Annotated in this window: 47 protein-coding genes; 30 read left to right on the top strand and 17 right to left on the bottom strand. The window is 60.5% G+C overall.

Translation table 11 applies throughout. The features are described 5' to 3' along the window. Positions 1 to 429 precede the first annotated feature (429 nt). Positions 430 to 1,122: a DUF2971 domain-containing protein gene (locus tag AC1DPR_RS25605; protein ID WP_477817417.1), complete on the top strand. Its 693-nt coding sequence runs from the start codon at positions 430 to 432 to the stop codon at positions 1,120 to 1,122. On the opposite strand, the gene AC1DPR_RS25600 is transcribed toward AC1DPR_RS25605, so the two are convergent. Together AC1DPR_RS25600 and AC1DPR_RS25595 are read right to left on the bottom strand one after the other, a co-directional pair. Then, positions 1,076 to 3,025 carry an adenylate/guanylate cyclase domain-containing protein gene (locus AC1DPR_RS25600; RefSeq protein ID WP_477817416.1) on the bottom strand — a complete coding sequence of 650 codons (1,950 nt, stop codon included), beginning with the start codon at positions 3,023 to 3,025 and terminating at the stop codon, positions 1,076 to 1,078. The genes AC1DPR_RS25605 and AC1DPR_RS25600 overlap by 47 nt on opposite strands. Positions 3,026 to 3,027: 2 nt before the next feature. Then, complete coding sequence (locus AC1DPR_RS25595; RefSeq protein ID WP_113472053.1) at positions 3,028 to 3,699, bottom strand: VIT1/CCC1 transporter family protein; 672 nt, start codon at positions 3,697 to 3,699, stop codon at positions 3,028 to 3,030. An 83-nt stretch (positions 3,700 to 3,782) separates the two neighbouring features. Between AC1DPR_RS25595 and AC1DPR_RS25590 the strand changes: the two genes are divergently transcribed. Next, positions 3,783 to 3,911: a hypothetical protein gene (locus tag AC1DPR_RS25590; RefSeq protein WP_018856456.1), complete on the top strand. Its 129-nt coding sequence runs from the start codon at positions 3,783 to 3,785 to the stop codon at positions 3,909 to 3,911. A gap of 302 nt (positions 3,912 to 4,213) precedes the next feature. On the opposite strand, the gene AC1DPR_RS25585 is transcribed toward AC1DPR_RS25590, so the two are convergent. Next, on the bottom strand, positions 4,214 to 4,678 hold the full coding sequence (locus AC1DPR_RS25585; protein WP_026371699.1) for a hypothetical protein: 465 nt from the start codon (positions 4,676 to 4,678) through the stop codon (positions 4,214 to 4,216). A gap of 333 nt (positions 4,679 to 5,011) precedes the next feature. Between AC1DPR_RS25585 and AC1DPR_RS25580 the strand changes: the two genes are divergently transcribed. From AC1DPR_RS25580 to AC1DPR_RS25560, 5 genes are all read left to right on the top strand, one after another. Next, on the top strand, positions 5,012 to 5,209 hold the full coding sequence (locus tag AC1DPR_RS25580; protein ID WP_018856458.1) for a hypothetical protein: 198 nt from the start codon (positions 5,012 to 5,014) through the stop codon (positions 5,207 to 5,209). 61 nt (positions 5,210 to 5,270) lie between these two features. Further along, positions 5,271 to 5,915: an alpha/beta hydrolase family protein gene (locus AC1DPR_RS25575; protein ID WP_025658831.1), complete on the top strand. Its 645-nt coding sequence runs from the start codon at positions 5,271 to 5,273 to the stop codon at positions 5,913 to 5,915. Between the two features lie 111 nt (positions 5,916 to 6,026). Further along, positions 6,027 to 6,989 (top strand): ABC transporter substrate-binding protein, encoded by a 963-nt coding sequence (locus AC1DPR_RS25570; RefSeq protein WP_051085585.1) that lies wholly within the window; start codon positions 6,027 to 6,029, stop codon positions 6,987 to 6,989. Continuing rightward, positions 6,986 to 7,684 (top strand): L,D-transpeptidase, encoded by a 699-nt coding sequence (locus AC1DPR_RS25565; RefSeq protein WP_477817415.1) that lies wholly within the window; start codon positions 6,986 to 6,988, stop codon positions 7,682 to 7,684. The genes AC1DPR_RS25570 and AC1DPR_RS25565 overlap by 4 nt, the downstream gene beginning before the upstream one ends. A gap of 111 nt (positions 7,685 to 7,795) precedes the next feature. Then, positions 7,796 to 8,080, top strand: coding sequence for a hypothetical protein (locus tag AC1DPR_RS25560; RefSeq protein WP_082728634.1), 285 nt, complete (start codon positions 7,796 to 7,798; stop codon positions 8,078 to 8,080). Between the two features lie 38 nt (positions 8,081 to 8,118). Here the strand turns inward: AC1DPR_RS25560 and AC1DPR_RS25555 are convergent, their stop codons facing one another. The 4 genes from AC1DPR_RS25555 to AC1DPR_RS25540 all read right to left on the bottom strand — a co-directional run bounded on the left by AC1DPR_RS25555 (position 8,119) and on the right by AC1DPR_RS25540 (position 13,604). Further along, on the bottom strand, positions 8,119 to 10,362 hold the full coding sequence (locus tag AC1DPR_RS25555) for a glycoside hydrolase family 2 protein (protein ID WP_477817414.1): 2,244 nt from the start codon (positions 10,360 to 10,362) through the stop codon (positions 8,119 to 8,121). Between the two features lie 143 nt (positions 10,363 to 10,505). Then, the gene (locus tag AC1DPR_RS25550; RefSeq protein WP_477817413.1) at positions 10,506 to 11,417 is read right to left on the bottom strand and encodes an SMP-30/gluconolactonase/LRE family protein; all 912 of its coding nucleotides are present in this window, start codon (positions 11,415 to 11,417) and stop codon (positions 10,506 to 10,508) included. A gap of 99 nt (positions 11,418 to 11,516) precedes the next feature. Further along, the gene (locus AC1DPR_RS25545; protein ID WP_169682939.1) at positions 11,517 to 12,338 is read right to left on the bottom strand and encodes an SDR family oxidoreductase; all 822 of its coding nucleotides are present in this window, start codon (positions 12,336 to 12,338) and stop codon (positions 11,517 to 11,519) included. Positions 12,339 to 12,422: 84 nt separating this feature from the next. Then, positions 12,423 to 13,604 (bottom strand): phytanoyl-CoA dioxygenase family protein, encoded by a 1,182-nt coding sequence (locus AC1DPR_RS25540; protein ID WP_018856467.1) that lies wholly within the window; start codon positions 13,602 to 13,604, stop codon positions 12,423 to 12,425. A gap of 94 nt (positions 13,605 to 13,698) precedes the next feature. On the opposite strand from AC1DPR_RS25540, the gene AC1DPR_RS25535 reads away from it, so the two are divergent. The 6 genes from AC1DPR_RS25535 to AC1DPR_RS25510 all read left to right on the top strand — a co-directional run bounded on the left by AC1DPR_RS25535 (position 13,699) and on the right by AC1DPR_RS25510 (position 21,851). Continuing rightward, positions 13,699 to 14,721: a substrate-binding domain-containing protein gene (locus AC1DPR_RS25535; RefSeq protein ID WP_169682941.1), complete on the top strand. Its 1,023-nt coding sequence runs from the start codon at positions 13,699 to 13,701 to the stop codon at positions 14,719 to 14,721. A gap of 62 nt (positions 14,722 to 14,783) precedes the next feature. Then, entirely contained in the window at positions 14,784 to 16,001 is a 1,218-nt protein-coding gene (locus tag AC1DPR_RS25530; RefSeq protein WP_018856469.1) for an adenylate/guanylate cyclase domain-containing protein, read from the top strand. A gap of 149 nt (positions 16,002 to 16,150) precedes the next feature. Beyond that, positions 16,151 to 16,582: an OsmC family protein gene (locus AC1DPR_RS25525; protein WP_018856470.1), complete on the top strand. Its 432-nt coding sequence runs from the start codon at positions 16,151 to 16,153 to the stop codon at positions 16,580 to 16,582. A 295-nt stretch (positions 16,583 to 16,877) separates the two neighbouring features. Then, the gene (locus AC1DPR_RS25520) at positions 16,878 to 17,486 is read left to right on the top strand and encodes a TetR/AcrR family transcriptional regulator (RefSeq protein ID WP_025658840.1); all 609 of its coding nucleotides are present in this window, start codon (positions 16,878 to 16,880) and stop codon (positions 17,484 to 17,486) included. Positions 17,487 to 17,538: 52 nt separating this feature from the next. Then, positions 17,539 to 18,675, top strand: coding sequence for an efflux RND transporter periplasmic adaptor subunit (locus AC1DPR_RS25515; protein ID WP_477817412.1), 1,137 nt, complete (start codon positions 17,539 to 17,541; stop codon positions 18,673 to 18,675). Between the two features lie 26 nt (positions 18,676 to 18,701). Further along, positions 18,702 to 21,851, top strand: coding sequence for an efflux RND transporter permease subunit (locus tag AC1DPR_RS25510; RefSeq protein ID WP_169682966.1), 3,150 nt, complete (start codon positions 18,702 to 18,704; stop codon positions 21,849 to 21,851). A 44-nt stretch (positions 21,852 to 21,895) separates the two neighbouring features. Here AC1DPR_RS25510 and AC1DPR_RS25505 read toward each other — a convergent pair whose 3' ends face one another. The 3 genes from AC1DPR_RS25505 to AC1DPR_RS25495 form a co-directional block, all read right to left on the bottom strand. Beyond that, positions 21,896 to 22,819 carry an ROK family protein gene (locus AC1DPR_RS25505; RefSeq protein ID WP_477817411.1) on the bottom strand — a complete coding sequence of 308 codons (924 nt, stop codon included), beginning with the start codon at positions 22,817 to 22,819 and terminating at the stop codon, positions 21,896 to 21,898. Positions 22,820 to 22,891: 72 nt separating this feature from the next. After that, on the bottom strand, positions 22,892 to 24,226 hold the full coding sequence (locus AC1DPR_RS25500; RefSeq protein WP_025658843.1) for a sensor histidine kinase: 1,335 nt from the start codon (positions 24,224 to 24,226) through the stop codon (positions 22,892 to 22,894). A 2-nt stretch (positions 24,227 to 24,228) separates the two neighbouring features. Further along, positions 24,229 to 24,882: a response regulator gene (locus AC1DPR_RS25495; protein WP_025658844.1), complete on the bottom strand. Its 654-nt coding sequence runs from the start codon at positions 24,880 to 24,882 to the stop codon at positions 24,229 to 24,231. 222 nt (positions 24,883 to 25,104) lie between these two features. On the opposite strand from AC1DPR_RS25495, the gene AC1DPR_RS25490 reads away from it, so the two are divergent. The 8 genes from AC1DPR_RS25490 to AC1DPR_RS25455 all read left to right on the top strand — a co-directional run bounded on the left by AC1DPR_RS25490 (position 25,105) and on the right by AC1DPR_RS25455 (position 34,315). Then, positions 25,105 to 26,058 carry a sugar-binding transcriptional regulator gene (locus tag AC1DPR_RS25490; RefSeq protein WP_025658845.1) on the top strand — a complete coding sequence of 318 codons (954 nt, stop codon included), beginning with the start codon at positions 25,105 to 25,107 and terminating at the stop codon, positions 26,056 to 26,058. A gap of 145 nt (positions 26,059 to 26,203) precedes the next feature. After that, positions 26,204 to 27,514: an ABC transporter substrate-binding protein gene (locus AC1DPR_RS25485; RefSeq protein ID WP_026371702.1), complete on the top strand. Its 1,311-nt coding sequence runs from the start codon at positions 26,204 to 26,206 to the stop codon at positions 27,512 to 27,514. A gap of 135 nt (positions 27,515 to 27,649) precedes the next feature. Continuing rightward, entirely contained in the window at positions 27,650 to 28,522 is an 873-nt protein-coding gene (locus AC1DPR_RS25480; protein WP_025658847.1) for a carbohydrate ABC transporter permease, read from the top strand. 1 nt (position 28,523) lies between these two features. After that, positions 28,524 to 29,354 (top strand): carbohydrate ABC transporter permease, encoded by an 831-nt coding sequence (locus AC1DPR_RS25475; protein WP_026371704.1) that lies wholly within the window; start codon positions 28,524 to 28,526, stop codon positions 29,352 to 29,354. An 18-nt stretch (positions 29,355 to 29,372) separates the two neighbouring features. Further along, positions 29,373 to 30,371, top strand: a complete 999-nt coding sequence (locus tag AC1DPR_RS25470; RefSeq protein ID WP_018856481.1) for an ABC transporter ATP-binding protein — start codon at positions 29,373 to 29,375, stop codon at positions 30,369 to 30,371. Positions 30,372 to 30,477: 106 nt separating this feature from the next. Further along, positions 30,478 to 31,959 carry a mannitol dehydrogenase family protein gene (locus AC1DPR_RS25465; protein WP_018856482.1) on the top strand — a complete coding sequence of 494 codons (1,482 nt, stop codon included), beginning with the start codon at positions 30,478 to 30,480 and terminating at the stop codon, positions 31,957 to 31,959. A gap of 83 nt (positions 31,960 to 32,042) precedes the next feature. Further along, entirely contained in the window at positions 32,043 to 32,732 is a 690-nt protein-coding gene (locus AC1DPR_RS25460; RefSeq protein ID WP_018856483.1) for an HAD family hydrolase, read from the top strand. After that, the gene (locus AC1DPR_RS25455; protein ID WP_113471968.1) at positions 32,732 to 34,315 is read left to right on the top strand and encodes an FGGY-family carbohydrate kinase; all 1,584 of its coding nucleotides are present in this window, start codon (positions 32,732 to 32,734) and stop codon (positions 34,313 to 34,315) included. The genes AC1DPR_RS25460 and AC1DPR_RS25455 overlap by 1 nt, the downstream gene beginning before the upstream one ends. A gap of 20 nt (positions 34,316 to 34,335) precedes the next feature. Here AC1DPR_RS25455 and AC1DPR_RS25450 read toward each other — a convergent pair whose 3' ends face one another. Further along, positions 34,336 to 35,190 (bottom strand): MurR/RpiR family transcriptional regulator, encoded by an 855-nt coding sequence (locus AC1DPR_RS25450; protein WP_025658852.1) that lies wholly within the window; start codon positions 35,188 to 35,190, stop codon positions 34,336 to 34,338. Between the two features lie 231 nt (positions 35,191 to 35,421). Here AC1DPR_RS25450 and AC1DPR_RS25445 point away from each other — a divergent pair, with 231 nt between their 5' ends. After that, positions 35,422 to 36,135, top strand: coding sequence for a sulfate transporter family protein (locus AC1DPR_RS25445; RefSeq protein ID WP_018856486.1), 714 nt, complete (start codon positions 35,422 to 35,424; stop codon positions 36,133 to 36,135). A 34-nt stretch (positions 36,136 to 36,169) separates the two neighbouring features. Here the strand turns inward: AC1DPR_RS25445 and nth are convergent, their stop codons facing one another. Next, the gene (gene nth / locus AC1DPR_RS25440) at positions 36,170 to 36,952 is read right to left on the bottom strand and encodes an endonuclease III (RefSeq protein ID WP_113471970.1); all 783 of its coding nucleotides are present in this window, start codon (positions 36,950 to 36,952) and stop codon (positions 36,170 to 36,172) included. A 22-nt stretch (positions 36,953 to 36,974) separates the two neighbouring features. Between nth and AC1DPR_RS25435 the strand changes: the two genes are divergently transcribed. The 3 genes from AC1DPR_RS25435 to AC1DPR_RS25425 all read left to right on the top strand — a co-directional run bounded on the left by AC1DPR_RS25435 (position 36,975) and on the right by AC1DPR_RS25425 (position 39,008). Beyond that, entirely contained in the window at positions 36,975 to 37,472 is a 498-nt protein-coding gene (locus AC1DPR_RS25435; RefSeq protein ID WP_026371706.1) for a DUF2244 domain-containing protein, read from the top strand. A gap of 69 nt (positions 37,473 to 37,541) precedes the next feature. After that, the gene (locus tag AC1DPR_RS25430) at positions 37,542 to 38,414 is read left to right on the top strand and encodes a methylated-DNA--[protein]-cysteine S-methyltransferase (protein ID WP_018856489.1); all 873 of its coding nucleotides are present in this window, start codon (positions 37,542 to 37,544) and stop codon (positions 38,412 to 38,414) included. 114 nt (positions 38,415 to 38,528) lie between these two features. Further along, positions 38,529 to 39,008: a hypothetical protein gene (locus AC1DPR_RS25425; RefSeq protein ID WP_018856490.1), complete on the top strand. Its 480-nt coding sequence runs from the start codon at positions 38,529 to 38,531 to the stop codon at positions 39,006 to 39,008. 20 nt (positions 39,009 to 39,028) lie between these two features. Here the strand turns inward: AC1DPR_RS25425 and AC1DPR_RS25420 are convergent, their stop codons facing one another. Beyond that, positions 39,029 to 40,012, bottom strand: a complete 984-nt coding sequence (locus AC1DPR_RS25420; RefSeq protein WP_018856491.1) for a sugar-binding transcriptional regulator — start codon at positions 40,010 to 40,012, stop codon at positions 39,029 to 39,031. Between the two features lie 355 nt (positions 40,013 to 40,367). Between AC1DPR_RS25420 and tal the strand changes: the two genes are divergently transcribed. After that, positions 40,368 to 41,333, top strand: coding sequence for a transaldolase (gene tal, locus AC1DPR_RS25415; protein WP_018856492.1), 966 nt, complete (start codon positions 40,368 to 40,370; stop codon positions 41,331 to 41,333). Between the two features lie 58 nt (positions 41,334 to 41,391). On the opposite strand, the gene AC1DPR_RS25410 is transcribed toward tal, so the two are convergent. After that, a complete protein-coding gene (locus tag AC1DPR_RS25410) occupies positions 41,392 to 42,228 on the bottom strand; it encodes an amidohydrolase family protein (protein ID WP_026371707.1) in 837 nt (278 codons plus the stop codon). Between the two features lie 208 nt (positions 42,229 to 42,436). Between AC1DPR_RS25410 and AC1DPR_RS25405 the strand changes: the two genes are divergently transcribed. The 4 genes from AC1DPR_RS25405 (at position 42,437) to AC1DPR_RS25390 (ending at position 45,192) form a co-directional block, all read left to right on the top strand. Then, entirely contained in the window at positions 42,437 to 43,168 is a 732-nt protein-coding gene (locus AC1DPR_RS25405; protein ID WP_113471966.1) for an SDR family oxidoreductase, read from the top strand. A gap of 100 nt (positions 43,169 to 43,268) precedes the next feature. Beyond that, positions 43,269 to 43,907, top strand: a complete 639-nt coding sequence (locus AC1DPR_RS25400) for a DUF1345 domain-containing protein (protein ID WP_026371708.1) — start codon at positions 43,269 to 43,271, stop codon at positions 43,905 to 43,907. Between the two features lie 38 nt (positions 43,908 to 43,945). Further along, complete coding sequence (locus AC1DPR_RS25395) at positions 43,946 to 44,287, top strand: MerR family transcriptional regulator (RefSeq protein WP_162763489.1); 342 nt, start codon at positions 43,946 to 43,948, stop codon at positions 44,285 to 44,287. Between the two features lie 23 nt (positions 44,288 to 44,310). Next, positions 44,311 to 45,192: an adenylate/guanylate cyclase domain-containing protein gene (locus tag AC1DPR_RS25390; RefSeq protein WP_246733756.1), complete on the top strand. Its 882-nt coding sequence runs from the start codon at positions 44,311 to 44,313 to the stop codon at positions 45,190 to 45,192. Here AC1DPR_RS25390 and AC1DPR_RS25385 read toward each other — a convergent pair. The 3 genes from AC1DPR_RS25385 to AC1DPR_RS25375 all read right to left on the bottom strand — a co-directional run bounded on the left by AC1DPR_RS25385 (position 45,189) and on the right by AC1DPR_RS25375 (position 47,501). Further along, positions 45,189 to 45,362 carry a DUF1328 domain-containing protein gene (locus tag AC1DPR_RS25385; RefSeq protein WP_018856498.1) on the bottom strand — a complete coding sequence of 58 codons (174 nt, stop codon included), beginning with the start codon at positions 45,360 to 45,362 and terminating at the stop codon, positions 45,189 to 45,191. The genes AC1DPR_RS25390 and AC1DPR_RS25385 overlap by 4 nt on opposite strands. A 146-nt stretch (positions 45,363 to 45,508) precedes the next feature. Continuing rightward, complete coding sequence (locus tag AC1DPR_RS25380; protein ID WP_018856499.1) at positions 45,509 to 46,003, bottom strand: ester cyclase; 495 nt, start codon at positions 46,001 to 46,003, stop codon at positions 45,509 to 45,511. 70 nt (positions 46,004 to 46,073) lie between these two features. Then, the gene (locus tag AC1DPR_RS25375; RefSeq protein ID WP_018856500.1) at positions 46,074 to 47,501 is read right to left on the bottom strand and encodes a gamma-aminobutyraldehyde dehydrogenase; all 1,428 of its coding nucleotides are present in this window, start codon (positions 47,499 to 47,501) and stop codon (positions 46,074 to 46,076) included. Positions 47,502 to 47,656 lie beyond the last annotated feature (155 nt).

Genomic DNA, 47,656 nt, shown 5'->3' with positions numbered 1-47,656 from the left:
ACCGGGTACTTTCTTGCGACGCTTGGAGTTCGGCTCGAAGACGCGGCGTCGTGCGGGCGCTGCCGTGAAGAATACTTCCCATAATGCATCCTCTTCCTGACGACTCAGGTTCAATGATGCACCATCACACTCAGGGACTACACACCTAGCGTGGTTTCGCCTCAACGGAGCTCGACTGATGCCAAATATGATTAACGATCACCTTTCGCTTCTGCCGACGTCAGCCGGCAGGGCGAGCGTGACACTGCGGCCGCGCCTTTTCCACTACACGACACTTCAAGGGTTTCTCGGTATTGTCAGTTCGAAAGTGATATGGGCGACAAACATCCACTATCTGAATGATTCAGAGGAAGTTCGTATATGGGCTGGGCTACCTGAAGGCGGAACCAGAAGCGTGCGAAGGCCGCATCGTCAAGACAGCAGGCCATATTGCTTCGGGTAGCCTCTCTCATCGATTTCTTCCAGCAGGGATATGTCTACACGGCGTCCTTTGCGGAGGACGACGATCTCCTGAGCCAATGGAGGGGCTATGGTGCGGGTGGAGGAGTATGCTTGGGATTTGTAGTCAGCGACCTGCAAAGGGTTGCCGAAAGGGCGGGCTTCCGCCTTGTCAAGTGTATCTATGAGCAAAGCCAGAAAACAGCGCTCGCCAAGGAGTTCATCGATCACTCGTTGGCGACGATCGATGCCACCACGCCCTTGGACGATGAACGGGTCGAAGAGTTCGCAAACCAGATTGTCACTCGTTACCAGCAGCTAGCCTGTGCCTTCAAGGATCCGTCCTTTCGTGAGGAGTGCGAATGGCGCATCATTCCGAAGTTCGTACCACGTGACCATCAGTCCGTGAGAGTCCGCGGGACGGCGACGATGCTGGTGCCGTATTTTGAAGTCGACCTTGATCTGGGCAACGATAGTGAGGGCCACACAAACCTCGGGTTTGACACGGTGATCGCGGGACCCAGCCTGCAGAAAGAGCGAATACTCCAGGCAGCTTCGCCCCCTACCGATCACTATAGCAGCGCTCTCTGGCAGGGGCCAAGAGCCTTCCTGCAATGGACGGACTGTTCGAGCGATACTAGCCCCGAAGCTCGTAAAGCTCGGTCTGCCCCGTTCGGCCCCTGACGCTGACAGTGCCGATAGGCAGGAAACTGAAATTCTCCGCAACTGCGTCGCGGACCGCGCTGCTGACGAGGATCGAGGTTCCATAGTCGCGGTTCAGGCCCTCCAGTCGCGAGGCGATGTTTACAGTGTCTCCGATCGCGGTGTATTGCCGGCGGGTTTCGGCGCCGACGCTGCCGACGACGGCCGGTCCGGTGTGCAGGCCGAAGCGGGTGACGAGTTCGGGGCGACCGGCGGCGCGATTGGAAGCATTCATCTCGTCGATCGCCGCTTTCATCGACAAGGCACAACGGCAGGCGTTTTCGATATGCCGCTCGTCATGAACCGGTGCGTTCCACATCGCCAAAACGGAGTCGCCGATATATTGCACTATGGTACCGCCGTGGCGCTCGACAATCATATTGAGGGTTTCGAAATAGGTGGAAAGCAGGGCGACGACCTCTTCGGGCGAGCGCCATTCGGAGATGGCGGTAAACTCTTTGATGTCGGTGAAGAGGACAGTGATCTCCTGCCTGGAGGCGGAGCCGATCGCTGATTGGCCTGTCATGACAATCCTGCGGACCAGTTCACGCGGCACGTAGAGCGAGAACATCCGGATGGTATCACGGGCGGAACCGAGCGCTTTGCCGAGCGCGTTCACCTCGGATATCCAGGAGCGCGAGACGCGGCTCTGTTTGAATTCCAGATTGCCCAGTTGCCTCGCCTCGTCGGCCAACGCATAGAGCGAGCGGCTGATCAACCGGGAGATGATGATCGCGGCGATCGCGCCCGCCGACAGGAAGGCGGCCGCGGCAGCCAGATTGCGCCTCAGGGTCCGCTCGACAGGACCGACCAGGTCGTCAAGCGGTGCTGCGATGACGACCGTGTAGTTTTTCAGCATGCCGGCTATTTCCGCACGAAAGCTTTGGGCCAGATACTCGCGGCCATTCACCAGAAAGCGGACGACATCGCCATCCGGCCGGCTGCGGTCCTGTGCCAGATTCGCGACGGCCGGGATGGCTGGGTCTGTCGCTGCCACGTCTGCAACAGACATCAGCCTCCCGCGACGCATCTGATCGCGCAGTTTCGTCATGATCGCGGGGTCGGAGTGAACGATCAGGCGGCCGGTGCTGTCGAATACGTAGCCATGCGCCTCTTCTGAGATCGTCCCGGTATCGACAACCTCTCCCAAGGTCACAAGCATCACATCGGCGCCGATAACGACCTGGTCCTTCCCGGCTACGGGCGTAGCGAACGTCAGGGTGAGGTAGTTGGTCGCAGCGGAAATATAGGGGCCGACCGATGTCGTCCGGCCCTCTGAGACCGCGGCCTTGTACCAGGGCCGGGACCGCGGGTCGAAGACATCGTCGCCGTCTGCGCGGCGAGCGAGAGGGCGAATGTCCTGGTCGAAGAACGTCCAGGTCGTCACTGGAATACCGATGACCTTCGTGATCGCACGAACGGCGAATGCGGCGTCGGCCGGAGCATTCAAGGCGTCGCGCCACGCCGGATTTGTCGCAAGGTTCGTGGCCTGAATGTACGTCCCGTCAGCAAAGCCGACATAGACCCCGTCTATGTGGAAGGACGACTTCAGTTCTCGCAGCAGCAGGGCCTGCTTCGCCAGCAGATCCTGGGGTGGCGGCGTGAGCATTTGCGGGACGGCGGCGGCCGTCTCGATCGCGGTGTATCCGCCGTTGAACACGTCGCGGTAGTTCTCGATGGTGCGCAAGCCGAGTTGACGCATTTGTGCTTCGCCAGCGGAGAGGGCGGTCACCTTGCCTTGGGTATATGCCATCCACACGAGCGGCAGCGCCGTGCAAGCCAGCAGCCCGACAATGATGACGCTGAGGTGCAATCGCAGGGGAAATGCCCAGTCCGATGCACTCCTGGTCCCTGTCGCGGGCGGTGGCGTAGCGCGGTCCACCATCCCTACCCCCCAAGAGCAATCGCAATGCCGACCAGCGCGAGGCCTAGGCACGTCATCGTTATGCCTGCGTTGAGCGGCTTTGCGTCCGAAAAATGCGCCCAGGCACAGCCTGTCAGGAAGAGCAGGGCAATCAGTAGAAAATTGCTGGTTCTCAGCGCAAGGTCCGCACTGCTGATCATGAAGAAGGGGATAACCGCAGGCAGCGATGTCGCCGATACCAGGAGAAAGACGATGACGGCGGCGAGAAAATCATCTCTCGACAGACGAGTGTTGGCAGGGCTTCCTCGCCGCGCGAGGCCGAGCATGGCTTGGTAGAGTGCCTCTTCATCCGCTGCCGCGGAAACTAGCGGTTCGCCGTCGATCGGAAATTCCTTCCGGAGCGCAGCAATGGCGTCCCGCTCGTTTTGAGCGGCCCTGACCTGCCGAAAGACGTGTCCGCGCCGGCTCTTGTAGAATACCACGCCCAAGACGAACAGCACGGCGTCGATGATGCCCCATGCCACGTTGCAGCCGATGGTCGCGACGATCAGCTCGCGGACGTCAAGGCCCCCTTCGGTGAAGATGACCCGTGAGCCGACGGTAAATGTCAGCGCCATAATCAGTCCGAAGAGGACTTCGCCGAGGGCATCACCCGGGTCGATTACATCGGCGATCTGTGGCCTGCCGGATGCCATGAAATGCCTGCTCCTTCGCGGCTGCTGAATTCCTCATATGGAACGATCCACGACTTCAACGAAGCAGCGCGGACGCAAAACTAATGATGAGGATCCCCGAGATCCGTCGCTGTCTTGTCTCCGTGGCAAGCGAGACATTGAGCGCTCTTTTCGAGTCCTACGACCTGGGGGTCGACGCCTTGGAGCGCTTCCTCGGCCAGCTCGACGGATGAGCGGCGCATCCTTGAATCTGAACGGCTTTGCTCGAACCTCGAGGCGGAGGTGGTGGTGTACTGCAATGAGCGATACGGCCAGGAGATGCGTTCGCAATATGCTTCAATCGCCTTCATCGCCACGGGCTCCGATGCCTTGAGAATACGTCCTGGCGAGTGCTGTGCGCTTCCATGCCGTCTTGGCGCACCGTGGCATCGCGTGCTCCGTTGGCGCGGAGGGCCAAGCGTCTCCCCGCTTACCCCGCAAAGCGCAGGACGTTCGCAAACCCTGTCGGCCGGTATCGCGCGCTTTCCGCTCCGAATTATTCGACGGGCGGCTCCCAGGTCAGGTAGAAGCCGACGTCGCCGGGGATGCCCCCCGGAAAATTGATGATCACCGCCTTCAGCCCATAGCCCTGGGGCTTGGCCGCCGTCTCGAAGAGATCGTAAAGTTCCCTTGCCTTGCCCTGGAGGGTATTCTGCCAGCCGGGCAGGTTGTTGTTGATGTGTCGACCGCCATCCGAGCAGAGGCTCGACGGGAAGCTGTAGACCATCGCTTCGTATTTTCCGTCCGCGGCGGCTTTCATCACCAGCCGTTTGATGACCGCCCGCTCTGTCTCGCCGATATGCTTCTGGAAAAAATCCTCGACGAACTCTGCATGTTTCGTCGCCTCGCGGGCCTTTATCTTGTCGTCGCGTTCCATCTCCGCAAGCTGAAGTTCAAGGGCACGCTTGCGCAGATCTTCGGCACTGGTCATCGACTGAGGGGTCGTCTCGTTTGCAGTCATCGCCATGTCCTCCGAGTTTTCCAAAGGATAAGATGAGTACGGGCGTCAAGGCAGTAAAATACACAGGGGATGAGGTAGTATACGGTATATTACGCCGTGGGCCACTGGCTGATCTTGTTCCCAGTGCATGTGCTCGGCAGACAGAGTTGAAACGGCCCCTGGGGGGAAGCCGCCAAGTGCGGCATGGACATTTGGTGATCGAAGGGGCGTCGACCGCATATTAATTAGTAATCTGTAATAAAATCCCGCAGTCGCCGTTCAGGAAATGTTGCTGGCGGTCCCTGGAACATTTAGCGCAGTCGCAGGTTGCTTCTGGAAATTAGGAGCGAAGCGATGCTAATTCTTGAAGAAGTTCTCCTCGTTTCTGCCGATCGGGTGGCCTGCTGTCGCGGTCAGCTCGAACTGGATCTCGACCAAATGATCCTGCAACTCGAACGGTCGGGCTTCTCCCGCAAGGAGATCCTGGTCGCCATGAGCGAAATGATCAGCGAAGAATTCTCGGCGCTTCCCGACATGCCGAAATTCCATTGACCGGCTATTACCTTGCACGTCCGATATGGTGAGGCTTCGCTCATTGCGCTATGACATCGCGATGAGCGAGACGTTTCTGATCACCGGCCCGGACAATCCCCCAGCCACCATCCTGCTTGCCCACGGTGCCGGCGCACCGATGGACTCGAAGTCCATGACGGCGGCTTCCGAAGCGCTTGTCGGTAAAGGCTTCCGGATCGCGCGCTTCGAGTTCGCCTACATGGCGGCGCGGCGGACGTCGGATGCAAGAAAACCGCCGCCGAAAGCCGAGACCCTCATCCCCGAATACATGGAGGCGGTAAAGGAGGTCGCGAGCAGCGGGCCGCTCATCATCGGCGGCAAATCCATGGGCGGACGAGTGGCCAGCATAATTGCCGACGAGCTATATGACCAAGGCGCGATCTGTGGATTGTTGTGCCTTGGCTATCCTTTTCATCCACCCGGCAAGCCGCAACAACTGCGCACCGCGCATCTGAGAAACCTGCGTTCGCCGACGCTTATCTGCCAGGGGACGCGCGACGAATTCGGTACGCGCGAGGAGGTCGAGACCTATCCGCTTTCCCCCGCAATATCATTGCGTTGGCTCGAGGATGGCGACCACGATCTCGCGCCGCGCAAGAAGATATCCGGCTTCTCCGTCGCCGATCATCTCGCCACGATGGCAGCGAGCGTCAAGGCTTGGGCAGACGAAAACTGCCTTCGCTAGGACCGGGTGCGAACGTCAATTCGACTTGACGCATGTAAATGCTTTATGCATGTTCGCCTGCAAGATGTGACGTGCATTTCTGCGATCCTTTCTCGCATGTTTGGGGGCAGCATGATGAAGTGCGTAGCATGTTCAGGGCTCTTCTCATCCATTCTCGCCGCAGCGCTTGCGATGAGTAGTGCCGCCTTCGCCGCCGATCTCGTGATCGCGATGCCGAACTGGCCTTCCGGGCAGGCGACGGCGAATATTCTCAAGGTCAGCATTGCCAAGGAATTCGGGCTCAATGCCGATGTGCAGGAGCTCGGGACGCTACTTGCGTTCAATGGCATGGAGAAAGGCACGGTGGACATCCAGCCGGAGGTCTGGCAGCCGAACCTCGAAGATGTCATCAAAACCTTTGTCACGGAAAAGGGTGCCGTGGTTCTCGCCAAGCATGGCGTGCCGGCATGGCAGGGCATCTGCGCGACGCCGGCTGCCGCCGAAAAGGGGCTGAAGTCGATCGCGGATCTCAGCGATCCGGAGAAAACAAAGATTCTCGACACTGATGGTGACGGCAAGGGCGAGCTGTGGCTCGGCGCGCCGACCTGGGCTTCGACGGGGATCGAGCGGGTGCGGGCAAACACCTACGGCTACGCCAAGAACCTGACGCTGGTCGAGTCGGAAGAAGAAGTCGCCATGGCGGGGCTGGATATCGCGATCGCAACAAACCAGCCGCTTGTCTTTGCCTGCTACGCGCCGCACTTCATCTTTGACCTGCACAAGATCGTCCGCCTTACCGAGCCGCCGCATGATGCCAGCAAGTGGAAGCTCGTCGGTCCCAGTGATCCGCTCTGGGTCACCAAGTCCTCCGCATCGACGGCCTGGGATACAGCCAACTTCCGCATCGGATACGGCGCCGCTTTCGCCAAGAAACGCCCCGAGATCGCGGCGTTTCTGGAAAAAGTCGATCTGACGCCGGAGGAGGCGACGGCGATGAGCTATGCGCTTGAAGTCGACCGCATACCGCCGCTCGACTACGCGAAAAAATGGGTCGCCGACAACGCAAAGCGCGTGGATGGGTGGGCTAAGCAATGACGGCACGCTGCAAATTTCCGGTGAAGAGGAAAGAGGCCATCCGGCCGCGCAAGCTGACTTTGGGTCTGCTTGCTGCGGCAGCCTGCCTCGGCCCCCTGGCTGCCTGGGCTCAGACACAGATCTATGACTCCAAGACGCACACTTGGGTCGACTACGACAAGAGGAAGGCTCGCCAGTATTACGCGCGCAACAACCAACCGCCTGAAGCATTCCGGATGCAGACCGTGACCTTCAGGACCGCGGAGCCGCCAGGAACGATCATCATCGACGGCAACCAGCATTTCCTCTACCTCACCCAGCCTGGCGGGCAGGCCATCCGCTACGGTATCGGCGTCGGGCGCGAAGGCTTCGGTTGGGCCGGGATCGTGCGTGTGGGCCGGACAGCGGAATGGCCGACCTGGACACCACCGGCCGAAATGGTGGCGCGTGACCCAAACGCGGCCAAGTGGGCAGCCGGGATGCCGGGCGGACCGGAAAATCCATTGGGTGCCCGGGCGCTCTACCTCTACGAAGGCGACCAGGACACCATCTATCGCATCCATGGGACGGCGGAACCTTGGACCATCGGTCTCGACGTTTCCTCCGGCTGCATCCGTATGAACAATAACGACATCGTCGACCTCGCCTCGCGGATCAAGATTGGCGCCAAGGTCATCGTGCTGATGCAGGGGGCGGCGCTCTACAAGGGCGTCTGACAATAGGTCCGGCACAAGCGCCGGAAATGGAGAAAACAACGCTAGTCGGGGGACAGGATCTTGGGGCAGAGAATCGCGAGGGGAATTTCGATCGGCTGGGCGATAACGGCAATGGCGAGCGCGGCGTTGCTTGGCGCCTGCACGCCGCCGACGCCGCCAGCGCCTGACAGCATGGCCCGCACCACGTTGCAGACCGCACCGGCGGATCTCCAGCTACTCTGCGCCAATTCGGCGGCCGGAATTGCCGGCGCGAACGCCAAGGTACTGCCCACGGCCTCCCGTCAACTGCCCGACGGCACCTTCGGCGTCGATCTCGATGCCGGCGGCAAGAAGTTCTCTTGCATCGTCGACAACAACGGCACAGTCCGGTCAGTGCAGCCGGCGCGGTCCGGCTGACGGCACGCCCCGCGAGGTCGGGCGTACCGCCATTATGCTCAAACGGCGGTCAGTTCGATCTTGACGGCAGGGAGCCGGCTGCAGTTCGCCTGTACGCTGATCGCGCCGGTCAGTCCTGTCGCTTCCAACCAGAAGCCGGCCGTGCCGCCCTGTAGCGGAATCGATGCCGGCCCGACAATCTTCGCCGGTCCGTCGACGTGCATGGTGACATTGTCATTCATGAAGGGCAGGCGCTGTCCCTGCTGATCGAGCGCGCGGATGATGACGCGGGTCGTGTCGCGCTCCCGGGCCTTTAAAGTCGGGCTGTCGGCAACGACCTGCAGCGTTGTCGGCAGCGGGTCGGCCGCGAGCGTCAACCTGGCAACCGGCTCGCCCGCAATGTAGCCGGTGAATTCGCCATCGATCCATTCAAGCCCCCACGTGCCAAGCTCGTCCGGCGTGAAATGGCGGTGGTCGAGAACGACAGGCGGATGCGGCAGGTGCGGATAGTTCTCGCGGTCCGGGCCGATCCGCTTCGTCACCGCGCCGTATCGCAATTCGACCTCATCGCAGTTGGTCAGGATGATCAACGGCAAAACGCCGCCGATGTTGCGCTCGCCGCGAGCCCAGAAGGTGACGGGCTTCATGACGACCTCTTCGGAAGGTTCGCATTGGCTCGCGTAGACATAGGCGGCAAACTTCGGCTCGCGGAACATGTCCATGACGCCGTGGTAGCAGATGCGGTCGCCGGAGCCGAAGTCCTTGTGGGTGTTGTAGTCGAACATGCACCAGCCGATCGCACCCGCGATATCAGGATCGCCATAGGCTGCGTTCAGCACCTCGAGATGTCGGCGGACATGCTCGGCTTGGCGAGCCTCCTGGTCGTAGATCTTGGTGGGATACATGTGGCCACCAAACTCGGTGATCATGTAGGGCACCTTGTACGACAGACCGGTGGATTCCTGCTGTGGACGAAGCGCCGTGCGCGGGCGGTTGTTGCCGGGCAGTTCCTCGTTGCCGAGGATGAAGTCGTTCATCGTGTAGACGTCTTCGAGCAGTTCGCTGTCGGTTATGTAGCGGACGCCGCCGGTCTGCCGCGTACGGTCCAGTTCACGGGCAAGTTGGTTGGTCTCGACATAGAAATCGTGGCTGTCCTGTGATTCGTTGATGCGAACGCCCCAGATGATGATCGAGGGATGGTTCCAGTCGCGCTCAATCATGCGCCGCACGTTGCGGATCGATTCCTGCTGCCATTCGACGTCGCCGATATGCTGCCAGCCTGGGATTTCCTCGAAGACCAGAAGACCAATGCGATCGCACCGATCGAGGAACCACTTCGATTGCGGATAGTGCGACGTGCGGACAATATTGCACTTCAGCACGGATTTCATGATATCGGCGTCGCGTTCCTGGGCCGATCTGCCAGCGGCATAGCCGACATAGGGGAAAGCCTGGTGGCGATTGAGACCGCGTAGCTTCAGCGGCCGGCCATTGAGAAGAAAGCCTTGGATCGTGAACTCGGCGGTGCGGAAGCCGAAGTGCGACGAGACGCGGTCGGAACCGTGACTTGTCTTCAGTTCGACGGTGATTTCGTAAAGCGCCGGATTGTCGATATCCCAGAGCGATATACCGGTCAGCTCGTTGAAAGAGAGAGTAACATCTTCACCGGTCGTTTCCGCGGAAGCCGTGGCGAGCACGCGCCCATCCTCATCCTTCAGGGATGCGGATACCGAGCCCAGGAAGGTGAGTTGTTGCAGATTGGCAAGATCGACACGCACGCTTGCCGACTTTTCCTCCGCCAACACATTGTGGGTTTCGATCTTCAGGTTGGCGATGGAAACCGGGTCCGTGACCTTCAGCCAGACGTCACGGTAAATGCCGGCATAGGTCAGGTAGTCGATGCGGCCGCCGAAGGGCGGGATTTCAGGGTTTTCGCTGCCGTCGATTTTCACGGTAATCAGATTGTCGCCGACCACCAGGCTGCCGTTGAGGCGCGCCTCGAACGGTGTGTAGCCATCCTTGTGCGCGATGATCTCTTCACCGTTCAAATAGACGACGGCATCGGCCATGGCGGCGTCGAAGACAAGCGAGACCTCACGGCCCTCGAATTCCGGCATCCAGCGCAGGATCTTTTGGTAGGTGAATGCCCGCTGGTAGCTTGTCTCGTCGAAGTAGTTGAACGGCAGTTCAACGGCCGTGTGTGGCAGGCTGACGGTCGCTGAGCCATCGAAGCTCCCGAGCAGGCGCTGGCCGAAACCCTCGTGGAAACTCCAGCTCTCGTTGAAAGAGACGACGGAACGCATCTCAGGCTCCCATGCAAAAGGCGTTGCGAACAGATTGGCGCTGCTGAAGGGCGCGTGGAAACTCAAGCATCGATGGTTCTTTCTGGATTGGAGATGGCTGACTGGTAGTCAGCGCTGACGTCCTAGTGGCGCGCGATGCTATCCTATGGATATTGGGCGCCGTTGGTCGTGGTGTAAATCGAATAGAGCGATTGGGTGGCGGTGATGAACAGTCGGTTCTTCTTTACGCCGCCGAAGGCGATATTCGAGACCGTCTGCGGCACCTTGATCTTGCCGAGGAGCGTGCCGTCGGGCGCGAAGCAGTGAACGCCATCGGCAGCGCTGGTCCAGAGATTGCTGCTGACATCGAAACGGAACCCATCCGGCACGCCGCTGTCTATCGAGCAGAAATACCGGCTGTTCGCGAGCCTTTTGCCGTCCACGATGTCGAAAACGCGGATGTGGCGGGGGACATCATGGTTTCGGGAGCCGGAATCGGCGATGTAGAGCTGCTTCTCATCCGGCGCGAAGGCTAGGCCGTTGGGCTGAATGAAATCCGTGGCAACAGCTTCGATCTCGCCCGTCGATGCGTCGATGCGGTAGACGTTGCGGGTTTCCTGTTCGGGCTCGGACTTATGGCCCTCGTAGTCGGACATGATGCCGTAGGTCGGGTCGGTGAACCAGATCGAGCCGTCCGATTTCACGACGACGTCGTTCGGAGAGTTCAGGCGTTTGCCTTTGTAACTGTCGGCCAGCACCGTGATGCGGCCGTCGAATTCAGTGCGAGTCACGCGGCGGCCGCCGTGCTCGCAGGAAACCAACCGGCCCTGGCGGTCCCGGGTGTTGCCGTTGACGTAATTCGAGGGAGAGCGGAAAACTGAAACGCTACCGTCGGGCACCCAGCGCATCATCCGCTCATTGGGAATATCACTCCAGATCAGGCAATTGAGGTCCGAGAACCAGACGGGACCCTCTGCCCAACGACAGCCGCTATAAAGTTCTTCCAGCCGGGCGCTGCCGGCGATCAAGCCACGGAAACGGTCGTCACGAATGTCATAGAGCGCATCTTCTGACACGGGTCAGCTCCTCCCAAAGCGATGTGACGATCTTCGTAAACGTAAACGGTCAAGTGTTCCAGAGCCCGGCGCCGGCAAAAGCGCCGGGCTCTGCATTTTTTAGAGGGCTGTGTCCGGATGCGGCGAGCCGTCATAGGCGCCCCAGATCGACTGGTCGAAGCAGATCACGGACCCGGTCATGAGGCCTGATTCCGGCGAGGAAAGATAGGCGCAGGCACGCGCCACTTCCTCGGGATCCACGAGGCGGCCGAACGGCTGGGCCGCGGCCGCCTTTTCCAGCCAATCAGCCGGTGCGTCGTGATATTCCCGCTGAATGCGGTCCTCGCCCTCGGAGGCCATCCAGCCGATATTGAGGCCGTTGACGCGGATGCGGTTGCGTAGAAGCGCGTAGGCGGTGTTCTTTGTCAGGGTTTCCAGTGCACCTTTCGAGGCGCAATAGGCGGCAATGAAGGGCTGCCCTGCCTTGGCCGACATGGAGCCGATATTGACGATGGTGCCCTCGATTTTTTCGCGCCGCATCACTTTTACTGTCTCCTGCATCAGGAAGAACGGGGCACGGACATTGACGGCGAACATGGCGTCGAAGAGCTCCGGACTGGTGTTCAAAATTGTGCCGCGGTCGGTGATGGCGGCCGCATTCACCAGGGCATCCACGCGACCGAATGTCTCGTCGCAGACTTGAACGACGTTTCTGGCATCCTCGACCTGGCCAAGGTCGGCCTTCACATAAACGACCTTGGCCCCGGTGGCGGCAGCGATCTCATGGGCCTTGGCCTTTCCCTTCTGCTCGTTGCGGCCGCAGATGACAAGGCCCTTGGCGCCGCGCTCGGCGAAGAGGCGGGAGATCGTTGCCCCGAGTCCCTGAGTGCCGCCGGTTACGATGGCGATCTTGCCGTCGAGGCGGCTGTGGTTTGTTGTCATGTACTCCTCCTTTGAATGATGGCCTATATGCCGAAAGCTCCCGGCACCAAGGCGCCGGGAGCTGATTTCGTCAATGCGGATGCGTCAGCTTAGTCGCCGCTCGCTCTGTTGCGCCAGTGCCGAGAGGAACCGCGCGTCATCCCAATCCTCCCGCAGCGCCTCGTGCATCAGCTGCGCTTGCGTCTTCGGCGCGAGGCCACCAAGCGGTGGGTCGCGGTCGAGGTTGGTCGGGAACGAGTAGCCCTCGGCGCAGGCGGCAACGGCATAGCCGATCTCGATTTCGGACAGCTTGCCCCTCAGGGCCTTCAAAGCCGGGAACAGCTTGGCGCTCATGCGCTCGCGGTTCACGGTCTCCATTGCCCGCCCGAATGCCGAGGAGACCTGCAACAGATTAGCGACGCGCTTGATGTCGGTCGAGCGGTTCGTACCAGCCGCGTGGAACAGCGCCGGATTGAAGAACACCACGTCGCCCTTTTCGAGCGGCAGCTGGACATGATGCGTCTCGAAATAGTCCTTGAACTCCTGGCGCTTGAGCGCGAGGTAGCCCGGCTCATAGGTCTGGCTGTGCGGCAGGAAGAGGGTTGGACCGCTTTCGAGCGGCATGTCGCAATGAGCGATCGCGCCCTGCAGGGTCAGCACCGGCGAGAGCCGGTGCACATGCGCCGGGAATTGCTCGATCACCTTGGAAGACTGGAAGCCGAGATGGTAGTCGCGGTGCGCGGACTGTGCCGCGCCACCCGGATTGACCCGGTTGACCTGGGCGGTCATTTGATAGCTTGGGCCCAGCCAGGCTTCGCTTGCGATCGCGACGATGGGGTTTGCGTAGTACTCGGCGAAGTTCTCGGGATCGGCGAGGCAGTGCTTTTCCAGCGAGTTCCAGATGCGGTCATTGGCACCCGGCTTAGCAAAGTGATCGCCGCCGCCGCTCGCGGTTCGGTGTTGCTCCTCGATGATCTCGCTGAATATTGCGCTGGCGCGGTCGATGACGCCGGGATCCCTGTAGGCGCGCTTGAAAACGACGACGCCCGGGCCGTCGCCAAAGGCTTCGCAGATCTCGGCGAGAACCGCTCTGCGGCCGCTGGCGATCGCTGCAGCGACCTTGGGGCTATCATAAATCAGAATGTTCTTTTCGACGGCGTCGGCCGTCGGATAGTCGGCGAGAGCCGTTGTCTTTTCGGCAAGCTTGCGGAAGTCGCCGAGATCGCAAGCATCCTCGGTCAGCCAGACGCGATCGGCGCGCAATTTCTGAAGGTTGTCGGTTTTCATCAGGTGCTCCTCCCTTTCCGATGAGGGCACTATACGCCGCCGACTGGTGTGTTATAGATCAGGAATCCATCAAAAAACCATCAAGACGGATTGTGTGGCACACCGGTTTCTCGTCAAGGATATCGCCTTCCAGGCCGGGCTGAGCACAGCGACGGTGGATCGCGTTCTCAATGGCAGGAGTGGTGTCAGGCATCAGACGATGATGCGGGTGCAGGCTGCGATCGCAGAGCTGGAAAAGCAGCAGATCGGCGGCGAGGTGAGCGGGCGGAAGCTCGCCATCGATGTCGTGATGGAAACGCCGGACCGCTTCAGCACCGCCGTTCGCGATGCCTTTGAGGCGGAGGTCGCCACCTTTCTGCCGACGGTGTTCCGGTGCCGCTTCCATTTCGCCGAGGTGATGAAGCAGGCAGAGCTGGTGCAGTTGCTCGACCGGGTCCGGCTGCGCGGCACGAACGGCATCGTCTTGAAAGCACCGGATGTTCCGGAGGTCACTGCTGCGGTTTCCCGCGCAACGGACGCCGGCATTCCGGTAGTCACTTTGGTGACGGACCTGCCGAATTCCTCCCGCAGTGCTTACGCGGGCGCTGATAATCGAGCGGCCGGTGAGACTGCAGCCTATCTTATTGGCGAGCATTTCGGCGACGCGCCCGGGCGGGTTCTCGTCACGCTCTCCAGCGGTCGATTTCGCGGTGAGGAGGAGCGCGAGATGGGCTTTCGCCGCGTGCTGCGCGAACGCTATCCCCAGATTGGGATGATCGAAATCAGCGAAGGCCACGGAACGGATGCAGCGACGGGCACGCTGGCCGCTCGTGCAATCGCGGCGGATCCGGCGATCAACGCGGTGTATTCCATCGGCGGCGGAAACCAGGCAGTGCTGGCCGCCTTCGAGGCGGCGAAGCGGCCGATCCGCGTGTTCGTCGCGCATGATCTCGATGCGGACAATCGCGCGCTGCTTGCCGACCGCAAGATCGGCTTCGTCTTGCACCACGATCTGCGCACGGATGCCCGCTCGGCCTTTCGCGCCGTCATGGGCCGTTCTGTCAGGGGCGGAATTGCGCCTCCGGCATTGTCGTCGCTGGAGATTGTTACACCTTACAACATGCCTGCTACGGATTGAGGTTTGCCTTTCCCTTAGCGGTAAAATCGCGATAGTGCTTTCGCAGGAGCGAGGGAAACGGTATGGAATACAGCGATATAGGGACAGTTGCGGCCTGGCTGACGGAGCAGGGGCTCAAGGGCGCGTCGGAGGCCGAACTGTTGACCGGCTTCTGCGACGCCTGCCGCGAACGTGGCTTGCCGCTCGATCGCGGCATGGCTCTGATGGACACACTGCATCCCGTACACGAAGGCCGGGCATTCCGTTGGGACAGCCAGGAGGAGATCGAGACCGAATTCGAGTATGGCTCCACCAGCGAAGGACCGGCATTGGAGAGCTGGCAACGTTCCGCCTTCTACTATCTGTGGGCGGGAGAGGAGAACGAGGTCAGACGGCGCATCGGTTTTGGCGATCCGGCCGACTTCGCCATGCTCGACACGATGCAGGCGCAGGGCCACACCGATTTCGTCGCGATGGTCCACCGGTTTGCCAAGGCCGGCACGATCGGCGAGATGGATTGCTTCTTCTCTCATTTCGCGACCCGCCATCCCGAGGGATTTTCTGATCACGATCTCATCATTCTGCGGAAGCTGGTGCCGGTGTTGGCCCTTGCGATCAAGTGTATCGCGCTGGCGCGTATCGCGAGGACCATCGCGGAGGTTTATCTTGGCGATGACGCCGCGCGGCAGGTATTGGAAGGCAAAATCACCCGAGGCAAGTCGGAGCGGATCTCGGCGGCTCTCTGGTTCTCGGATCTTCTGAACTATACGAAAATATCCGACACCGCGCCGCCGGAAGAAATCCTGCCGATGCTGAACGCCTATAGCGATGTGGTCATTTCCGCGATCCATGAGGCCGGTGGCGATGTGTTGAAGCTGATCGGCGACGGTGTCCTGGCGATCTTCAAGGCGGACGAGCCTGCCGATGCCTGTGCTGCGTCGCTGCAAGCCGAGCGATTGCTGCGGCAGAAGCTGAAGGCGTTGAACGATGAGCGCGCGCTGGAAGAACGGCCGACGACCGAGGTCTATATCGGCCTGCACATCGGTGATGTCTTCTATGGCAATATCGGCAGCCGCGAGCGACTGGACTTTACCGTCATCGGCCCCGCCGTCAACGAAGTCAGCCGGATTGCCTCGATGTGCCGATCGGTCGATCTCAACGTGCTGATGTCGTCGGAGTTTGCGGCGACGATCCCGGAGAACGAACGCGGCGCGCTGGCCTGCATCGGCCGTTACGCGCTCCGTGGCGTCAAGCGCGCGCAGGAGCTTTATACGCTCGACACGGCGCGAATCGAGATCTGACGCCTTCTGTCCGTGCGCCGTCAGAAGAAATTTCACGGCGTTGTCGCCTTCTGCCGATAGAGGATTATATCGGTCGAAGAGGCGGGTTGCCTCGTAGATCGGGCGAAGCGGCGACAGCCCGCTTTCTCTCATCCAAACAGGAGGACGGCATGCAGATCAATCGTACAGGTTCAGCGCAGTGGTCCGGTGGACTGAAGGACGGCAAGGGGCAGATCTCCACGCAGAGTGGCGCGCTCAAACACTATCCCTACGGTTTTTCGAGCCGTTTCGAAGGCATCCCAGGGACAAATCCGGAGGAACTGATCGGGGCGGCGCATGCCGGCTGCTTCACGATGGCCTTGTCGCTGATCCTTGAGGAGGCGGGTCTCAAGGCGACCGATATGGAAACGACGGCAAAGGTGACGCTCGAGAGCGTAGAGAGCGGCTTTGCCATCACGGCGATCCATCTCACGCTGACCGGCACGGTTCCGAATGCCGATGAAAGGACATTCATCGAGCTCGCCAACAAGGCCAAGGCCGGATGCCCTGTCTCCAAGGCCCTTTCGGCTGTCCCGATCTCGCTCGACGTCAAGCTCGCCTGAGCCTTGAGGTGAGACCGAGTGCCGCACCGAGGTGTCGGCACTTCGTCACCTGTCCATCTTTCCAAGCTTCGATCGACTGAATCTATGCGCCCTGCGGCCCAAGCCGTCGGGGCGATTTTCCGTGCTCGCCACGCGCGCAGATAAGCGGGAACGGCGAGAGTTGGCAGATGCCCATCCTATTTACACCAGATCGGCCGTGAGTCTCAGATGCGGCCAAACCTTGACAAATTACGAATGATGTTTTACGACTGACGAAATTCAAAAATCGTCAGTCGTAAGTGAGTGCGCAAAATTGATTAACGATGCTGCGGAAAACACGATCGAAATAACGCGCCAGGAGAATGTGACCCGCATTCTCGACGCTGCCGAGCGGCTTTTCCGTCATTACGGGTATTCGAAGACGACGGTGGCAGACATCGCTCGTGATCTCGGCATGTCGCCGGCCAACGTCTATCGCTTCTTCGCCTCGAAGGTGGAGATCCACCAGGCGATCTGTGGCCGTATGCTGGTTCACAGCTACCAGATGGCGTACGACGTCTGCCACCTGCCGATCAGCGCTTCCGACCGGCTGCGACGTTTTGTGCAGGGCCAGTATCAGATTACGGTCGACACCATGCTCGATCAGGAAAAAGTGCATGAGATGGTCATCGTCGCCATCGAGCGCGACTGGCACGTAATCGAAAGGCATATCGACAGTATTCATGAATTGCTCGCCGATGTGATCCGTGAGGGGATCGCTGCCGGCGAGTTTGCCGAGCAGGACGCGGATGTCGCGTCCCGCTGCTTCGGGGCTGCAACAATCAGCCTCTGTCATCCGCAGATGGTGGCGCAATGTCTTGCCAAGACCAACCGCGCCACCGTCGACGAACTGGTCGAGTTCTCGATCAGGGCGCTAAAGAAATAATTCGCGGCAAGGGCCGCAAATCAACCGATAGCCGATTTCAGGAGTGCGAAAGATGATTTCGCTGAAGAGAGTTCAGTTGCCGTCCGTAGTCAGTCTCGCGCTCCTCGGCGCCGTCGCACTTGCCGTATCCGGATGCAGCGACGAGAAGAAAGCCGAGACGAAAGAGGTCATCCGGCCGGTAAAGGTCGTGGAGATTGCCGAGGCCGGCGATACCCGCGCGCTGGACTATTCCGGTGCAGTGAAGGCTCGTGTCGAGATGAACCTCGGCTTCCGGGTCGCCGGCAAGATCACCGACCGCCGTGTCAACATCGGCGATCGCGTCAAGCCGGGCGATCTGCTCGCCCAAATCGACCCGACGGACTATCAACTGGCGGTCAAGACCGCCGAGGCGAACCTCGCCGCCGCCGAAAAGGGCGTGGCAACCGCTGATCTCGCCAACAAACGCGCGCAGCAACTGTTCGACAAGAGTGTCACGGCGAAATCGCAGATGGAGCAGGCAGCCCTTAGCTATGATCAGGCCGTCTCGACGCGCGATGCCGCGGCGTCGTCGGTCGACCAGGCTAGGAACCAGGTCGCCTATACCGAGTTGAAGGCCGACCGTAGTGGCATCGTTACCTCGATCAGCGCCGACACAGGCGCGGTCGTCGCGGCTGGCACGCCTGTCGCGACCGTCGCGCTTGATGGCGAGAAGGAAGTGCAGATCGCCGTTCCGGAGAACGACATCGCGCAGTTCAAACCCGGCAAGACCGTCAAGGCCAGCTTCTGGTCGGACAACAAGCTCGTGCTCGATGGCAAGGTGCGTGAGGTTTCCGGCAGTGCCGATGCGCAGTCGCGCACCTTCTCGGTCCGCGTCAGCCTTCCGAACGACGATCGCGTGCTGCTCGGCATGACGGCGACGATCGAGGCCGCCGTTGGCAATGCCGAGACCAACGTCGCCATTCCGCTCAGCGCGCTCGCCGAGAAGGATGGAAAGAAGATCGTCTGGATCGTCGATCGCAATGCATCGACCGTCCATGCCCGCGAAATCAAGGTTGCGGACTTCACCGGCGCTGGCGTCCACGTCGCCGACGGCCTGAAAACCGGCGACCTCGTCGTCGCGGCCGGCACGCAGTTCATGGCCGAGAACCTGAAGGTCAAGCTGCCCGAACAGCAGTCGGCGCAGGCCGAAACCGGCGACGTCATCCGTTAAGGCCTGGTCAGGAGAGGATTATGACCATGGACAACTCCAACGCCGAAAAGCGCCCCTTCAACCTGTCACGCTGGGCGATCGGCCATCCGAGCATTGCACGCTTCCTGTTCGGCCTGATCCTGATCACCGGCGTCCTTGGCTTGATGCGCATGGGCCAGAAGGAAGACCCGGACTTCACCTTTCGCGTCATGGTCGTGCAGGCCATCTGGCCGGGCGCCTCCATCCAGGAGATGGAAGACCAGGTCGTCAACAAGATCGAGCGCAAGCTCCAGGAAACGCCGCATATCGATTGGGTGAAATCCTACACGCGGGCCGGCAGCGCCATCATCACCCTGCAGGTGAAGGGCGATACCAATAGCCAGCAGGTCGCTGACGCCTTCTACCAGGTGCGCAAGAAGGTCGGCGACATTTCCAGCGAGTTGCCCGAAGGGCTGCTTGGACCCTATTTCAACGATGAGTTCGGCGATACCTACATCACGCTGCATTCGATCAGCGGCGAAGGTTACAGCTATCCGGAGCTGAAGAAATTCGCCATCCAGGCGCGTGACATGCTTCTGACGACGCCGGGCGTTGAGAAGGCTGTCATCATCGGCGATCAGCCAGAGAAGATCTACATCGACGTATCCTCGAAGGCTCTGGCCGAACGCGGACTGACCGTGCTCGACCTGCAGAACGCGATCAAGGGACAGAACAGCGTCGATCCGGCCGGCTCCGTCGACACCGGCATACGTTCGGTGCGGATTTCCGTCGAAGGCGACGTAACGAAGGCCGAGGACATCCGCGAACTGCGGCTAAAGGCCGGCAATCAGGTCACGCGTCTTGGCGATATAGCTACCGTCTATTCGGGCCTCGAGGATCCCTATCAGCGCAAGTATCGCTTCAACGGGCATGAAAGCGTCCAGGTCGGCGTCGTCATGGCCAAGGGCTTCAAGGTCACCGATGTCGGCAAGGATGTCGAATCGACCTACGAGCGGTTCGCGGGATCACTGCCCTACGGTGTCGCCGTCGACCAGATCTCCAACCAGCCCGACGTCGTCACCGATGCGATCAGCGAGTTCATGCATGCGCTTGGCGAGGCCCTGATCATCGTGCTGATCGTCTCCTTCCTGTCGATCGGCTGGCGCTCGGGTCTCGTTATCGCCATCGCCATCCCGCTCGTGCTGGCAGCGACCTTCGCCATCATGTACGAGTTCGGCATCGATCTGCAGCGCATTTCGCTCGGCGCACTCATTATCGCGCTCGGCCTACTCGTGGACGATGCCATGATCGTCGTCGAGCTGATGGAGCGAAAGCTAGAGGAAGGCCTTGTAAAGATCGAAGCGGCCAGTTTTGCCTACTCCTCGACCGCCTTCCCGATGCTGACCGGCACGCTGATTACCACCGCGGGCTTCATCCCGGTCGGCTTTGCGGCGTCGACCGCCGGCGAATATGTGCGTACGCTGTTCTACGTGGTCGGCATTGCGCTGGTTGTCTCATGGTTCGTGGCGGTCTATTTCACGCCATGGCTCGGCTACATGATCCTGAAGCAGCGCCACCATGCGGGCGAGCATCACGATGCCTTCGACACGCGGTTTTATCATCGCCTGAGAGCGACGGTCAGCTGGGCGGTGCGCCATCGCATTATCGTCATTGCCATGACGCTGGTGACCTTTGCGACCAGCCTTTGGGCGTTCCAGTTCATCCCGCAGAACTTCTTCCCGCAATCTTCGCGCCCGGAAATCCTTGTTGATCTCTGGCTGCCAGAGGGCACCAGCATCAAGGAAGTCGAGACGCAGGCAAAAGCGCTCGAAGCCAAGATCATGGATGACAAGGACAAGAAGTTCGTCGCCACCTACATCGGCGAGGGCGCCCCGCGCTTCTTCCTGCCGCTCGACCAGCAGCTCCGCAATCCGAACTTCGCGCAGCTTCTCGTCATGGCAAACGACGAGCCGGCGCGCGAGCGGTTGATTGTCAAGCTGCGGACCATCCTTGCGGAAGACTTCCCTGATATCAGAGGCAAGGTCGATCGTCTGTTCCTTGGCCCGCCGACGGGCTGGCCGGTGCAGATGCGCATCATGGGACCGGATCGTCAGGAAGTCCGCAAAATCGCCGACGAGGTGAAGGCGAAGTTTGAAGCCAATCCGCAACTCGGTGCGATCCACGACGACTGGCTGGAGCCGGTGCCGGCGATGAAGCTGGTGATCGATCAGGACCGTGCCCGTGCGCTTGGCGTTACGTCGCAGCGTGTTCGCCAGATGCTGCAAACGGCTGTCTCCGGCGCCCCGCTCGATGATTTCCGTGACGGCGAGGAGACGGTGTCGATCGTCGCCCGTGAGCCGGAAACCAATCGCTCGCTGTTGTCGGCCGTCAACTCGGTCTACGTGCCGACGGACTTCGGCGGCTTCGTCCCAGTCTCCCAGGTTGCCAAGGTGGTGCCCGTTCTGGAGCAGGGGATCGAATGGCGGCGCAACCGTCTGCCGACGATCAGCGTTCGTGCAACATTGCCGGATGGCGTCCAGTCGAACGACGTAGTTATGAAGATGTATGCCGACATGCAGCCGCTACGAGACAGCCTGCCGGCCGGTTACAAGATCGAGATCCAGGGTGGCGCGGAAGATTCCGCCGAAAGCCAGGCCTCGATCGCGGCCAAGGCACCGATCATGCTCGTCGTCATCGTCCTCTTGCTGATGGCGCAGCTGCAGCACTTCGGCAAGGCGATGCTGGTGCTGGCGACCGGTCCGCTCGGGATCATCGGTGCGGCTGCGGCCCTGCTGATATCGGGCGCTCCGTTCGGCTTTGTCGCCATCCTCGGCGTCATCGCGCTGCTCGGCATCATCATCCGCAACTCGATTATCCTCGTCGACCAGATCGACCAGGACATCAAGGCGGGGATGAACAGGCAGGAAGCGATCGTCGGTGCTGCCGTGCGGCGGTTCCGCCCGATCATGCTGACGGCGCTGACGGCTGTCCTGGCGCTGATCCCGATCTCGCGCGGCGTTTTCTGGGGTCCGCTCGCCTATGCGATGATGGGCGGCATCCTTGTCGCGACGGTGCTGACAATCCTGGTGCTGCCCGCCGCTTACGCCCTCTTCTTCGGCAAGGAGCCGAAAGCAGCTGCGGCCAAGGACGGTGTCGCAAACGGCAACGCACCTGAAGAGGCGGAGGAAATGCACCCGCCGGCCCTGGCGGCCGAATGACGGGAAAGACGATGGCGCGGTGAGAACCGCGCCATTTTCGTTAGTCAGACCGTGGTTTCCGCGGCTTCCGCTTTCAAGCCGAGCAGTGCGGCGCCGATCAGGCCCGGCTCGACGCGGCATTCGCTGCGGACCACGAGCGGGCGATCGAATTTGCGCAGGATGCGCTGGCGGACAGCCTTGTCCAGCTCCGCAAGCAGCTCTTCGACATTCGAAAGACCGCCGCCGACGGGCACGATGGTGGCACCCGTGATATTCACCGTCAGGGCGAGTGGCGAGGCGACGAGGTCGACGAAGACATCGATGGTGCGAGCCGCCTTGGTCTCAGCCTTCAGCCAATCATCGATGATCTCCTGGCTGGACAGGTCGATTTCATGCAGCGTTTTGTGCAGCCGCTCGAGGCCGCGGGCGCCGCCGACCGTATCGACGCAGCCCGTCTGGCCGCAGCCGCAGGGAAAGGCCGGAATGGCAACCGGCGGATTGCCGGCATGAGATGCCAGCGCCGGGCCATGACCCCATTCGCCAGCAAAGCCGCCCGCGGCATTGATCAGCCGGCCATCTGCGACGACGCCACCGCCGACGCCGGTTCCGAGAATGGCGCCCAGAACGATGCGGTGGCCGCGCCCGGCGCCGAGATCGGCTTCCGCCATAGCGAAACAATCCGCGTCATTTGCAATCAGGACGGGCAGGCCAAGTTCGGCCTCGAGATCAGCGGCGAGGTTGTGGCCGTGGATACAGGGAATATTGGCGCAGGTCAGCCGCTGCGTATCCGGATCGACGACGCCGGCGATCGAGAAGGCCAGGCGTGTCGGTTGCTCGCCGGTTTCCGCGATGATGGCACGCAGCGTGTCGACGAATGCGGCAAAATCGTCCTTGGGGGTGGGACGCCGGCCGAGCGGCGTGATGTCGGCTTCGGAGTGCGCCACTCCGCCCTTGATGGCGGAGCCGCCGATGTCGAAAGAGATGATCATTAGGGTTCTGCTGGTTGGATGGCCTCTGCGTCTGCTCGCACCCTTCCGCGGGTTTTGCAAGCCAAATCCGGGTCAGGCAGGCAGGGTCATCTTGGCTTCGAAGCCGGCTTTCTCGCCAGCTGGCGGGGAGCGCAATTCCAATGTACCGCCCATCTGGGAGACGATACGGTCGGCGATGGCGAGCCCGAGCCCCGAACCGGATGCTGTCGTCTTGCCGCGGCGGAAGCGCTTCTTCAGGCCCGCCATCTCGGCCTCGCGGATCGGTGGCCCGCCGTTGACGACACGGATGATGCCGCCACTTTCGAGACTGACATTGACCGGCAGGTCGGGATCGCCATGGATCAGGGCATTCTCGATCAGGTTTCGCGTGACGATGCCGAAGGCATCCATGTCGGCGTTGCGGACGAGCTTTGCATCGGGCGCAGCAGAATACTTGAGCCTGCCGTTCGTACGGCTGTCGCGCTGGAAGTCGGTGACGACCATGTCGAGGACAGGACGCAGGTCGATCGGGCTCGAGCTCCCGCCGATACCCGCCTCGGCGCGTGACAGTTGCAGAAGCTTTTCCGCCAACCGGCTGAGATTGACCAATGAGGCTTCGACCTGCTGTACGCGATCCTGCGTTGGGCCGGGCGGCAATTCTTCCGCAAGCCGTTGGGTCTGTGCCAGCGCACCGGCAATCGGCGTTCTCAGCTCATGCGCACTGTTGGCGGTGAATTCGCGCTCCGCTTCGAGGGCCGCTCGCAGGCGCCCGAGGAGGAGGTTGACCGATCGAGCGATTGGCCTAAGCTCGACCGGCAGGTTCTGGCCATCGACCTCAACCATGTTGCCGCTGTCCTTCGTCCCGATGTCTCGCCGGAGCGCCTCAATCGGCCGCAGCGCCCGCCCGACGACGAACCAGATCGCAAAGATGCTGGCGGGAATCAGTGCTGCCAGGGGGATAAGCAGCGTCACGGCGCTTTCGCGCGCGGCTTCGTTCCGGTTCTTGAACCGGTCGGCCACCTGCAGGAACAGCGAGCCGTCGGCCGCCATTTCGGTGTAGATCCGGGCCGTTGGTGTATCGTGAAAGCCGGTGCTCAGCGGCGCGTCGAACGGCTCGGCTGGAGCGTCATTCGAATGCAACACGACCTTGCCGCTGGCGTCGCGCACTTGATAGGTCAAATACTCGCGTCTGGCGGCAGCGTCGAACATCGCCATGTTGCGTGGATCGCGATCTGTGCCTTGGTTCAGCTCGGCTAGGATAAGCGCCAGCAGGCGCTCGGTCGTCTCCTGCTGGGCAGCGTCGAAAATTTCATCGAATTCATGCTGCATCACGCGGAAACTCAGGCCGATCGCTGCAAGCCAGGAGACAACCAATACGGTCGTCAGGGCAAGGATCAACGGGCCGGTGATGCTGCGTTCACGTTTCATTTTCATCCGAGTGTGTAGCCGATGCCGCGTGCCGTGCGGATACGGTCCTTGCCGATTTTCTTGCGCAGGCGGCTCACATATACCTCGACCGTATTGCTTTCGATTTCGGAGCCGAATGCATAGAGCGCTTCCTCGATCCGGTCCTTTGGAACGATCGCGCCCGGGCGCGCCGTCAGGAGGTCGAGCACCGCCCACTCGCGGCTCGTCAGGATGATCGGCTCGCCGGCCACGGAGAGCTGATGCAGTGGCCGGTTGATCTCGATATCGGAAATGCGGATCACCGGATGCGGATTGGCGTCGTAGCGGCGCGCGACGGCCATGATGCGCGCTTCCAGCTCGTCCAGATTGAAGGGCTTCACGAGATAGTCATCGGCGCCGGCGTTCAGTCCGTCGATACGATCCGAGATCTGATCGCGCGCGGTTAATATGATGACGGGCGTTTTCAGGCCCCTTTCGCGAAGACGGCGCAGAAACTCGACGCCGCTGCCATCCGGGAGCTGAAGATCGAGAAGGATCAGCCCGTAATCGACAGGTCGAGCGGCGGCGTCGGCATCGGCGAGATTTTGCACCCAGTCAACGGCATGATTGGCAGCGGCGACGTGATCCCGCACTGCTCCACCAATCATCCTGTCATCTTCAACCAGCAGAATTCGCACAGTTTTTTCCTCGGTGCCAGTTAGCTCGCAGTTCAACCTTCGGTCAAGCAAGGCTTGATCGACAAAGATGACAAGCAGATGGCACCCGGCTCCAGCTCCAAGCCAAAATAGGCTGTGCAATTTCTCAATGCACTCGACATTTGCCCGAATTCTGGTTTGATTTGGCGCGATGTACATCTTCCCGTCGGCGGTGGCCGCCCCTTTCAGCATGGTAGAGACTTGATGGTACGAAAATCCGAGACTTCGGGACGGCTGGATGACGCGGCGCGTGCGGGATGGCTCTACTACGTGGCGGGGCGAACGCAGGATGAGATTGCTTCCTCCATGGGGATTTCCCGGCAGTCGGCCCAACGGCTGGTGTCGCTCGCGGTCGCCGAACGGCTGATCAAGGTGCGGCTTGACCATCCGATCGCTGCCTGCCTCGAACTCGCCAATGCGGTGCGCAAGAAGTTCAACCTGAAGCATGTCGAGGTCGTCCCGAGCGATCCCGGTTCCAGTTCGGCGACGGTCGGCATCGCGGAGGCCGCCGCAGCGGAGATCGAGCGCTGGCTGAAGCGGCCGGATCCGATCGTGCTGGCGGTCGGCACAGGGAGAACGTTGAAGGCGGCGGTCGATCAACTGCCCGCCATCGAATGTCCCAACCATCGCATCGTATCGCTGACCGGCAACATCGCGCCCGACGGTTCGGCGGCCTACTACAACGTCATCTTCAGCATGGCCGACGCGGTGAAGGCGCGGCATTTCCCGATGCCGCTGCCGGTTCTCGTGACGTCGGCGGCGGAACGGGAAACCCTGCATGGCCAGCAGCTCGTTCGCTCGACACTCGAGATCAGCGCGCAGGCGGACGTGACGTTCGTCGGCATCGGCGAGCTCGGCATCGACGGCCCGCTTTGCGTCGACGGATTTCTCGAGAAAGACGAGATGATGGAGCTGATGCGCAACGGTGCCGTCGGCGAGATCTGCGGCTGGGTGTTCGACAGCGAGGGCAAGCTTCTCGACAACCCGATCAACGAGCGGGTAGCCTCGGCCTCGATTCCCTCACGCGAGTCGTCGACGGTCATCGGAATCGGCAAGGGAAAGCGCAAGTTCAAGGCGATCAAGGCTGCTGTAATAGGCCATCAGATCAACGCGCTGATCACCGATGAGGATACTGCCGAGTATTTGCTCAAGGCATGAGCAAATATTTATTTCTTTAAAATCAGCTAGATAACACCATTGTTCGCTGATGCAGCAACGAATGGTGATTGACATTCTTTGCCTGCTGGTGAGTAATTGCTCATGAGCAAAGCGAATGCTCGCACTCATCTTCTGGGAGGAAGATATGACATTGAGAACTCTCCTGCTGGGCGCCTGCTCAGCACTGGCGTTTGCCGGCATGGCTTCGGCCGAAACGCTGACCATCGCGACCGTGAACAACGGCGACATGATCCGGATGCAGAAGCTGACGGATGACTTCAAAGCAAAGAACCCCGGTATTGAACTCGAGTGGGTAACGCTCGAAGAAAACGTCCTGCGCCAAAAGGTTACGACCGACATCGCAACCAAGGGCGGTCAGTACGACGTTCTGACGATCGGTACCTATGAAGTTCCGATCTGGGCAAAGCAGGGTTGGCTGCTGCCACTCGACAATCTCGGCGCCAACTACGATACCGACGACCTGCTGCCGGCAATCCGCAGCGGCCTGACCACCGACGGCAAGCTCTACGCAGCGCCGTTCTACGGCGAAAGCTCGATGGTCATGTACCGCAAGGACCTGTTCGACGCCGCCGGCCTGAAGATGCCTGACGCGCCGACCTGGGATTTCATCGCGGATGCCGCGAAGAAGATCACCAACAAGGACAAGGAAATCTACGGCATCTGCCTGCGCGGCAAGGCTGGCTGGGGCGAAAACATGGCCTTCCTGACGGCTATGTCGAACTCCTTCGGCGCCCGCTGGTTCGACGAGCAGTGGAAGCCGCAGTTCGATCAGCCGGAGTGGAAGGACACGCTGAACTTCTACGTCAACCTGATGAAGGACGCCGGACCTCCCGGTGCTTCGTCGAACGGCTTCAACGAAAACCTGGCGCTGTTCCAGACCGGCAAGTGCGGCATGTGGATCGACGCGACCGTTGCTGCGTCCTTCGTCAGCAACCCGAAGGAATCGACCGTGGCTGACAAGGTCGGCTTCGCTCTGGCTCCGGACAAGGGCCTTGGCAAGCGCGGCAACTGGCTCTGGGCCTGGAACCTCGCCATCCCGGCAGGCTCGCAGAAGGTCGAAGCGGCCGAGAAGTTCGTCGCCTGGGCAACCAGCAAGGATTACACCAACCTGGTCGCCGAGAAGGAAGGCTGGCTGAATGCACCTCCCGGTACCCGCTCCTCGCTCTATGCGAACGCGGATTACCAGAAGGCGGCGCCTTTCGCGAAGATGACGCTCGACAGCATCAACGCGGCTGACCCGACAAAGCCGACCGTCAAGCCGGTCCCTTATGTCGGCGTCCAGTTTGTCGCCATTCCTGAATTCCAGGGCATCGGCACGGCCGTCGGACAGCAGTTCTCCGCAGCTCTTGCAGGACAGGTTTCTGTCGACCAGGCACTGCAGAGTGCGCAGCAGCTGACGACCCGCGAAATGACCAAGGCTGGTTATATCAAATAGGTAAAACCTCCTGAGAAGGCGGGGGAGTTGAGACCCCGCCCATCTGGGTCGCCGAATGCCCAAATTGCGTCGGCGCCCCTTTTTTCTTAGCTGCCCTGCAGCCGTCTGCCCTTTTGAAGAGGATCGGTCATCGCCATGGCAACGTTACACACCCGCTCCGCAGCGCGAATGATGATCGCACCGTCCGTTGTGCTTCTCTTCCTGTGGATGATCGTCCCGCTCGTGATGACGATCTATTTCTCATTGCTGAATTACAATCTGCTCAGCCCGGGCATGGAAACCTTCGTCGGCTTCCTGAACTACAAATATTTTCTGACCGACCCGGCCTTTATCGCCGCCTTGATCAACACGTTGCTGCTGGTGCTCGGCGTGCTCCTGATCACTGTCGTGGGCGGCATCGCGTTTGCGCTGCTCCTGAACCAGGATATCTACGGGCAGGGGATCGTTCGCATCCTGGTGATCGCACCCTTCTTCGTGATGCCGACGGTTGCGGCTCTGGTGTGGAAGAACATGTTCATGAACCCGGTCAACGGGCTCTTCGCACATCTCGCCAAGGCGCTTGGATTGCAACCCTTTGACTGGCTTGCCAACGCGCCGCTCTTCTCGATCATTCTGATCGTCGCGTGGCAGTGGCTGCCTTTCGCGACGCTGATCATGCTCACCGCCCTTCAGTCACTGGACGAAGAACAGCAGGAAGCTGCCGAAATGGACGGCGCCGGCGCGATCTCGAAATTCTTCTACATCATCCTGCCGCACATGGCCCGCGCCATCACGGTTGTGATTCTGATCCAGACGATCTTCCTGCTCTCCGTCTTTGCCGAAATCCTGGTGACGACGAACGGCGGGCCTGGCACGCAAAGCACCAACCTTACCTTCCTCGTCTATTCGCAGGCATTGCTGCAATTCGATATCGGCGGCGCCTCGGCGGGTGGTATCGTCGCGGTTATCCTTGCCAATATCGTTGCGATCTTCCTCGTGCGCCTTGTTGGCAAGAATCTGGAGGCTTAAGATGGCTAGAAAGGTCTCAACTCGACGCAAAATGGTCATGACGGCGGTCGCCTGGGCGCTCGGCATCCTGATCTTCTTCCCGATCCTCTGGACGTTCCTGACGAGCTTCAAGACGGAAGCGGATGCCATCGCCTCGCCGCCGCAGTTCCTGTTCTTCCACTGGACGACCGAGAGCTACGCGGAAGTGCAGAGCCGCTCGAACTACCTCAGTCACTTCATGAACTCGGTGATCATTTCCTTCGGTTCGACGCTGATCGGACTGATCATCGCGATCCCGGCCGCCTGGGCGATGGCGTTTTCGCCGACCAAGCGGACGAAGGACGTCTTGATGTGGATGCTGTCGACGAAGATGATGCCGCCGGTCGGGGCGCTCATCCCGATCTACCTGATGTTCAGAAATTTTGGCTTGCTCGACAGCCGCAGCGGTCTGGTGATCATTCTCACTTTGATCAACCTGCCGATCATAGTGTGGATGCTCTACACCTACTTCAAGGAAATCCCCGGCGAGATACTTGAGGCGGCCCGCATGGATGGTGCTTCGCTCTTCAAGGAGATCATCTACGTGCTTACGCCGATGGCGGTGCCGGGCATTGCATCGACGCTGCTTCTCAACATCATCCTTGCCTGGAACGAAGCCTTCTGGACTCTGAACCTCACTGCCTCGAAAGCAGCGCCACTGACGGCGTTCATCGCTTCCTATTCCAGCCCCGAAGGCCTGTTTTATGCCAAGCTTTCGGCAGCATCGACCATGGCGATCGCCCCGATCCTGATCCTCGGCTGGTTCTCGCAGAAACAACTCGTCCGCGGCCTGACCTTCGGCGCGGTGAAATAAGACACTACGGAGAGAAACATGGGCAGCATTACCCTTCAAAAAGTCTCGAAGGTCTTCGGCGAAGCCAAGGTCATCCCGTCGATCGACCTCGACATCAAGGACGGCGAGTTCGTCGTCTTCGTCGGGCCTTCGGGCTGTGGCAAGTCCACTCTGCTCAGGCTGATTGCGGGCCTCGAGGACGTGTCGGATGGCAAGATCGTGATCGACGGAAAGGATGCAACCGAGAAAGCCCCGTCAGAGCGCGGCCTTGCGATGGTGTTTCAGTCCTATGCGCTCTATCCGCACATGAGCGTGCGCAACAACATCGCCTTTCCGCTGAAGATGGCCAACGTCGACAAGGCCGAGATTGACAGAAAGGTCGCAGACGCCGCACGCGTCCTCAACCTCACCGACTATCTTGAGCGCAAGCCGCGCCAGCTCTCGGGCGGCCAGCGCCAGCGCGTCGCCATCGGCCGCGCGATTGTACGCCAGCCATCGGCGTTTCTGTTCGACGAACCGCTTTCGAACCTGGATGCCGCCCTTCGCGTCAACATGCGCCTGGAGATCAGCGAACTTCATCAGCAGCTGAAGACCACGATGATCTACGTCACCCACGACCAGGTGGAAGCCATGACCATGGCCGACAAGATCGTCGTGCTGAACCGTGGAAATATCGAACAGGTCGGCTCACCGCTTGAACTCTACCACAAGCCGCGAAACCTCTTCGTCGCGGGCTTTATCGGCTCGCCGAAGATGAACTTCGTCAAAAGCCAGTATGCCGCGCAATTCGGAGCGCACACGATCGGCGTGCGGCCGGAACATGTGCTGTTGTCGACCGAAAGCGGCGACTGGAAGGGCAAGGTCATGGTCGCCGAACATCTCGGCGCGGACACCTTCCTGCACGTGGATGTCGAGGGTATTGGTCATGTCACCGCGCGTGGCGGCGGCGATTTCCCGGCAAAGGCCGGCGATGTCGTCTATCTGACTCCCGACAAGACGCGGATCCACAAATTCAACGAGGGTGGTCTCACCATCTGAGAGCATTGCTGCCGGGTTGGGGACGAGAGCGCACGCCGGACAAAGCGCCCGGCGTACCGATGCCGGGATCTTAGCCGATCCCGAAGACCTTCAAGAGGACTGAAACATGACGTGCAAACTATCGCTGGCAACGCTTTCCGAGGTGGCAAAAACGGCCGCCGTACCGACCTACGAGCGGGCGTCGTTGAAGGCGGGCATCGTGCACTTCGGCGTGGGCAATTTCCACCGCGCCCACCAGGCGATCTATCTGGACGACCTGTTCAATCTGGGTCAGGATCATGACTGGGCGATCATCGGCGCGGGTATTCTCCCTTCCGACGCCGCAATGCGCGAGAAGCTCGCCGCCCAGGATTTCCTGACGACGGTCGTCGAGCAGGACAACAACAAGACTGCTGCGCGCGTTACGGCGCCGATGATCGACATCCTGCCGGTCGGTGACGCCAAGGCGATTATCGCCAAGCTTGCGGATCCAGCGATCCGCATCGTTTCGATGACGATTACCGAGGGCGGCTACTTCATCGACGCCTCGGGCAAATTCAATCCCGGTCATCCGGCGATCGCTGCGGACGGCCAGAATCCTGCCGAGCCGAAGACCGTCTTTGGCCTTGTCGTCGCCGGTCTCAAGGCGCGCAAGGAGAAGGGCATCGTGCCTTTCACCGTCATGTCCTGCGACAACATTCCCCACAACGGCGTCGTCACGTCGAATGCCGTCGTTGGCACGGCGCGTCTCTCCGATCCTGCCTTTGCCGACTGGATCAAGGCGAACGTCGCCTTCCCGAATGCCATGGTGGACCGCATCACGCCGGCAACGGGTCAGCGCGAAATCGACTTGTTGAAGGACGCCTTCGGCATCGAGGACAACTGGCCCGTCTATTGCGAAGAGTTCAAGCAGTGGGTGCTGGAAGACAAGTTTACGGCGGGGCGGCCGGCGCTTGAGAAGGTCGGCGTCACCTTCGTGCCCGATGTAACGCCCTACGAGCACATGAAGATCCGCATTCTGAACGGGGGACATGCGGCGATCGCCTATCCGGCAGCGCTGATGGATATCCATTTCGTGCACGACTCGATGGAGGATCCGTTGATCCGTGCCTTCCTCGCCAAACTTGAGAAGGATGAGATCATCCCGATCGTTCCGCCGGTCCCGGATACCTCGCTGACGGACTATTTCGCGCTGATCGAGCATCGGCTTCTCAATCCGAAGATTGCCGACACCATCCCGCGCCTGGCACAGGACGGATCGAACCGACAGCCGAAATTCATCCTGCCCTCTACGCTCGACAATCTGAACCAGGGGCGGGACGTGGTCGGGCTCGCGCTGGTTTCTGCTCTGTGGTGCCGCTATTTTGCCGGCAAGACGGACAGCGGCAAGGACATCGTCTTCAACGACGCCAGCGCCGATCGGCTGCATGCGGCCGCACTGAAGGCCAAGGACAATCCGATGGCGTTCCTCGTTTTCGACGACACCTTTGGCGAGGTGTCAAAATCCGAGCTGTTCCGAAAGCGCTTTGCCCACGCATTGAAAACCCTGTGGGAAAAGGGCACGCGTGAAACCCTGCAGCTTTATCTTGATAACAAGCTTGCTGTGTAAGGATCACTGGCGGCATTCCTGCCGCCGGCTTCCGCCTTATCCGGCGGATGCATCTTCCTGCACCAACTGCGATTGGGTCTGCCATGGCTGAGGCTGAAACACGGCTCGTCATCTTTGATTGCGACGGCGTGCTCGTCGATAGCGAACCGATATCGGTGAGCGTTCTCGTGAAGGCGATGAACGATCTCGATGTCCCGATTACCGAGGAAGAGGTCTATGGCCGTTTCCTCGGGCGAAGTCTCGCGACTGTCATCGAGACGATGAAGACCGAATACAACGTCCACCCGGGTCAGGAATTTCTTGAGCAAATCCGCACCGATCTCTACGCCCGGTTTCGCAGGGAGCTGAAGCCGATGGCCGGGATCGCCGAGACGATCGACACCCTCGGCATTCCCTGTTGCGTCGCCTCTTCCAGCCAAGTCGAGCGTATCCGCCTGTCGCTGACGGTCACCGGCCTGATCGACCGGCTGCCTGATATCTTCAGCGCAACCATGGTCAAGCATGGCAAGCCCGCGCCCGATCTCTTCCTGCATGCGGCGCACGAAATGAACGTAGAGCCCGCCAATTGCGTGGTCGTGGAGGACAGCCCCGCCGGGATCGAGGCGGCGAAGGCAGCGGGCATGAGGGTGTTTGCCTTCACGGGCGGATCACACGCCAATTTTTCCGGCTATCGCGCTGAACTTGACCGACTTTCTCCCGAAGCCGTGTTTGACGCCATGCCGGATTTAATACACCTTGTCCGCAAACATAAGCAGGACGGGATGCACCTTTAATGCCTCAGCATGTGGTTGCGGTTGATATCGGCACGGGCAGTGCGCGCGCCGGCGTCTTCGACGCTCGCGGCGCATTGCTGGGCAAGGCCGAACACCCGATCATCATGAACAGGCCGCGTGAAAACCACGCCGAGCATGACTCCGAAGACATCTGGTCGGCGGTCTGCATTGCCGTTCGCAAGGCGATGGAGCAATCAGGCGCGGCGCCAGCATCGGTGGGCGCGATCGGTTTCGATGCTACCTGTTCGCTCGTCGTGCGCGATGTCGACGGCAACCAGATCAGTGTTTCCACCGGCGGAGAGCGCCGTTTCGATACGATCGTCTGGCTCGATCACCGGGCGCTGAAGGAAGCCGATTTCTGCACGGCGACGGAACATCCCGTGCTGGAGCACTCCGGGCACTTCATGTCGCCGGAAATGGAAATGCCGAAGCTGATGTGGCTGAAGAAGAAGCTGCCCGGCACCTGGATGAACACCGGCTATCTGTTCGACCTCGCCGATTTCATGACCTGGAAAGCAACTGGCGCGCTCGCCCGCTCGCGCTGCACGCTGACGGCCAAGTGGAATTATCTCGCACATCTCGACAAAGGGTGGCGGAAGGATTTTCTCGAGCGGATTGGGCTCGATGACCTACTGGATCGCGGACGGCTGCCGGAGGAAACGGTGCCGGTCGGCAAGAGTGTCGGGACGCTGACGCAAGAGGCCGCCTCGGCGCTCGGGCTGACGACGGCGTGCCATGTTTCCTCAGGCATGATCGACGCCTATGCCGGGGCGCTGGGTGCGCTTGGCGGCGAGGCGCAGGATGCTCACAGGCTGGAACGCCAATTGGCGCTGATCGCCGGCACCTCGAGCTGCATCGTTTCGTTCTCGCGCGAGCGCAAACCGAGCCACGGCATGTGGGGGCCGTATTACGAAGCCGTCTTTCCTGAATCCTGGCTTGTCGAGGCGGGGCAATCGGCAACGGGCGCGCTGCTCGATCATATCGTGCGGATGCACGCAGCCGGTGGCGAGCCAACGGCTACGCTGCATCAGAAGATCGTCGAGCGTATTGCGCAGCTTCGCGCCGAGGAGGGCGACGAGTTCGGTGCCCGCATCTTTATACTGCCGGATTTTCACGGCAACCGCTCGCCACTCGCCGATCCGCATGCCGTCGGCAGCATCAGCGGCCTGACGCTCGACACGTCGTTCGACGGACTCTGCGCGCTCTATTGGCGCGCAGCAGTCGCGATCGCGCTCGGGATCCGTCACATCCTCGAGCGGATGAAGGAATATGGCTATGTGCCTGACACCCTGCATGTCGCAGGCGGCCATGTGAAAAATCCGGTGCTGATGGAGCTCTATTCCGATGCAACCGGCTGCAGGGTCGTTGTGCCGAAGATGAACGAGGCGGTGCTCCTCGGTACGGCGATGGCCGCTTCCGTGGCGTGCGGTCTCTATCGAGATCTCGCAGAAGCAGGGGCGGCCATGTACTCCGGTGGCGAAGAGCGATTGCCGGATACAGCCAAGCAGGCATTTTATGACCGGGATTATCGCCGGCTGCTTGCCATGTATCGCCACCGCGCGGAACTGGAAGCGATGGAGTAGGCGCCTAATCCTGGAAGACTCTACCGGTTTCCGCCGTCTCCAAGCATGCTGCCGAATTCAGCCATGCGACGGGTGCGGGCGCCTGCTTCTTCGCCGGCCGCAGTGACAACGTCTTCCGACAGACAGTCGAGGAGGACCATCAGCGGCGGCAGGTTGTCTTCGTCATCGGATCGGGCAGGCGGAAGGGCGAGTACGATATTGGCCTGATCCGGAATCCAGTTGGTGCCTTGTGCTGTAATCAAGATAACCTTGTATCCATAGCGCCGTGCCGTCCGGGCCAGCAGCCGGGCTTTGCCAAAGCGCCGGCTGTCGATCACGATCAGCAAGGCGTCATTGCCATCGAGCCGTGCGAAGAGTTCGGCGAAGCGGCTGCCCGTTCCATCAAGCGCGTGGACGCCGTCGCGCGCATGGGTCAATCGCTGAGCAAAGTGGGACGCGAAGCCGGAAAGATGAGCATGCGAGGCGACAAGAACCTCATGAGCGGATGATATCATCGACACGGCTTCATTCCAGAGGGGCTGGCCCGTCAAATGGTAGATATGGTGCAGCGCCTGGATCTGCTCGGAGACCAGTACCGCGAGCGGCTTGCCGGCAGAAGCGTCGGCCTGCAGCTGGGTGAGCGATGCCTGCATCTGCATTGGCGAAATGGTGGTTGTTTCGCGGATATGGACCTTGACGCTGTCGAGCCCCTGATAGCCGAGCGCGCGTAGAAAGCGGCCCACCGTCATGGGGCTCAGATCCAGCCGATCGGCAACCGACGCGGCTGTTTCGAACGGCAGGTCGTTCAGATGCTCGGAGAAATATTTCGCGATTCGTCGTTCGGCCGGCGTGCCGGACTTGGCATACTGGCGGAGCTTCTGAACAAAATCTTCCACGTTGGCCCGTCCCGATCTTCCCGAAAGCATTTCTCGGATACGCATGGCCAACGCTTGTCGTTTGCAACTATTCCGGAAGCTGCGTTTCAGGATCAAGCAATCATAGTTGATAAATTACTATATAGTAACATAGATTTTCCGACAAGTTTTGGGCTAGTCATCCGAGTTTGTTTCAGCCTTGCCGTTCAAAGTTCGGATTCCTACATGGTTGTTGCAACCGGAGACCTCGGAATGATCTTTCAGGCGGCCCGCCTATCTCTCATCAATCTTTTCGCGCCAGAGACGCGGTCAGTGTTCTGGAAGGTCCTGGGATTGACCCTCCTGTTGCTCGTCGGGCTTTGGCTGGCGCTGCGCAGTGCGTTCATATCGTACGTCTTCCCGTGGATTGCCAGTTTCTTTCCCGCCATGCCGGACTGGGCAGGGTGGCTCGGCTTCGTGTTTGCGATCGCAGCCAGCCTCGGCCTTGCACTTGGCCTGGCGCTTTTGCTGTCACCGGTGACGGCATTGGTTGCCGGCCTGTTTCTCGACGATGTGGCCGAGGTGATTGAAAGACGGGATTATCCCTCGGATCAGTCTGGAACGGCGATGCCGCTCGGTCCGGCGCTCACAAGCTCGATCAAGCTTCTTGGCGTGGTTATCCTCGGCAACATCGTGGCGCTTTTTCTGCTGTTCGTGCCGGGCGTCAACATAATCGCGTTCTTCCTCGTCAACGGCTACCTGCTCGGCCGCGAATTCTTCGAGTTTGCTGCAATGCGGTTTCGTTCGCCGCAGGAGGCACGATCGTTTCGGGCCAAACATGCGGCGACGGTGTTCCTTGCGGGGCTTGTTATTGCGGGCTTCCTTGCCATCCCGATCGTCAATCTGCTGACGCCGCTTTTCGCCGCTGGATTGATGGTGCACCTGCACAAGCTGGTTTCGCGCGAGGACGCGGGCTTTCGCGGGTAGGGCCAAATCGGTAGCGCCGCGATCTGCCGCAGACTTACTCGACGGCCTCTCCAACCACTTGGCGCGGTAGCTCGACCAGCGGCGCCGGCACGTCGCAGCTCTTTTCCGGCGACTTGCAGATATCGGCGATGACGCAGCGCTCGCATTCCGGCTTGCGTGCCTTGCAGGTATAGCGGCCATGCAGGATCAGCCAGTGGTGGGCATGATAGAGATAGTGCTTCGGTACCACCTTCATCAGCCGCTCCTCGACCTCGTCGGGCGTCTTTCCCGGCGCCAGCTTGATTCGGTTGGCGATGCGGAAAATGTGTGTGTCCACCGCCATCGTCGCCTGATCGAAAGCCATGGAGAGCACGACATTGGCGGTCTTGCGGCCGACACCGGGGAGCATCACCAGCTCGTCACGCGTTTGCGGCACAGCGCCGCCGAATTTCTCGACCAGCATCTGTGAGAGAGCGATGACGTTCTTCGCCTTGTTGCGGTAGAGGCCGATCGTCTTGATGTAGTCGCGCACCCGCTCCTCGCCGAGTGCCAGCATCTTTTCGGGCGTGTCGGCAACCCTGAAGAGTGCGCGTGTCGCCTTGTTGACGCCGGCATCCGTCGCCTGGGCGGAGAGGGCTACAGCGACGACGAGCGTGAACGGGTTCGTGTGTTCCAGTTCGCCTTTCGGCTCCGGCCGCTGGATGGAGAAGCGACGGAATATCTCCTCGCGCTCGGCTTCGGAATAGGCAGAACGGACCGTTGCCGGCTTCTTCTGGCGAACGATCACTTTTGAGTTCTGCGACGATGTGACGGCGGATTTGAGTTTCGGAGTTGGCATGGAAAACCTATACTTGCCAGCCATGATGGAAAGCAACGCCGATAAAGCCGACGAACAACCTGTTTTTGCCGCCGAGCTTTTTCCTTACCGGTCGCTTGGCCGCAAGGGTTTCAAGGTGTTGCTGCTTTTGACCGGCGCAGTGTGCTGCCTGTATGGCATGTTCTTCGTCGTGACGGGCGCCTGGCCGATCGGCTTCTTCTTCGGGCTTGATTTTCTGCTCCTCTACGGCGCCTTCTGGCTGAACTATCGGTCTGGCCGCGCGCGGGAGGAAGTGACCGTGTCGCGTACGGATATTTCCGTCCGCAAGTTCGCGCCCTCCGGTCGGATGATCGAGCATCACTTCAATCCCTTCTGGACGCGCTTCTTCGTTCGCAGACATCAGGAGATAGGCATTCTTTCCATGTATATTTCCGGCGAAGGAAGGGGCACGGATATCGGCTCCTTCCTCAATCCCGATGATCGCGAGAGCTTCGCTAAGGCCTTCAAGGGGGCGCTTGCCACCGTCAAACAACGGATTTGACCGGCACGCAAGAATCGGGTGGCTTGCGAGGGGTCACTTGACTATCTCCTTGGTACAAGGAGAAAGATCATGAATATGGTAGCCAAGCTGAACAAAGACATCACGCCTGATGGCTCTGATTACGAGACCGTGCGCCAGGTGATCGAACTCATCACCGAGGACTATCGCGATCAGCCGTCGTTGGAGACGATCGCAGCGCGGCTCAATCAGTCGCCGACGCAGTTGCAGAAGACGTTTACGCGGTGGGCCGGCCTGTCTCCGAAGGCTTTCCTGCAGGCAGTCACGCTCGACCACGCGAAGCGGCTTCTACGCGAGGAAGCTATGCCCCTTCTGGAGACCTCGATCGAGGTCGGGCTGTCCGGCCCCAGCCGCCTGCACGATCTCTTCGTCACGCATGAGGCGATGTCGCCCGGCGAATGGAAGGCCAAAGGCGGTGGGTTGACGATCCGCTACGGCTTCCATCCTTCACCCTTTGGGGTTGCGCTTGTGATGGCGACGGACCGTGGCCTCGCGGGGCTTGCTTTCAGCAATTACGGTGACGAGGCCGCGTGTCTCGATGATATGACATGCCGCTGGCCGAATGCGACCTATGTCGACGATATCGAAGCGACGGCACCTTACGCAACGCGGATCTTTGAGCCGGGCCGCTGGACATCGGACCAGCCGCTGCGTGTCGTGCTGATCGGCACCGATTTCCAGGTGCAGGTGTGGGAAAGCCTGCTGAAGATCCCCTTCGGCAAGGCCGTCACCTACAGCGACATCGCCCACGACATCGGCCGACCGACAGCGATGCGCGCGGTTGGTGCGGCGGTCGGCGCCAATCCGATTTCCTTCGTGGTTCCCTGCCATCGCGCGCTCGGCAAAAGCGGGGCGTTGACGGGGTACCATTGGGGCCTGACGCGCAAGCGGGCCATGCTCGGCTGGGAGGCGGCGCACGCCTGATCGCGGCGACGCATCGATCCAACCTGTGGATACGCTTCCTCCCTCGGGAGTCCTGCCATCAAAAACTCAGGATTCACCTGCTTGATTCCATGGCTGGGACTCGAGGAGGCGGAAATGAACCCTGGAGAAAAGCCATGCAAGGTCGTCGGCATTGCCGTTGGCCTGCTTGCGATGTCGCTGGTTCCGGCCTGGGCGGGCTGCAAATCGGCGATGAGTAGCCCGGAATGGCCGGATGTGGCGCGCGCGATATCGACCGCGCAGTTATGCGAACAGCTTCCCGTGGGACCCAATCGAACCAGCAGCTTCAAGGTTGTGTCTGCAGATGTCTGTTCGACGGGGGACAGTCTCGCATCCATCAGGGCGACGGCGCTATTGACCTGCGAAACTGGCGACAATTCGCTCTTCCAGATGGCGCCGGTGGAAGGCAAGGTTGTTGCCACCGTCGCCCTTGATGTGGGTGCATGCAGGATCACGGACACCCATCTAGAAATCGATGGCGAGATCGGAAGTCTTTTATCGGCACTGCCGGATACCCAGGATTTCGGGCGCAACTGGGCGCAATCGCAACTGTCGCATCTGTGCCAGCTGCGATAGCGGATGCTGGCTAAACGCCCCTAAGCCGCCTCTGCCAGGCCCAGCAGAGCCTTGGCGGCACCCTCGTCTGTGATCAGCGTGTTACAGCCGATCCGCTTGATGGTGGCACGGATTGCGACCGCGCGATGCGTGCCGCCGGATGACAGCACGATGTGCTTGGCCCTCTTCAATGTGTCGAGATCCACGGACATGACGCGGCTGTTGATCGAGTGATCGATCGTGTTGCCGTCCTTGTCGAGGAAGTTGAACATCGTGTCGCAGACGCAGCCGGCGTCGATCAGCTGCTGCAGCTCGGCCTTCGAGATCCACCCTTCCGACAGGGAGGTAGAGTGCGGGCCGATGTCGCCACAGCTGACGATCGCGAGATCCAACGTTTCCGCCAGCCGATAGATCGTGTCCAGGCCACATTTCTCGATGAGGTTCCGCTTCGTTTCCGTAGAATCCACCAGAAGCGGGGCAAGGAACATATAGCATTCGGCGCCGAGCTGGCTCGCGAGGCGCCAGGTGTAGTCGATCGGGTTCGTCTGGTGGACGGCGACGACGCCTCCGAGGAGGGAGACGACCTTGCAATTGTCGCGGCGGGGCGGCCGGAAGCTTGAGAGCGAAGCCGTCATGGTTCGGCCCCAGCCGACGCCGATTGTGTAGTCGTCTGGAATGGCCTCGGAGAGGAACTGTCCCAACGCAAGGCCAACGCTTTTTGCCAGCGAGTTGGCGTCAGGCTGCGCCGGCGCCGGCACGACGATCGCTTCGTCGAGGCCATAGGCGCGCTCGAGTTTTACCGAAAGTTCGACGCAATCGCCGATCGAGTCGTTGATCCAAATCTGCACTTCGCTGCGCTTCATCGCCTCGTCGAGCAGGCGGATCACGGTCGTGCGGCTGATGCCGAGCTGTTCGGCGACATCCTTCTGCGTCAGTCCCTGATTGTAATAGAGCCAAGCCGCACGCAACCTAAGGGAGGATGCTTCGGAATAAGCCGTATGCGTGCCACGTTTGAGCTTGACCACATCTCCTCCGGAGCGAATTGCGCCCTAGATCTATCATCAAGCCAGGACAGGTTCGTTGTTCCGCCGATAATGACGGGTGTGACACTTATGTCAATTGAAATGCACAAATGTCCTTGACATATCTGGCGGGGAATAGTGATAGTCGCCGCCAAGAAGTCGCATCCGTGCGACCGAGGAGGTAATGTGCAGGTAAGCGGGACGTCCCATCGGCACTTGGCGGCCGAGGCGTGACGCCGTTTCGCGGGGATGACGCGACCGCTGCTTACACAGGCGGCTCGCAGACTGCCCATTCGTAGATTATTTGCCGGGCGAAGTTCGCATCGGCGCGCAGCTCAAGTCAAAAGGACCAGTAACCATGACATCCAAGCTTGACCACCTCCGCGAGATTACCACGGTCGTTGCCGATACCGGTGACATCGAGGCTGTTGCCCGTCTGAAGCCCGTCGATTGCACGACGAACCCAAGCATCGTGCTGAAGGCACTCGGTACGCCGATGTTCGCAGATACCGTCAAGGAAGCTGTTGCCTGGGGCAAGAAGCAGGGCGGCAATCCGGAGGCCGTTTCCGCCGCCGTTGCCGATCGCCTGGCGATCTCCGTCGGTGCTGCGCTCGTGAAGCTCGTTCCGGGCCGCGTGTCAACCGAAGTCGATGCGGACCTTTCCTTCGATACCGAAGCGTCGCTTGCCAAGGCCCGTTCGATCATCGCTGCCTACAAGGAACGCGGCATCGAGCGTGACCGCATCCTCATCAAGCTGGCTTCGACCTGGGAGGGCATTCGCGCCGCCGAAATCCTGCAGAAGGAAGGCATCGACTGCAACCTGACGCTTCTGTTCTCCAAGGCCCAGGCGGTTGCCTGCGCTGACGCCAAGGTGTTCCTGATTTCGCCGTTCGTTGGCCGCATACTCGACTGGTACAAGAAGTCGACTGGCAAGGAATTCACGCCTGAGGAAGATCCGGGCGTCATCTCCGTCCGCGACATCTACAACTACTATAAGGCCAACGACATCAAGACGATCGTCATGGGTGCCTCGTTCCGCAGCGCCGGCGAAATCGAAGCCTTGGCCGGTTGCGATCGCCTGACGATCGCGCCGAACCTGCTCGACGAACTCTCCAACGATCAGGGCAAGCTCGAGCGCAAGCTGTCGCCTGATGTGACGAAGCCTGCCCCGAAGATCACCGTCGACGAAAAGATCTTCCGCTGGATGATGAACGAAGACGCGATGGCGACCGAAAAGCTCGCCGAAGGCATCCGTGCCTTCGCCAAGGACCTTGGTACGCTTCGCAGCAACGTTCAGAAAGAACTGCAGCTCGCAGCTGCTTAAGGCTTACGAGCGCTCCAACCAAGAAGGGCGGTGCCATTCGGTGCCGCCCTTTTTCGTGTCATATCGACCAGATGCGCTTGGCGTTGGCCTGATAGAGCTTGTCGCGCTCTTCCGGGCTGCAGCCCGAGGTCAGCGCATGGGTGGCAGCGACCCAGGGTGCCAGCCCGCCGCCGAGCGTGCAAACGGGCCAGTCGCTGCCCCAGACGACGCGATCCCAACCGAAGCTGCCGATCGTATGTTCGACATACGGGCGGAGGCTCTCGACCGACCAGTTTTCGAGATCCCCATAGGCGATGACGCCTGAAATCTTTGCCGTCACGTTCGAGCGGCGGGAGAATTCCGTGATGCCCTTGCGCCAGACGTCGCTCATCCCATCCTTGATCGGCGGGTTGGCGCAATGGTCGAGAATGAAGCGAACATCCGGGCAGTGATCGACCAGCGCGAGGATGGTCTCGAATTGATGCGGGAAGACACAGAGATCGAACGTCATGCGGGTGCCGGAGAGGCGCTTGATGTTCTCGCGAAACAGCGGTCGGGCGGCTGTGTCGTCCGGGGCCACGTGGAGGACGCGGCGGAAGCCTTTGACGAAGGGATCGGCAGCCGATCGCTCCAGATAGGCCGCGAAACCATCCTCTTCCGGCCGGCAGGCGGCGATGACGCCACGCACAAGACTGCCCTGGCGGCGGCTGACTTCCCTGACGTAATTCGTCTCGTCGTCGATACGCGCCGGTGCAACGTCCACTTCCATGTGCAGCACATTGGAGATGCCGCAGCGTAGCGCATCGCGCGCATAGTCTTCGTAGAGATTGTCACGATTAAGATCACCCGCGCCGGAGAGCCAGGGATAGTCGAGCGCCTGCCGGTCGACGATGTGCAGGTGTGTGTCGAAGTGCATGCGGTTCCTCCCATTCATGCGATGCTGTTTGCCGCAAGGTGCGGCGGCGGCGCCGACTGGCTTTTCGGCCACCAGATTTTTCATGCCCGGCCACACAAGATCAACTAGGCTTCCGGCGCAAACCTCGCTCCATCAGGTTGACGCCAATCTGAATATATTGTTTGCATATGAATGAATGCGCCGCAAGCGCCGGAATTTGGGAGGATGTATGAGCCACGGTCTGGAAGGCAAGAAAGTCGTCATCACGGCGGCAGGTCAGGGTATCGGTCGAGCAAGCGCTGAGCGCTTCATTTCACTCGGCGCGCATGTCTATGCGACCGATATCAACGAAAACACGATTTCCACCCTGGAAGGCGCCGAGAAGCATGTCCTCAATGCGCTCGATGGCGACGCAGTCCGTGCCTTCGCAGCCACGATCGGCCCGATCGACGTTCTCTTCAATTGCGCAGGCTTCGTTCATGCAGGCTCGATCCTCGAATGCGAGGAGAAGGACTGGGACTTTTCCTTTAACCTGAATGCCAAGGCGATGTATACGACCTGCCGTACCTTCCTTCCCGGGATGCTGGAGAAGGGGAAGGGGTCGATCGTCAACATGGCTTCGGTCGCCTCCAGTGTGAAGGGCGTTCCCAATCGCTTTGCCTACAGTGCATCGAAGGCAGCCGTGATTGGCCTCACCAAGTCAATTGCCGCCGACTTTGTTGCCAAGGGTATCCGCGCCAATGCGATCTGCCCCGGTACCGTGGACAGCCCGTCGCTGCACGAGCGCTTGCGTGCGACCGGCGACTATGAAAAGGCACTGAAGGATTTCATCGCCCGCCAGCCGATGGGTCGCATCGCCACACCCGAGGAGATCGCCGCTCTGGTGACCTATCTTGCCGGTGACGAGGCAGGCTTCACGACGGGCCAGATCCATGTCGTCGATGGCGGCTGGACCGGCTAAAGCCATATTGCTCCTGCCGCCATCAAACTGATATCAAAGGCAATCTTGCAGCGGTAGGATTGTGACGGCGGCAGACGCTGGGCGCCGGGAAAGTCAGGTCATGGAGCAACTACGCAGACACATGGTGTTCGTCGTCGCCGTGACCGCTGGACTCGTGACTTTCCTGTTGCTCACCAGCCGCGAGGTCAATCCGCAGAACCTGATTTTTGGCTGGAACGCCGGCGCCATCGTCTTTACGGCGCTCACCTGGCGCCGAATGCTGCGCGCGACCGTCGCTAGCATCCGCGAGAGAGCTGAGGATCTCGACCTTTCAGACGTCTTCCTCATGGCGCTGTCTATTTTGGCGGCGCTCGCCAGCATTGCCGGTATCGCGCTGGAACTTCATGCAGCCAAGGGGGCTGACGCAAGCGAGGCGCTCGTACGATCGCTTGGTGCAATCGCCACGATCCTGATCTCCTGGGCATTCCTGCACACCTTGTTCACGGTGCACTACGCACATCGCTTCTATGGCGGAGAGGCCAAGGGGGAAGGGCTGAAGTTTCCGGAAGGCAATGACGAGCCTATTTATTGGGACTTCCTCTACTACTCCTTCACGATCGGCGTTGCCTCACAGACGGCCGACGTTGCGACGACATCGGTCACCATGCGCAAGCTGACGCTCCTGCATTCCATCCTCTCATTCCTGTTCAATACGACGATCCTGGCCCTTGCCATCAATGTCGGAGCAAGTCTGCTCTAACGCCTTTGGCTGCGTGGAGGGACACACGGATTTGATGTATGAAGCAATCTCATCCCCCAGAGGTTGCCGTGATGGAAGCATTGCCGTGTGAGAGATTGTTGGTCCTTGCCGGCTGTGACGATGCCCGCTTGCGTGATCTCGAGCGCCTAGAGATCATTGGTCCTGGATACACAGGCTATGCCGCAAGCGATGTCAGCCGGCTCCGATTGATAGTTGCCCTGCAGGAAGCCGGCATCAGCCTCGATGTGCTGGCGGAAGGTCTGAGGCGGCGGATCTTTACTCTGGAGTTCGCCAATCAGCTGATGTTCGAGCCCGTAGCGATGACCGAGGCGTTGTTTCGGCCGAGGTGGCGGCAGGGCAACTGGATCTCGACGAGCTGAATGGCATAAGGGCATGCGCCAGCTTGCCGCCGCTTTCAGCGGATCAACCGCTTCGCGAGGACGATGCGGAATTTATCTGGCTGTTGGCGGAGTGCAGGCAGCTTGGTGCCTCCGTTGTCGGGATGGAGCGGGTGCTGCGCGTTTTCGGTCAGTCGGTTCGCCGCTGTGTCGACACGATGCGCGACCTCTTCCGCGGCGAGGTCGAAGAGCCGATGCTGAATGCGGGCCTTAGCTACCATCATCTTTTCGAGGTTGCCGCCACCAAGCGCTTGGCACTACAGCGGATCGGCTTCCGGATGCTGTTCCTGCTGCAGCGGCGGATGCTGGAGGAGGCGGTGTTCGACAATATCGTCGGAAGGCTGCAGGATGCCCTGCGCGAACACGGGCTGGAGCCTGGCGACGAGGACAGCCTGCCGGCCGTGGCCTTTGCCGACCTTTCCGGCTTCACGGGCTTGACGCGTGAGATTGGCGATGTGTCTGCCGCCGAGAAGGCCGCCCGTTTTGAAGCAATCGCCCAACGGCTTTCATGCGCGTTCGACGGACGTATCGTCAAGCCACTGGGCGACGGCGTCATGATGCTGTTTCCGGATGCAGCCTCGGCGGTGCAAGCATCGCTATCGCTGGTGGAGCAGAGCCGTTTGGATGAGTTGCCGCCTGTGCGGGTCGGTGTAGCAACGGGGCAGGTTGTGCCTCGTGACGGGGATATTTTCGGCCGGACGGTCAATCTCGCGGCGCGCGTTTCGGCCGTTGCCGGGCCGTCCCAAACACTTGTCTGCCTCAATACGCGTGCTGCCGCGGAAGCGGCAGCACGCGGTCTTGCCTTCCAGGGTCTGGGAGCTGTTTCCCTGAAAGGCTTCAAGGACTCGGTGCCTCTCTTTGCCGCCCAACGCGCGGCGGCAGGTTAAAGCACCGCATTGCCGGCCATCAGCGCCAGAATCAGGAAGATCAGGAAGATCACCAGCGCGATGCCGAAGAGAACGCGAGCAATCGTTGCCGTTGCGGCCGAGATGCCGGAGAAGCCGAAGAAACCGGCAATCAGCGAAATAACGAAGAATATGAGAGCCCATCTAAGCATGGATTTTTTCCTTTTTGCTCATCGTTTAGATGACGCAGGGCGAGGAAATTTGTTCCATATTTTACGCAACCGGTGGGCGCAGCCCGCAGCGGTAGCTGAAAGCGTTGGCGACGCCCCTGGGGAGCGCCGCCGGCCGGATTGCCATGTTACATCAGGCCCAGTTGCTTGTAGAAGCCAAGGGCGTCGTAGTAGTCCGACTGCTGCTTGATCACGTTGTTCTCAATGACGAAGACCGAGGCACCGTCGAAGGAGAAGGACTTGTCGGTTGCCTTGGTCCCATCGGCCCAAGGACCGCTGTTCTTCCCTGAGAAGGTCCACTCGAAGGAAACCTTGTTTCCGCTGACGATCGGATCACCCCGCATCTCCCATTTCAGATCCGGCGCAGCGGTCATGAAGTTGTCGATCACGGCCGCCTTGGCCTCGGCCTTGCCGACGGTCGGCTTGCCAACCGATGCGTCGTAGTAGCTGATCTTGTCATCGAAATAGGAAGCGGCCTTGCCGGCATCGTGGGCGTTCCATGCGGCCAGGTACTGTTGAACGACCTCAACCGGCGTCTGATCGGCCGCATAGACCGGCATGGCCGAAAGCGTCGAGGCGAGACAGATGCCACCGAAGGCGGCAAGAATGGTACGGCGTTTCATTTCGACTCCCCTTTTGTTGCATGTTCTTGTTTGCAGGTTACGGCCCGCCCGTCGGCCCGGCCGCGCGGGATCAACCGTGGTTGATCATTACGTGCCGGACGGCGGTGTAGTCCTCCAGTGCGTAGACGGACATGTCCTTGCCATAGCCTGATTGCTTCAGGCCGCCATGCGGCATTTCGTTGGTGAGCATGAAGTGCGTGTTGATCCAGGTGCAGCCATATTGCAGGCGGGCGGCAGTTTTCATGCCGCGGCTGATGTCCTTGGTCCAGACCGACGAAGCGAGGCCGTAGTCGCTGTCGTTCGCCCAGGTGACGGCATCCTCGACATCGGTGAAGCGGGTGACGGAAACGACCGGACCGAAAACCTCGCGGCGAACGATCTCGTCATCCTGCGTGGCGCCGGCGACGACCGTCGGCGTGTAGAAAAAGCCCTTGTCGCCGGAGGTCTTGCCACCGGTGGTGATTTCCATGTGCTTGTGTTCGGACGCACGGGCGACGAAGCTTTCGACGCGGTCGCGCTGGCGCTTGGAGATCAGTGGGCCGATCTCGTTCTCGGTGTCGTCGGCCTGATTGAACTTGATCGAGGAGACGGCTGAGGAGAGGTCGGCGACGAACCTGTCGTAGACCTTCGCATCGGCGTAGATGCGGCAGGCGGCGGTGCAGTCCTGGCCGGCATTGTAGTAGCCGAAGGTGCGGATGCCCGCGACAACAGCGTCGATGTCGGCGTCGTCGAAGACGATGACCGGCGCCTTGCCGCCGAGTTCCAGGTGGGTGCGCTTCACGGTCTTGGCGGCTGCCTGCAGAACTTTCTTGCCGGTAGCGACGTCGCCTGTGATCGAGACCATCGAAATCTTCGGATGATTGATCAGGGCATTGCCGACGCTCTCGCCGCGGCCGAGGATGACGTTGACGACGCCTTCCGGCAGGATATCGGCAAGCAGCTTCGCCATCTTAAGTGCGGTGAGCGGCGTCTGTTCGGAGGGCTTGAAGACGACGGTGTTGCCGCCGGCGATTGCCGGAGCCAGCTTCCAGGCCATCATCATCAGCGGATAGTTCCACGGCGCGATGGAGCCGATGATACCGACCGGATCGCGGCGGATCATTGATGTATGACCAGGCAGGTATTCGCCGGCGACGGGGCCGTGCAGATTGCGGACGGCGCCTGCAAAGAAGCGGTAGCAATCGACGATTGCCGGGATTTCGTCGTTCAACACGGCATTGATCGGCTTGCCGCAGTTCAGGGCTTCCAGTGCGGCAAACCCCTCGGCGTCCTTCTCGATCGCATCGGCGATCCTGAGGAGGTAGCTGGAGCGTTGGCCCGGTGTCGTCTGCGACCAGTCCTGGAATGCGGATTCTGCGGCGTCGACGGCAGCGTCGATCTGGGCAAGCGAGGCTTCCGGCAGGTCAAGCACGGTCTCGCCCGTCTTCGGGTTCAGGATGTGCTCTTCCGTTTCCGTGCCCGCTTCGAAACGGGACCCAATCAGCATCGCGGTGTCCATGATGTTCTCCAATGAAAGAACACAAGGGGCAAAACGCCTTCAACTGGCAGCTTTTCCTTGGGTTCGGTTTCGTGTTGATCGACGTTTTCGCCGATCGGCTAAATCTCGTGCTTCCGCTGGACAGGTGGTTCCTCGCCCTTCGGTTCTCGAACCAA

Source organism: Rhizobium sp. 01T417 (assembly GCF_056398905.1).
Note: the sequence above shows the minus strand (reverse complement) of the source record. Positions and strands in the feature narration are given on the sequence as shown.

What these genes read in the sequence shown, in the direction of transcription:
- AC1DPR_RS25530 (WP_018856469.1), top strand. Translation starts at nt 14,784, where the DNA reads ATGGAATACAGCGATATAGGGACAGTTGCGGCCTGGCTGACGGAGCAG.
- AC1DPR_RS25540 (WP_018856467.1), bottom strand. Translation starts at nt 13,604, where the DNA reads ATGAAAACCGACAACCTTCAGAAATTGCGCGCCGATCGCGTCTGGCTG.
- AC1DPR_RS25555 (WP_477817414.1), bottom strand. Translation starts at nt 10,362, where the DNA reads ATGCGTTCCGTCGTCTCTTTCAACGAGAGCTGGAGTTTCCACGAGGGT.
- nth (WP_113471970.1), bottom strand. Translation starts at nt 36,952, where the DNA reads ATGCCAACTCCGAAACTCAAATCCGCCGTCACATCGTCGCAGAACTCA.
- AC1DPR_RS25480 (WP_025658847.1), top strand. Translation starts at nt 27,650, where the DNA reads ATGGCAACGTTACACACCCGCTCCGCAGCGCGAATGATGATCGCACCG.
- AC1DPR_RS25380 (WP_018856499.1), bottom strand. Translation starts at nt 46,003, where the DNA reads ATGAAACGCCGTACCATTCTTGCCGCCTTCGGTGGCATCTGTCTCGCC.
- AC1DPR_RS25570 (WP_051085585.1), top strand. Translation starts at nt 6,027, where the DNA reads ATGATGAAGTGCGTAGCATGTTCAGGGCTCTTCTCATCCATTCTCGCC.
- AC1DPR_RS25455 (WP_113471968.1), top strand. Translation starts at nt 32,732, where the DNA reads ATGCCTCAGCATGTGGTTGCGGTTGATATCGGCACGGGCAGTGCGCGC.
- AC1DPR_RS25500 (WP_025658843.1), bottom strand. Translation starts at nt 24,226, where the DNA reads ATGAAACGTGAACGCAGCATCACCGGCCCGTTGATCCTTGCCCTGACG.
- AC1DPR_RS25565 (WP_477817415.1), top strand. Translation starts at nt 6,986, where the DNA reads ATGACGGCACGCTGCAAATTTCCGGTGAAGAGGAAAGAGGCCATCCGG.
- tal (WP_018856492.1), top strand. Translation starts at nt 40,368, where the DNA reads ATGACATCCAAGCTTGACCACCTCCGCGAGATTACCACGGTCGTTGCC.
- AC1DPR_RS25490 (WP_025658845.1), top strand. Translation starts at nt 25,105, where the DNA reads ATGGTACGAAAATCCGAGACTTCGGGACGGCTGGATGACGCGGCGCGT.
- AC1DPR_RS25400 (WP_026371708.1), top strand. Translation starts at nt 43,269, where the DNA reads ATGGAGCAACTACGCAGACACATGGTGTTCGTCGTCGCCGTGACCGCT.
- AC1DPR_RS25405 (WP_113471966.1), top strand. Translation starts at nt 42,437, where the DNA reads ATGAGCCACGGTCTGGAAGGCAAGAAAGTCGTCATCACGGCGGCAGGT.
- AC1DPR_RS25410 (WP_026371707.1), bottom strand. Translation starts at nt 42,228, where the DNA reads ATGCACTTCGACACACACCTGCACATCGTCGACCGGCAGGCGCTCGAC.
- AC1DPR_RS25475 (WP_026371704.1), top strand. Translation starts at nt 28,524, where the DNA reads ATGGCTAGAAAGGTCTCAACTCGACGCAAAATGGTCATGACGGCGGTC.
- AC1DPR_RS25505 (WP_477817411.1), bottom strand. Translation starts at nt 22,819, where the DNA reads ATGATCATCTCTTTCGACATCGGCGGCTCCGCCATCAAGGGCGGAGTG.
- AC1DPR_RS25465 (WP_018856482.1), top strand. Translation starts at nt 30,478, where the DNA reads ATGACGTGCAAACTATCGCTGGCAACGCTTTCCGAGGTGGCAAAAACG.
- AC1DPR_RS25545 (WP_169682939.1), bottom strand. Translation starts at nt 12,338, where the DNA reads ATGACAACAAACCACAGCCGCCTCGACGGCAAGATCGCCATCGTAACC.
- AC1DPR_RS25595 (WP_113472053.1), bottom strand. Translation starts at nt 3,699, where the DNA reads ATGGCATCCGGCAGGCCACAGATCGCCGATGTAATCGACCCGGGTGAT.
- AC1DPR_RS25580 (WP_018856458.1), top strand. Translation starts at nt 5,012, where the DNA reads ATGCTAATTCTTGAAGAAGTTCTCCTCGTTTCTGCCGATCGGGTGGCC.
- AC1DPR_RS25435 (WP_026371706.1), top strand. Translation starts at nt 36,975, where the DNA reads ATGATGGAAAGCAACGCCGATAAAGCCGACGAACAACCTGTTTTTGCC.
- AC1DPR_RS25445 (WP_018856486.1), top strand. Translation starts at nt 35,422, where the DNA reads ATGATCTTTCAGGCGGCCCGCCTATCTCTCATCAATCTTTTCGCGCCA.
- AC1DPR_RS25430 (WP_018856489.1), top strand. Translation starts at nt 37,542, where the DNA reads ATGAATATGGTAGCCAAGCTGAACAAAGACATCACGCCTGATGGCTCT.
- AC1DPR_RS25600 (WP_477817416.1), bottom strand. Translation starts at nt 3,025, where the DNA reads ATGGTGGACCGCGCTACGCCACCGCCCGCGACAGGGACCAGGAGTGCA.
- AC1DPR_RS25575 (WP_025658831.1), top strand. Translation starts at nt 5,271, where the DNA reads ATGAGCGAGACGTTTCTGATCACCGGCCCGGACAATCCCCCAGCCACC.
- AC1DPR_RS25560 (WP_082728634.1), top strand. Translation starts at nt 7,796, where the DNA reads ATGGCGAGCGCGGCGTTGCTTGGCGCCTGCACGCCGCCGACGCCGCCA.
- AC1DPR_RS25585 (WP_026371699.1), bottom strand. Translation starts at nt 4,678, where the DNA reads ATGACTGCAAACGAGACGACCCCTCAGTCGATGACCAGTGCCGAAGAT.
- AC1DPR_RS25395 (WP_162763489.1), top strand. Translation starts at nt 43,946, where the DNA reads ATGAAGCAATCTCATCCCCCAGAGGTTGCCGTGATGGAAGCATTGCCG.
- AC1DPR_RS25470 (WP_018856481.1), top strand. Translation starts at nt 29,373, where the DNA reads ATGGGCAGCATTACCCTTCAAAAAGTCTCGAAGGTCTTCGGCGAAGCC.
- AC1DPR_RS25385 (WP_018856498.1), bottom strand. Translation starts at nt 45,362, where the DNA reads ATGCTTAGATGGGCTCTCATATTCTTCGTTATTTCGCTGATTGCCGGT.
- AC1DPR_RS25375 (WP_018856500.1), bottom strand. Translation starts at nt 47,501, where the DNA reads ATGGACACCGCGATGCTGATTGGGTCCCGTTTCGAAGCGGGCACGGAA.
- AC1DPR_RS25460 (WP_018856483.1), top strand. Translation starts at nt 32,043, where the DNA reads ATGGCTGAGGCTGAAACACGGCTCGTCATCTTTGATTGCGACGGCGTG.
- AC1DPR_RS25485 (WP_026371702.1), top strand. Translation starts at nt 26,204, where the DNA reads ATGACATTGAGAACTCTCCTGCTGGGCGCCTGCTCAGCACTGGCGTTT.
- AC1DPR_RS25525 (WP_018856470.1), top strand. Translation starts at nt 16,151, where the DNA reads ATGCAGATCAATCGTACAGGTTCAGCGCAGTGGTCCGGTGGACTGAAG.
- AC1DPR_RS25590 (WP_018856456.1), top strand. Translation starts at nt 3,783, where the DNA reads ATGATGAGGATCCCCGAGATCCGTCGCTGTCTTGTCTCCGTGGCAAGC.
- AC1DPR_RS25425 (WP_018856490.1), top strand. Translation starts at nt 38,529, where the DNA reads ATGAACCCTGGAGAAAAGCCATGCAAGGTCGTCGGCATTGCCGTTGGC.
- AC1DPR_RS25515 (WP_477817412.1), top strand. Translation starts at nt 17,539, where the DNA reads ATGATTTCGCTGAAGAGAGTTCAGTTGCCGTCCGTAGTCAGTCTCGCG.
- AC1DPR_RS25510 (WP_169682966.1), top strand. Translation starts at nt 18,702, where the DNA reads ATGGACAACTCCAACGCCGAAAAGCGCCCCTTCAACCTGTCACGCTGG.